This window comes from Pseudomaricurvus albidus (genome assembly GCF_018863235.1).
GTDB classification, from domain to species: Bacteria; Pseudomonadota; Gammaproteobacteria; order Pseudomonadales; family Cellvibrionaceae; genus Pseudomaricurvus; species Pseudomaricurvus albidus.
The window spans coordinates 172,818-226,203 of record NZ_JAHKRS010000008.1 but is presented as its reverse complement, the minus strand read 5'-3'; the positions used below and the strand labels follow the sequence as shown (position 1 = coordinate 226,203).

Annotated in this window: 48 protein-coding genes, 2 tRNA genes and 1 pseudogene (1 of these 51 running past the window's edge); 25 read left to right on the top strand and 26 right to left on the bottom strand. The window is 51.2% G+C overall.

The window, feature by feature from the left end; translation table 11 throughout:
- Nucleotides 1-257 precede the first annotated feature (257 nt).
- A complete protein-coding gene (locus KOI40_RS14110; RefSeq protein ID WP_216098171.1) occupies nt 258-920 on the top strand; it encodes a TetR/AcrR family transcriptional regulator in 663 nt (220 codons plus the stop codon).
- Nucleotides 921-968: 48 nt separating this feature from the next.
- Here the strand turns inward: KOI40_RS14110 and qhpE are convergent, their stop codons facing one another.
- The 4 genes from qhpE to hmpA form a co-directional block, all read right to left on the bottom strand.
- Complete coding sequence (qhpE, locus tag KOI40_RS14105; protein WP_216098170.1) at nt 969-1,637, bottom strand: subtilisin-like serine protease QhpE; 669 nt, start codon at nt 1,635-1,637, stop codon at nt 969-971.
- Nucleotides 1,638-1,642: 5 nt separating this feature from the next.
- Nucleotides 1,643-3,319 (bottom strand): ABC transporter ATP-binding protein, encoded by a 1,677-nt coding sequence (locus KOI40_RS14100; RefSeq protein WP_216098169.1) that lies wholly within the window; start codon nt 3,317-3,319, stop codon nt 1,643-1,645.
- Nucleotides 3,320-3,487: 168 nt separating this feature from the next.
- Nucleotides 3,488-3,859 (bottom strand): VOC family protein, encoded by a 372-nt coding sequence (locus tag KOI40_RS14095; RefSeq protein ID WP_216098168.1) that lies wholly within the window; start codon nt 3,857-3,859, stop codon nt 3,488-3,490.
- A gap of 171 nt (nt 3,860-4,030) precedes the next feature.
- The gene (gene hmpA / locus KOI40_RS14090) at nt 4,031-5,203 is read right to left on the bottom strand and encodes an NO-inducible flavohemoprotein (protein WP_216098167.1); all 1,173 of its coding nucleotides are present in this window, start codon (nt 5,201-5,203) and stop codon (nt 4,031-4,033) included.
- Nucleotides 5,204-5,360: 157 nt separating this feature from the next.
- Between hmpA and norR the strand changes: the two genes are divergently transcribed.
- Nucleotides 5,361-6,917 carry a nitric oxide reductase transcriptional regulator NorR gene (gene norR / locus KOI40_RS14085; RefSeq protein WP_216098165.1) on the top strand — a complete coding sequence of 519 codons (1,557 nt, stop codon included), beginning with the start codon at nt 5,361-5,363 and terminating at the stop codon, nt 6,915-6,917.
- 26 nt (nt 6,918-6,943) lie between these two features.
- Here norR and KOI40_RS14080 read toward each other — a convergent pair whose 3' ends face one another.
- Both KOI40_RS14080 and bamJ read right to left on the bottom strand, forming a co-directional pair.
- Complete coding sequence (locus KOI40_RS14080) at nt 6,944-8,047, bottom strand: extracellular solute-binding protein (protein WP_216098164.1); 1,104 nt, start codon at nt 8,045-8,047, stop codon at nt 6,944-6,946.
- A gap of 322 nt (nt 8,048-8,369) precedes the next feature.
- Nucleotides 8,370-8,846, bottom strand: coding sequence for a BamJ family beta-barrel-assembly machinery protein (bamJ, locus tag KOI40_RS14075; protein ID WP_304504225.1), 477 nt, complete (start codon nt 8,844-8,846; stop codon nt 8,370-8,372).
- 114 nt (nt 8,847-8,960) lie between these two features.
- Between bamJ and KOI40_RS14070 the strand changes: the two genes are divergently transcribed.
- Both KOI40_RS14070 and KOI40_RS14065 read left to right on the top strand, forming a co-directional pair.
- Nucleotides 8,961-9,599, top strand: coding sequence for a glutathione S-transferase (locus tag KOI40_RS14070; protein ID WP_216098163.1), 639 nt, complete (start codon nt 8,961-8,963; stop codon nt 9,597-9,599).
- 139 nt (nt 9,600-9,738) lie between these two features.
- Nucleotides 9,739-10,482, top strand: coding sequence for an endonuclease (locus tag KOI40_RS14065; RefSeq protein ID WP_216098162.1), 744 nt, complete (start codon nt 9,739-9,741; stop codon nt 10,480-10,482).
- Between the two features lie 430 nt (nt 10,483-10,912).
- On the opposite strand, the gene KOI40_RS14060 is transcribed toward KOI40_RS14065, so the two are convergent.
- The 3 genes from KOI40_RS14060 to KOI40_RS14050 all read right to left on the bottom strand — a co-directional run bounded on the left by KOI40_RS14060 (nt 10,913) and on the right by KOI40_RS14050 (nt 15,322).
- Nucleotides 10,913-11,281: an amidohydrolase family protein gene (locus KOI40_RS14060; protein ID WP_216098161.1), complete on the bottom strand. Its 369-nt coding sequence runs from the start codon at nt 11,279-11,281 to the stop codon at nt 10,913-10,915.
- Nucleotides 11,282-11,390: 109 nt separating this feature from the next.
- Nucleotides 11,391-12,875, bottom strand: coding sequence for a Na+/H+ antiporter NhaC family protein (locus KOI40_RS14055; protein ID WP_216098160.1), 1,485 nt, complete (start codon nt 12,873-12,875; stop codon nt 11,391-11,393).
- A 131-nt stretch (nt 12,876-13,006) separates the two neighbouring features.
- Entirely contained in the window at nt 13,007-15,322 is a 2,316-nt protein-coding gene (locus KOI40_RS14050; protein WP_216098159.1) for a TonB-dependent receptor, read from the bottom strand.
- A gap of 186 nt (nt 15,323-15,508) precedes the next feature.
- Between KOI40_RS14050 and KOI40_RS14045 the strand changes: the two genes are divergently transcribed.
- The 3 genes from KOI40_RS14045 (at nt 15,509) to KOI40_RS14035 (ending at nt 18,750) form a co-directional block, all read left to right on the top strand.
- Nucleotides 15,509-16,372, top strand: coding sequence for a helix-turn-helix domain-containing protein (locus tag KOI40_RS14045; RefSeq protein ID WP_216098158.1), 864 nt, complete (start codon nt 15,509-15,511; stop codon nt 16,370-16,372).
- A 181-nt stretch (nt 16,373-16,553) separates the two neighbouring features.
- A complete protein-coding gene (locus tag KOI40_RS14040) occupies nt 16,554-17,330 on the top strand; it encodes an enoyl-CoA hydratase/isomerase family protein (protein WP_216098157.1) in 777 nt (258 codons plus the stop codon).
- Between the two features lie 58 nt (nt 17,331-17,388).
- Nucleotides 17,389-18,750: a phenylacetate--CoA ligase family protein gene (locus tag KOI40_RS14035; protein ID WP_216098156.1), complete on the top strand. Its 1,362-nt coding sequence runs from the start codon at nt 17,389-17,391 to the stop codon at nt 18,748-18,750.
- Between the two features lie 53 nt (nt 18,751-18,803).
- On the opposite strand, the gene KOI40_RS14030 is transcribed toward KOI40_RS14035, so the two are convergent.
- Entirely contained in the window at nt 18,804-19,274 is a 471-nt protein-coding gene (locus KOI40_RS14030) for an Lrp/AsnC family transcriptional regulator (RefSeq protein WP_216098155.1), read from the bottom strand.
- 163 nt (nt 19,275-19,437) lie between these two features.
- On the opposite strand from KOI40_RS14030, the gene KOI40_RS14025 reads away from it, so the two are divergent.
- From KOI40_RS14025 to KOI40_RS14005, 5 genes and pseudogenes are all read left to right on the top strand, one after another.
- Entirely contained in the window at nt 19,438-21,072 is a 1,635-nt protein-coding gene (locus tag KOI40_RS14025; protein ID WP_216098154.1) for an aminotransferase class V-fold PLP-dependent enzyme, read from the top strand.
- Between the two features lie 3 nt (nt 21,073-21,075).
- Nucleotides 21,076-21,825: a sulfite exporter TauE/SafE family protein gene (locus KOI40_RS14020; protein ID WP_216098153.1), complete on the top strand. Its 750-nt coding sequence runs from the start codon at nt 21,076-21,078 to the stop codon at nt 21,823-21,825.
- A 20-nt stretch (nt 21,826-21,845) separates the two neighbouring features.
- Nucleotides 21,846-22,544, top strand: coding sequence for an MBL fold metallo-hydrolase (locus KOI40_RS14015; protein ID WP_216098152.1), 699 nt, complete (start codon nt 21,846-21,848; stop codon nt 22,542-22,544).
- 28 nt (nt 22,545-22,572) lie between these two features.
- A pseudogene (locus KOI40_RS14010) lies at nt 22,573-22,863 on the top strand (endonuclease); the annotation flags it as partial.
- 117 nt (nt 22,864-22,980) lie between these two features.
- Nucleotides 22,981-23,769 (top strand): transglutaminase-like domain-containing protein, encoded by a 789-nt coding sequence (locus KOI40_RS14005; protein WP_216098150.1) that lies wholly within the window; start codon nt 22,981-22,983, stop codon nt 23,767-23,769.
- Nucleotides 23,770-23,845: 76 nt separating this feature from the next.
- On the opposite strand, the gene KOI40_RS14000 is transcribed toward KOI40_RS14005, so the two are convergent.
- From KOI40_RS14000 to KOI40_RS13975, 6 genes are all read right to left on the bottom strand, one after another.
- Nucleotides 23,846-24,712: a hypothetical protein gene (locus KOI40_RS14000; protein ID WP_216098149.1), complete on the bottom strand. Its 867-nt coding sequence runs from the start codon at nt 24,710-24,712 to the stop codon at nt 23,846-23,848.
- Nucleotides 24,713-25,112: 400 nt separating this feature from the next.
- Nucleotides 25,113-25,189: transfer RNA gene (locus KOI40_RS13995), tRNA-Arg, on the bottom strand.
- Nucleotides 25,190-25,355: 166 nt separating this feature from the next.
- Nucleotides 25,356-26,534, bottom strand: a complete 1,179-nt coding sequence (locus KOI40_RS13990) for a DUF819 family protein (protein WP_216098148.1) — start codon at nt 26,532-26,534, stop codon at nt 25,356-25,358.
- A gap of 94 nt (nt 26,535-26,628) precedes the next feature.
- Nucleotides 26,629-27,834 (bottom strand): alanine racemase, encoded by a 1,206-nt coding sequence (locus tag KOI40_RS13985; protein WP_216098147.1) that lies wholly within the window; start codon nt 27,832-27,834, stop codon nt 26,629-26,631.
- Nucleotides 27,835-27,836: 2 nt separating this feature from the next.
- Complete coding sequence (locus tag KOI40_RS13980) at nt 27,837-29,279, bottom strand: D-arabinono-1,4-lactone oxidase (protein WP_216098146.1); 1,443 nt, start codon at nt 29,277-29,279, stop codon at nt 27,837-27,839.
- Nucleotides 29,276-29,677 carry a c-type cytochrome gene (locus KOI40_RS13975; RefSeq protein WP_216098145.1) on the bottom strand — a complete coding sequence of 134 codons (402 nt, stop codon included), beginning with the start codon at nt 29,675-29,677 and terminating at the stop codon, nt 29,276-29,278. The genes KOI40_RS13980 and KOI40_RS13975 overlap by 4 nt, the downstream gene beginning before the upstream one ends.
- Nucleotides 29,678-29,827: 150 nt before the next feature.
- Between KOI40_RS13975 and KOI40_RS13970 the strand changes: the two genes are divergently transcribed.
- On the top strand, nt 29,828-30,427 hold the full coding sequence (locus tag KOI40_RS13970) for a TetR/AcrR family transcriptional regulator (protein WP_216098144.1): 600 nt from the start codon (nt 29,828-29,830) through the stop codon (nt 30,425-30,427).
- A 184-nt stretch (nt 30,428-30,611) separates the two neighbouring features.
- On the top strand, nt 30,612-30,908 hold the full coding sequence (locus KOI40_RS13965; RefSeq protein ID WP_216098143.1) for a hypothetical protein: 297 nt from the start codon (nt 30,612-30,614) through the stop codon (nt 30,906-30,908).
- Between the two features lie 481 nt (nt 30,909-31,389).
- Here KOI40_RS13965 and KOI40_RS13960 read toward each other — a convergent pair.
- Nucleotides 31,390-31,466 (bottom strand) — tRNA-Arg (locus KOI40_RS13960).
- Nucleotides 31,467-31,708: 242 nt separating this feature from the next.
- Between KOI40_RS13960 and KOI40_RS13955 the strand changes: the two genes are divergently transcribed.
- Nucleotides 31,709-32,479, top strand: coding sequence for a sulfite exporter TauE/SafE family protein (locus tag KOI40_RS13955; protein WP_216098142.1), 771 nt, complete (start codon nt 31,709-31,711; stop codon nt 32,477-32,479).
- Here the strand turns inward: KOI40_RS13955 and KOI40_RS13950 are convergent.
- Nucleotides 32,476-34,464, bottom strand: a complete 1,989-nt coding sequence (locus tag KOI40_RS13950) for a DNA topoisomerase III (protein WP_216098141.1) — start codon at nt 34,462-34,464, stop codon at nt 32,476-32,478. The genes KOI40_RS13955 and KOI40_RS13950 overlap by 4 nt on opposite strands.
- A gap of 138 nt (nt 34,465-34,602) precedes the next feature.
- Between KOI40_RS13950 and KOI40_RS13945 the strand changes: the two genes are divergently transcribed.
- Nucleotides 34,603-35,262 (top strand): alpha/beta hydrolase, encoded by a 660-nt coding sequence (locus KOI40_RS13945; RefSeq protein ID WP_216098140.1) that lies wholly within the window; start codon nt 34,603-34,605, stop codon nt 35,260-35,262.
- 82 nt (nt 35,263-35,344) lie between these two features.
- Here KOI40_RS13945 and trxC read toward each other — a convergent pair whose 3' ends face one another.
- Entirely contained in the window at nt 35,345-35,782 is a 438-nt protein-coding gene (gene trxC / locus KOI40_RS13940; RefSeq protein ID WP_216098139.1) for a thioredoxin TrxC, read from the bottom strand.
- A 294-nt stretch (nt 35,783-36,076) separates the two neighbouring features.
- Between trxC and minC the strand changes: the two genes are divergently transcribed.
- From minC to minE, 3 genes are all read left to right on the top strand, one after another.
- Entirely contained in the window at nt 36,077-37,000 is a 924-nt protein-coding gene (minC, locus tag KOI40_RS13935) for a septum site-determining protein MinC (protein WP_216098138.1), read from the top strand.
- Between the two features lie 69 nt (nt 37,001-37,069).
- Nucleotides 37,070-37,885, top strand: coding sequence for a septum site-determining protein MinD (gene minD / locus KOI40_RS13930; protein WP_216098137.1), 816 nt, complete (start codon nt 37,070-37,072; stop codon nt 37,883-37,885).
- Nucleotides 37,882-38,130: a cell division topological specificity factor MinE gene (gene minE, locus KOI40_RS13925; protein WP_216098136.1), complete on the top strand. Its 249-nt coding sequence runs from the start codon at nt 37,882-37,884 to the stop codon at nt 38,128-38,130. Before minD ends, minE begins: the two co-directional genes overlap by 4 nt.
- 92 nt (nt 38,131-38,222) lie before the next feature.
- Here the strand turns inward: minE and KOI40_RS13920 are convergent, their stop codons facing one another.
- The 3 genes from KOI40_RS13920 to KOI40_RS13910 are packed head-to-tail and all read right to left on the bottom strand — an operon-like array spanning nt 38,223 to nt 39,942.
- Nucleotides 38,223-38,705, bottom strand: a complete 483-nt coding sequence (locus KOI40_RS13920) for a YehS family protein (RefSeq protein ID WP_216098135.1) — start codon at nt 38,703-38,705, stop codon at nt 38,223-38,225.
- 55 nt (nt 38,706-38,760) lie between these two features.
- Nucleotides 38,761-39,510: an HAD family hydrolase gene (locus KOI40_RS13915; RefSeq protein WP_216098134.1), complete on the bottom strand. Its 750-nt coding sequence runs from the start codon at nt 39,508-39,510 to the stop codon at nt 38,761-38,763.
- 60 nt (nt 39,511-39,570) lie between these two features.
- Nucleotides 39,571-39,942 carry a hypothetical protein gene (locus KOI40_RS13910; RefSeq protein ID WP_216098133.1) on the bottom strand — a complete coding sequence of 124 codons (372 nt, stop codon included), beginning with the start codon at nt 39,940-39,942 and terminating at the stop codon, nt 39,571-39,573.
- Between the two features lie 259 nt (nt 39,943-40,201).
- Here KOI40_RS13910 and KOI40_RS13905 point away from each other — a divergent pair, with 259 nt between their 5' ends.
- On the top strand, nt 40,202-40,867 hold the full coding sequence (locus KOI40_RS13905) for a glutathione S-transferase family protein (RefSeq protein ID WP_216098132.1): 666 nt from the start codon (nt 40,202-40,204) through the stop codon (nt 40,865-40,867).
- Nucleotides 40,868-40,936: 69 nt separating this feature from the next.
- Here KOI40_RS13905 and KOI40_RS18985 read toward each other — a convergent pair whose 3' ends face one another.
- On the bottom strand, nt 40,937-41,434 hold the full coding sequence (locus tag KOI40_RS18985) for a VF530 family protein (RefSeq protein WP_216098131.1): 498 nt from the start codon (nt 41,432-41,434) through the stop codon (nt 40,937-40,939).
- 138 nt (nt 41,435-41,572) lie between these two features.
- Entirely contained in the window at nt 41,573-42,703 is a 1,131-nt protein-coding gene (locus tag KOI40_RS13895; RefSeq protein ID WP_216098130.1) for a zinc-binding dehydrogenase, read from the bottom strand.
- Between the two features lie 355 nt (nt 42,704-43,058).
- Between KOI40_RS13895 and KOI40_RS13890 the strand changes: the two genes are divergently transcribed.
- Genes KOI40_RS13890 through KOI40_RS13880 form a run of 3 tightly spaced genes read left to right on the top strand, consistent with a single transcriptional unit; the run spans nt 43,059 to nt 48,232 of the window.
- Nucleotides 43,059-43,961: an outer membrane lipoprotein-sorting protein gene (locus tag KOI40_RS13890; protein ID WP_216098129.1), complete on the top strand. Its 903-nt coding sequence runs from the start codon at nt 43,059-43,061 to the stop codon at nt 43,959-43,961.
- 54 nt (nt 43,962-44,015) lie between these two features.
- Nucleotides 44,016-45,557 carry a hypothetical protein gene (locus KOI40_RS13885; RefSeq protein WP_216098128.1) on the top strand — a complete coding sequence of 514 codons (1,542 nt, stop codon included), beginning with the start codon at nt 44,016-44,018 and terminating at the stop codon, nt 45,555-45,557.
- Complete coding sequence (locus KOI40_RS13880; RefSeq protein ID WP_216098127.1) at nt 45,557-48,232, top strand: efflux RND transporter permease subunit; 2,676 nt, start codon at nt 45,557-45,559, stop codon at nt 48,230-48,232. Before KOI40_RS13885 ends, KOI40_RS13880 begins: the two co-directional genes overlap by 1 nt.
- Before the next feature lie 201 nt (nt 48,233-48,433).
- Here the strand turns inward: KOI40_RS13880 and KOI40_RS13875 are convergent, their stop codons facing one another.
- Together KOI40_RS13875 and KOI40_RS13870 are read right to left on the bottom strand one after the other, a co-directional pair.
- Nucleotides 48,434-49,381 (bottom strand): hypothetical protein, encoded by a 948-nt coding sequence (locus KOI40_RS13875; protein WP_216098126.1) that lies wholly within the window; start codon nt 49,379-49,381, stop codon nt 48,434-48,436.
- The gene (locus KOI40_RS13870; RefSeq protein WP_216098125.1) at nt 49,378-50,598 is read right to left on the bottom strand and encodes a hypothetical protein; all 1,221 of its coding nucleotides are present in this window, start codon (nt 50,596-50,598) and stop codon (nt 49,378-49,380) included. Before KOI40_RS13870 ends, KOI40_RS13875 begins: the two co-directional genes overlap by 4 nt.
- Before the next feature lie 327 nt (nt 50,599-50,925).
- Between KOI40_RS13870 and KOI40_RS13865 the strand changes: the two genes are divergently transcribed.
- Together KOI40_RS13865 and KOI40_RS13860 are read left to right on the top strand one after the other, a co-directional pair.
- Nucleotides 50,926-52,263: a hypothetical protein gene (locus KOI40_RS13865; RefSeq protein ID WP_216098124.1), complete on the top strand. Its 1,338-nt coding sequence runs from the start codon at nt 50,926-50,928 to the stop codon at nt 52,261-52,263.
- A 426-nt stretch (nt 52,264-52,689) separates the two neighbouring features.
- Nucleotides 52,690-53,386, top strand: the 5' end (the start) of a protein-coding gene (locus tag KOI40_RS13860; RefSeq protein ID WP_216098123.1) for a PhoX family protein. 1,214 nt of this gene lie beyond the right edge of the window; the window shows 697 of its 1,911 coding nt (coding positions 1-697); the start codon lies at nt 52,690-52,692; its stop codon lies off the right edge, out of view.

Below are 53,386 nucleotides of genomic sequence, written 5' to 3'. Positions count from 1 at the left end.
TAATGGATCGGCTGAACAATCGTCCCAGAAAGACAAGGGGCTGTCGATCACCAAACGAATTATTTATGGGGCAGCGAGTGGATTTGCTCGCTGCGTAACGGAATTGCAGTTATTACTTGAAACTGCGCAATAAAAAACTTGATCTAAGGATCATTCAGCAATAAGAATTGATCAATCGTCCTAAATTTGTCTCCATGAAATATACGGTTGGGAAGATCAGATCATGGAGCGTTTCAAGATAATAAGAGAGATAAAACATGAAAGAATTCAAACAGTTGCACCGGCCAGAAACAGGGACCTACCTGAAAGGACAAGAGCGTATTGAGAACATTTTGCAAGCCGCTACCGACATTTTGATCAACCATGGCTACGCTGGATTAAGCATGCGAAAAATTGCTTCAAACGTAGGCATCACCATAGGCAACCTGCATTACTACTACCCCACGAAAAAGGATTTGATCACCAACTTATTGGAAAATGTCATTTCAGGCTATCTGGAATACTTTGAAACCATCCGCAAGCAACAGGACAAATCTGCAGAAGATCGCTTGCTGGAAATCATCACTTTTATCATTGAAGACATCACAACGCCGGAAACCACAAACTTCTTCCCCGAGTTATGGGCCATGTCCAATCACGACAGCGTTGTGGCAGAGCGAATGAATGATCTGTATGGAAAAGCGAGGCAGGATATTAACGCTCTGGTGGCCGAATTGAATCCCAAATTAAATGATGATGAACGCACACAGGTTTCATTATTCATTTCGGCTTCAATGGAAGGATTGACGCCGTTTATTGGCAACAATAAGCCCTTCCACCCACTGGCTCAAAATATGATTAATATTGCTAAATATAGCTTTCTGAACCTAGCCAAAAACGCAGACAGTAAATTATTGGCCTCCGGGAAATTTACTCTGTAAGTAAAAACTGAGGCATCACAAAACACACTGCAACGCGTATGAAATGGATCAGAGTCTCGGAACAGGATGGAGCGCCTTACCCTGATATTGGCAGCGCTCAGAAAAGTGGTGTACCACCTGTCTGACAGGAACCCCTTCGACCAGGTAGCGAGCCAGTGATCCACTCACATAGGCCGCTGCAATACTGGCTCCGCCCTCCTGCCTGAAATCCTGAGAGTCTCGACACAGATAAGCACAAGCACCAAATTCAGCCTGAGGTGTGCCCAGGAAAGAGAACTCACCCGGTCGGCAACGAATATCTGCCGTTACACTGATTACCCTCGGATAGCTTGCAGGAAACACCCCCTTCCCACGGGCTGGGGACGAAGCCACCACCACCACACCTTCTTGTGCCGCCGCCTCAACCGCATACTTTAGACATTCACGATCATGAGGCAAACCCAGACTCAGATTAATCACCTGTACGCCTTGCTGAACCAACCAGTCAATACCATCGGAAACCGTTTGTGCGGTGGTCACCGGGCGCCGGTCAAAAATTTTTCCGATGACAAATTGAATATCATCAGACTGTTGATTGATGACTCTTGATATCAAGGACCCATGCCCCAGAATATCTGCAGGGCTATGGTCTGCCCCCATGACAAAGGAGTGACTCTGAACCACTTTAGATTCAAGCTCAGGCGCCACTCCACTGTCCAAAACTCCTATTTTTACCATGTCGCTCACCGTGCATTACTGGATCGGAGCTGGCCATTTTCCAGTCTGAACCATTGATCCGCATCCCTCAACGGTCCCGCCTGATGACTAATCACAATACGAGTACAGTGGGAAAACAACTGATCCACGCTATCAATAATAGCCCGCTCGGTTTCCTCATCAATGCTTGCGGTTGCTTCATCCAGGATTAACACCCTTGGCTCCTGCAGCAAGGCTCGGGCAATGGACAAACGTTGACGTTGACCTCCAGACAGCAGGCGCCCTTGCTCGCCAATATGGCTCTCATAACCTTCAGGCAACTGGCGAATCCACCCATCCAATTGGGCCTGTTGGGCTGCCTGAATCATGGCTTCATCACTGGCCTGCGGGTTGGCAAATTTAATATTCTCTGCAATAGACCCCGCAAACAAGATAGTTTCCTGGCTCACCACAGCAACATACTGACGAAGCTGCATCAGAGACAAATCCCGCAGCATTATACCGCCGAGAGAAATAGACCCGACATTGGGATCCCAGTGCCGATGCAGCAGATCAATAATTGTTGATTTCCCGGCGCCAGAATCCCCGATAATTGCCACCTTATTGCCTTCGGGTATGGTTAAGTTCACATCCTTTAATACCGGCTGTGCTGCTTCAGGGTAAGAAAAGGCAACATTTCGGAACACTATGTCTGCCGGGCTTTTTTCATCCAGAAACTTCGGGCTTTCGGGCTCTGTCACTGCCGGTGCTGCCTGCATCATTTCACTGACACGATCCAGACTGACTTTAGCCCGGCGACTCGCCACATACAGCCCCAGCAATGTTTGAACAGGCCCTGTAGCCCTGCCAAGGTACATGGTGAATGCCATCAATGTCCCCAGGGTAAATTCACCTTGAATCACCCAATACCCCCCCAAAAGAAAAATCAAAGAGGTGTTGATGACCAGCAACAGGCCTGGTACTCCAGACGTTGTGTAATTGAGCAAGTTCAGTCGCAACAAGTTCTTAAGATAGCCATCACTCAGACTGTCCAGCTGGTGCTTCTGACGCTCCTGAGCATTGGTCGCCTGAATGAACTTCATCGACGACAAGGTCGACACAAAAAAGTCTCCTAACTTACCCGTATGCTCACGAATGACGTGTGTCTGCCTTTCGATACGAGGTCGCATGTAGCTTAAAAACACCAATTGCACCGGCAACAACACAAACGCAAACAGCGATAAGACGGGGCTTAGGCTCACAAGAAGAATCAGACTTCCCAGCAGTGCCAGCACCCCATTAAACGATGCCAGCAAACCATCCGTCGCGAACCTCTGGATTTCTGCCACATCACCATTAATACGACTTAACAGATCTCCCCGCGATCGTCGGGCATAAAAGTCAGGCGACAATGTTTGCAGGTGCTGATAGACAGATCCACGAAGCGAAAATAAAACTCTGGCAGACAATTGAGTGTAATAATGCTGATTAAAACCACCCAGCAGGCTGGAACAAAAACTGAGAAGCACCATAGCCGCGCACAGCCACGCCAACACAGTGAAGTTCTGCGCGATCAAGCCATCATCGATCAGCAGCTTGGTGATCCAGGGTTGCAATAAAGACAGGCCTGTCGCCACCACTGACAGCAACAGAACCCCAATGACTGACATACGATGTGGAGTGACAAAACTGAAAAGCCAGCCGAGATTACTAGGTTGAGACATAAGGCATCTACAATGGGTCGTTGTCCACAGTATATGAGCTGAACCAGATACAGACCACCCATACTGATGAATATATAAAGGCATCCCAAGCAGATAACAAAAGACATAAAAAAACCGGCTTTAGCCGGTTTTTTTATGTGCTGTTTTCAATCGTGCTCGAATCGATGTTTAACCAAACACGAAAAAAACCAGTTTGTTGCCATCCGGATCACGGAAATAAGCACCATAGAACATATCCGGAATACGCTGACCCGGCTCACCTTCACTGGTAGCACCCAACTCAATGGCTTTCTGGTACAGCTTGTCCACCTGCTCTTTGGATTCCGCTGGCAGTGCCACCATTGTGCCATTACCGGCGCTTGGAGCCTCTTCGTTATAAGGAATACACACGGAAATCATAGGTTCTGCCATGGACTTACCGATCATGGCGATACGACCACCATCAAACTGTACTGTTGCGCCAAAGTCAGACAGCAGGTCACAGTAAAAGGCCTTGGCCTTCTCCATATCACTAACACCTAATGTTACGTAGCCGATCATTATCTCTTCTCCGGTAATTATGTAGCCGCTGTTTCAGCCATAATGACTCAAACAGCGGATGCTGATCATAACAATCTCTCACCCCAAAAAGCCACAGGGTATAGAGCCTGTTAACTCTACCGTTCAAAAGTTAAAGAAGATTGACTGATTCCCGCGCCCTCTAACCAAACCTTACAACTCCTGCAGAGGCCCAAAGAATTCATAGCGAACCTGATTCTGTGGAACGCCCAACTCTCTGGCAAAACCGTTCACAGCCTGCATAAAAGGCTTGGGACCGAGGAAATAAAAGTCAACATCACGATCTTCCGGCAATCGCTCCTCCAGCACTTCGCGATTCAGAAACCCCTCGTAATGCGGCTCATCGCTTTGCTGAGGTTTTTCATAGACATAACAGGTTTTCAGATTTGAGTGTTTTCCGGTCAGTTCATCCACCTGAGCCTTAAACGCGTGATGGCTGCCATTGATCGCACTGTGAATAAAATGAATATCACGACCACTGGCCACTGCGGCATTGAGCATGCTCACCGCGGGTGTAATACCCACACCACCAGTCACCAGAAAGAGTGGACGCTGGCTGTCTTGCAGCACAAAATCGCCACAGGGTGCAGTCACTCGCAGTTCACTGCCCACTTCGACCCGACCATGAAGGTAGTTGGATACCCGACCACCCTCTTCTCGTTTTACACTGATGCGTAACTGCTGTTTGCCTGGCGCATCAGACAGACTGTAGTTGCGGCGCACGGTTTCACCGTCAATGTCCAGAATCAGGGTGATGTATTGTCCCGGAGTGAATTCGATCGGACCCTCGCCTTCTACAGGCTGCAGGTAGAAGGACGTAATCACATCACTCTCCTGAACCTTCTTTACAACCTTGAACACTTTATCGCCAACCCAGCCACCGCAACGCTCACGGTTGGCCTGATAGATATTGGCTTCCACACCGATCAGGATATCCGCCAACTGCTGATAAGCCGCTCCCCAGGCGTCAGCCACCTCTTCGGTAACCGCTTCACCCAGAACCTCACCAATGGCGGCCATCAGACACTCGCCCACAATGGGGTAGTGTTCCGGCTGGATCCCCAGTGAACAGTGCTTTTGTGCAATCAGACTGACCGCATCGCCCAGAGCTTCCAACCGTTCAATATTTTTGGCGTAAGCCACAACCGCATTCGCCAGCGCCTGACGCTGCGCACCCTGAGCCTGGTGCGTCTCGTTAAAGAAGGCTTTCACCTCCGGATAGCGTTCAAACATCAGCGGGTAAAAACAATCGGTAATCTCGCGCGCATGGGCTCCCACTGCGGGGACGGTGGCATTGATAATGGCAATTTGGTCGTTGGTTAACATAGCCTTTCCTTTGCAAAAGTGATTGTGTACACCTGAGTGATAACAACATCTGTGCCAGCTTTACCCCTTTGATTTCAGTGGGCTACAGCAAACCTAAGTCAATTTGACAACAACTTACTTGTTGTCAAATAAACCTCTTCGAGGTACTTTTGACATCATGACTATTGAACACTATATCGACGTAATTGAAGATCTGGCCCAGCAGCTCCCCAGCCAGGAACGCTATCAACGATTGCTGCAAGCCATTCGTCAGGCCATTCCCTGTGATGCCATAGCACTTCTGAAATTGAACCACGACAACCTCGAGCCCCTGGCCTTTCAGGGGCTGTCTCCTGAAGCCCGTGGCCGGCGATTCAAGCTCGGACAGCACCCGCGACTGGACCAGATACTTTCCAGTCGCCATCTGGTCCGCTTCGACAGCGATTCAACACTGCCGGACCCCTATGACGGTCTGATTGAAACCCCGGACCATCAACTGCATGTGCATGACTGCATGGGAATTTCCCTGCACATCAACCAGAAACCCTGGGGAGTGATCACACTGGACGCACTGCGCCCCGGCCAGTTCGACAACGTCGATCCGCAGCAACAGCAAGCGGCCATCGCACTGACCCGCTCAGTAATCACAGCAGTACAGCGCATCAATCTGCTGGAGAAACAACTGAGCCACGGTTACGACGTGACCGCTGAACTGAACCGTGACCTGAGCGGCAAGGACATCATTGGCAACAGTCCGGCAATGGCACAATTGCTCAAAGATATTGAAACCGTGGCCCCCACTCCGCTGACGGTATTGATTCAGGGAGAAACCGGCGTCGGCAAGGAAAATATCGCTCACAGGCTGCACCTGCAGTCAGATCGATTTAATCAGCCTCTGGTACAAATCAACTGCGCGGCATTACCCGAAACACTGGCAGAAGCTGAACTGTTTGGTCACACAAAAGGTGCCTTTACCGGAGCCGACAAAGATCGCACGGGTCGTTTTGAACTGGCAGACGGGGGCACCCTGTTTCTTGATGAGATCGGCGAACTCCCATTACCCACTCAGGCCAAACTTTTGCGCGCCTTACAGGAAGGCGAGATACAAAGAGCTGGTAGCGACACCCCCATACAAGTGGATGTGAGAATCATTGCCGCCACCAACCGGGATTTAAAAGAAGAAGTCAAAGCGGGACGCTTCCGCGCCGATCTGTACCACCGGCTGAGTGTTTACCCGGTAACGGTGCCCCCGCTTCGCGAGCGGGAACAAGACGTGCTGATGCTGGCAGAATTTTTTCTGGAGCGAGACCAGCACCGACTAAATCTGCGAAAGCTGACACTGGATCGAGCCGCCAAGCGGGCACTGATGGCATACACCTGGCCCGGTAACGTCAGAGAGCTGGAGCATCTGCTCAGCCGGGCGGCACTTAAAGCTGGCAGCCAACAAAAAGGAATACACAAAGGTAGCACCGGTACAAAAGGGATTGTGACCATTCTACCCTCACATCTGGGTCTGGAAATCAACACTGACCAGCAAGAGCAACCGGCAACGGCTCAACTGACACAAACGCTCGAGAGAAACCTGAAAGAAGCTACCGAAGACTTTCAACGGCAACATATCGGTCAAGCACTGTCGCTGACCGACAATAATGTCTCGGCCGCCGCACGTTTGCTGGGCGTAGACCGAAGCAACCTGTTGCGGCTAATCAAGCGCCTGGACATTGAGCACCGTTAAACTCATTCAGGCGCGCTGAAAATCACTCAGTCCTGAAAACGCTTCACCACCAGACGGGACCAAAGCTTCTCACGCAGCTCCAGGATTTCAGCATCCTGGGCGTAGCTCATCCAGGTGTGAGAGATCTTCTCTGGCGGCATATAAATATTGGGATCACTGGTCATTCTTTCATCCACAAGTGAAGTTGCCTGCTCGTTGGCATTGGCGTAACGGGCATAGTTGGAGACCTTCGCAATCACATCCGGACGCATTAGAAAATTGAGGAATTTGTGCGCGTTTTGCGGGTGTTTGGCGTTTGCCGAAATGGCCAAGGTATCGACCCACAGTGCCGTGCCTTCCTGGGGAATCACGTAATTGAGTTTCACATTGGAGTTCAGTTCTTTGGCACGCTCTCTCGCCAAATCCACATCACCACTCCAGGCCAGGGTGACACACACATCGCCACTGGCCAGCTGGTCGATGTAGTCACTGGAATCAAACGAAGAGATATAGGGACGAATCTTTGCCAGCAGGTTGGCAACCTGGTACTGGTTTGCACGTTTTTGGCTGTTGGGGTCATACCCCAAATACTTCAGGCTGATATCAAAAATATCTTCCTGGGAGCCCAGCAAATTAATTCCACAATCTGAAAACTGCGCCATAAACGCCGGGTCAAAAAAGCTGCCCCAGGTCGCCAGAGCTTCCTCACTGCCCAGCTGTGAACGAATTTTATCGACGTTGTAGCCAATGCCTACGCTACCCCACAAATACGGGATGGCATACTGATTGTCAGGATCATAAACCGCCAGTTTTTCCAGCAGGTTTTTATCCAGGTTATTCATATTGGGCAGCCTGGAAAAGTCCAGCGGCAACAATGCTCCCTTGCGGGCATGCATTGGCAAGAATTCGCCACTGGGACCAATGATATCCAGCTCCCCTGATGATGAAGCCAGTTTTCGGTTAAGCTCTTCGTTGCTTTCGTAGGTCTGATAATTGACCTCAATGCCCGTTTCGCGCTCAAACTGTTGCAGCACTTCGTCGGTGATGTAATCCGTCCAGTTGTAAACATTCAGAACCGGTGCTTCGTCTGCATGAGCCATCAGCCCCATCGCACTCAAGAACACCGCCAATCCCAGACGCATCAACCTCATAATCTATTCCTCAACTTGCATAACTTACCCCAACCATCAGGCGAGGACTAAACCCGAAGGATTATTCTAGATATGAAGTAATGGCTCAAGCCTTAATTGAGCCTCTGGCGAAGAAAAACAGGAAAGCACCGAAAGATTGAAAAAAGCAGGGAAAATGCTTCAAACAGGGGCGTATTGCTGCGCACTAGCAGGATTTAACCGATATAAAGCCATGAAACACGCACAAAAAAAGAGCCTGCTACCCAACCGTAGACAGGCTCTTTTTCATAACAGGTCAACGCTGCGGGCAACGGATCACAGCCTGCCCACCAAAACTGACTGATCAATTAATACCCAGCAGCTCCACATCGAAAATCAACGTTGATCCCGGAGTGATCAATCGACCTGCGGCGCGATTACCATAAGCCAGCTCACTGGGGATAAACATGCGAACCTTTTCACCCACGGACATCAATTGCAGCCCTTCTTGCCAGCCCTTGATCACCTGGTAAACCCCAAACTCAATGGGCTGACCACGCTCTACTGAGCTGTCAAACACCGTACCATCCAGCAAAGTCCCATGGTAATGCACGGTTACCTTATCCCTGGGCCCCGGTTTATCGACACCATTCCCCTCTTTGAGGACAATGTACTGCAGACCGGATGCCGTCGTTATCACGCCGTCTTTGGTTTTGTTTTCCTGCAGAAAGGCGGCCCCCTGCGCCAGATTTTCTTTCCACACATCCTTGCCGGCAATAGCGCGCTGCACCACAAAGATCACCAGAAATGCGACCATGACTGCCGCAACTATTTTCATCATAACTCTCTCCAGATATAGACCACCCAATAACGGGGCATGTTACTGCAGATCCTGCCGCTGACCTAGGCCTGTGTTACCATTGCATGGTTCTAATCCTCAACCCGCTGTTTTGATATGTCGTCTGAATTACCCATCCTCTACTCCTTCCGTCGCTGTCCTTATGCCATGCGCGCCAGACTGGCCATCGCCTACAGTGGCGTGCTCGTAGAGCACCGGGAAATCCTGCTGAAAGACAAACCCGCAGCCATGCTTGAGGCCTCCCCCAAAGGCACGGTGCCCGTAGTGGTTCTTGCTGACGGCACTGTGATCGATGAAAGTCGCGATGTGATGATGTGGGCCCTGCAACAGAGCGATGGAGACACCTGGTATTACGGCCTATCCCCCCAGCAGCAGACTCTTATCGATGACTGGATCGATACCAACGATCATCAGTTCAAGCCATGGCTGGATAAATACAAATACTCTGTAGGCTACCCCGAACACCCCGCAGAACACTATCGCAGCCACTGCGAAACCTTTCTTGCCCAGCTCAATCAGCAATTGGGACAGACCGCTTACCTGCTCGGCGACAGCGAAAGCCTGGCCGACAATGCCATCTTCCCGTTTGTTCGCCAGTGTGCGTTTGTCGATAAAGACTGGTTTGACGCTACAGACCACGTACATCTGCAACGCTGGCTGCAGTACTTTTTGGATTCGTCTCGTTTTCAGAGAATTATGGTCAAACACCCCCTTTGGAAACCTCTCAACCTCTAACTGCCCCAGCTATTTATTGAAAATCCACTGAAGGAAGACCTGAAAACGTAAACTGATCCGCTAAATGCAGAACAGAACATTGAACACATGCTAAAGTACCAATACCATTGGCGCATAAATCTACAAGAACTGGATGTGCATGCGTCAATTACTTCTTCCCCTTCTTTGCCTGATCTGTTGCCAGGCATTTGCTACTGGCAATACCCATAACGAATCCTTCAGCAAAGCCAAGCGCTTGCTACTGACTGAAGTGTATTTGGGTCGCAACAAAACCCTCTATTGCGATGCTGACTACACACTCGACAAACAGGTCATCCCTCCTCTGGGTTTTACCACATCCAAACAATTGAGACGCGCCAAGCGTATCGAATGGGAACATGTGGTGCCCGCAGAAAACTTCGGTCGCAGTTTTGCCGCCTGGCGCGAAGGTGATCCTCAATGCGTCACCAGCAAGGGAAAACCGTACAAAGGCCGCCGCTGTGCAGAGAAAGTTGTACCGGAGTATCGTCTGATGCAGGCGGACATGTATAACCTGTTTCCCGCCATAGGCGCGGTCAATGCTCTGCGCAGCAATTACACCTTTACCCTGCTGCCCCACGCCTCTGCCAGTTTTGGCAGCTGCGCGATGAAGATTGAAAACCGAAAAGCAGAGCCGCCGGAGTCTGCCCGTGGCCGCATCGCCCGCACCTACCTCTATATGGATGCCACCTACTCTCACTTTTCCATGTCACGGAAAACACGGCAGTTAATGGAAGCCTGGGACAGAATGTATCCAGTCGCCCAATGGGAGTGTGATCGCGCCAGTCGCATTAAGGCCCTGCAGGGCAACAGTAATCAGATTATGGAGAAAGCCTGCGGCAACTGGGTTGCCAATAATCCCTGAGGAAAGCACTGACAAGAACGCACTGAGAGCAAACTTCAGGAGTTTGTCACGAATTTGCCACGATAAAGCCTTGAGACTTTAAACACCCTTCGGGCGGCTTCGGCGGTCTTGATTGCTTTGCAATCAATCGACCAATTTGGCAGGATCAAATTGGGACTTCGAAGAAGCCCGAAGGGCGAGGCGCATGGACGCGCCGAATCCACCTGATGAGGGTCTTACCGAATACTCTATCCAGCTGAGCTACGGATGCGTTGTAGGGAGCGGACACTAAGGAAGCTCGGCACGGGAGTCACGTTAAATAAGACAGTTACTTCAGAAAATCGTTGCCTCACCACTTTAAAGTCCATCCATGTATTTAAAGCATACTCAAACCCGAGTGACTTATATAAAATGAGCGCCGCTATGGACAGAGTTCACGGTTCACGGTTGATTACCGTACCCAAGTTCCATTGGACATAACCCTTTCAATAGCTCTCAGATTAGAAATATCCTGCAGTGGATTGGCACGCAGCAAGATCAAATCCGCCTCCATGCCCTCTGCAATCTGCCCTTTGCTATCTTGCAAGCCAAAAAAGTGGGTCGGCTCGATGGTCGCCGCATAGAGCGCTTCTTGAGGTGAAAACCCCTTGGCAACAAGTAATTCCAATTCTCGAAGCAAGCTTTCACCCGGGATATTCAAACCGATAGGGGTGTCCGTACCCGCAGTCACAGGCACGCCCGCGGCATGTATCTCTTTCAGTATTCGATCAAGGTGTATGAAAAATGGTACAAAACCAGGATTAAATTCACCGCGCTTCATCCTCTCAAGGCGAGCCTGCCATTGTTGCTAGCCGCACCTCCATCGCGATCAATTGCACGTAGGCGCCGGTGTCGTACAAGTTGCAGCGCTCCACTTCCTTCCGGGTGAATTACTTTTCAGGTATGGCCTGTGCCGGGGCAGCGCTCACGACATCACTCGCCACCGCACTGCCGTCAGGTCCTTCAAATTTCCGACCATAACCAGTGATAACCGCAAACAACATCACCACCCAAATTATCAGTGGATAAAAAGTGCTGTAAATAAAGTCGGTCGGCCCCGGTACCTGCAGGTATGGATAGAGCTCCAACAAAGGGGTAATGGTCATGATCATAAACAGCGGCCAAATATGCCATGGCACCACAAAGCTAAAACTGTTGGCTACGCCATCGAGAAGGTTGGCGCGCCGACAGGGGTGGAGATTCTGAGCGCGACCCAATTCATCAAAGATAGGACCGGCCACCACCGTCACTCGCGCCACCAAGCCAATCAGCACAAAATTTAACAGCCAACCAATACCAAACAGCGTCAGCTCCGTGGATCGTGGCGTTTTACCCAGTTTGCTTTTCAGGCTGGTAACAATCGCTTCCAACACACCGTAGGCTCGCATCACACCGTAGGCGCCCATCATCAGCAGGATCATCACAACGGTCTCCAAATTTTGCACCACACCTTCAACTACAATGCCCTTGAGCTGTCGGCCTTCCACATAAAATACCTGGTGCCAACTGATCAAGTCAAAGCCGATCGCCAATAACAAACCAGCCAAAATGCCGTAGGTCAAAGCCTCAAATACGGAGCGCCCGGCAATGGCGGTAATGATCACCGCCAACATCGGCAGCAGCATAATCAATCCCATGGGATTGGCTTCACCGACCATGCTATTGACCGTGTCAATGGCAGGCTGGGCGGTCAAGCTGCCAACGATGACATAAAGGACACAACAGACAAGAAAAGCCGGAATGACATAGCGCATACGCGCCCTGACCACCTCGCCTACCTCGGCACAGCGATCCATTGATTTATAATGTTGGGTGCCGCTGGAAATGATGGTGGTGTCCGACACCGGCGCAAAGTGATCGCCGGTAGCGGCACCACTGAGAATCGCACCAGCAGCCACGACCGGATGCACCCCAAGCGCTACGGCTCCAGGAAACAGTACCGGAGTCATGATCAGCACAATGCCCACCGAAGTGCCCATGGCCGTTCCCAGCACGGAACAAACCACATAAATAAACAGTGCAAACAAAGCCGGACCGACTTGCAATTGTCCTGCCAGCCAAATTAACCCTTGGGCCAACTGAGCTTCGACCAGCAACTTGCTGTAAATACCGACAATAAGAAACAGAGCGAATACCAGCAAACCGGTTTGATCACCCAGGGCGTGAGTAACCTGGTTCCAGTACTCTTTTTTTCGCTTTGCCAAAAGCGACCCCAGCATCAGTCCAACAACCCCACCGGCAATCATGATATCCGTAGACAAGACACCTTTCAGACTCAAGATAATGGCGGGAACCACCATTATCATTAGTGGGACACAGGCTGCCCAGCGTGTCAGGTAAAAGCCACCTAAGGCTTTGGGGCTGGATTTTTCCATATAACTTACCGGGTATTAAACTGAAGCCCGATTTGAACCGGGAGAATAAAACAACTGGATGGAGCTACCAAGCCAAGCCTAAACCCGGTAACTGGCAACTCCATCATCAGTTTGATGCGTCTTACCTTACATTACCAGTTGTAGGTAAAGGACACTCCCCAGGTACGAGGATCACCATAGAGGGTATGCATTCCGCGCAGGCCATTATCACGCATCAAGCTACGATAGCGCTCATCGGTCAGGTTCTCGACAAACAATATTGTTTTCCAGCTACCGTCGGTAGAGCCAACTTCGGCACGTACATTGGTTAACGTTTGTTCGGGCTCGGTCAGCAGAGCATCCTCCAACGGGTTGGTGACCAGATTCAAATCCCTTTCAGAGCGATAACTGATTTCCAGCTGCAGGCGACCGTATAACGCATCGGTCAGGTCCTGCTCGTACTGTCCCAGAAAGTTCGCGCTGACACGAGAGTAATTGGGCGTATTGGTACCCTCAATAGAACTTTCGGTCAAGCCGGGGATAGTAGCACTGACCAAATCACTATCCACAAGTGTGGAGTCGGTATAACCAAGTCCCAATTGCAAGCTCAAGGCGCGCGTGGGTTGGTAGGTCACATCCAGTTCGGCACCACTGGCCTCGACGTCCCCGACATTGGTCAGACGGGTCACTGCTACGCTGCCACTGGTGTCGGTGGCGCTCTGCTGCACATCGCTACGGTCATAGAAGAAGAGTGAACCGTTCACCCGCAGCTGGCCGTCTAACCAATCACTCTTAAAACCAGTCTCATAGGCCAGAATGGTTTCTGAGTCATAAGACTCATACTGGTGGGGTTCAGTGGCAAAACCGCCAAAGAAACCTCCGGTTTTAAAGCCTTTAGACACGCTTGCATAAACCAACAGATCCAAGCTTGGCGTCCACTCCAGCGCCAGTTTGCCGCTCACATCCTCAAAGCTGCGGGAATCATCCGCCGCCAGGAAAGGTACCAGACCAAACGCTGGTATGTACAAATTTTCCTGACCCGTAAAGGATTTTTTAGCATCGGTGTAGCGCATCTCGCCGACAAGGTTCCAGTCGTCGGCAAAACGCCACTCTCCGTGGCCATAAACGGCAAGAGCCTCAGTACTCTGTTCGTAATTCTGCTCGAGCAGCTCAGCGCCATTGAAGGCCACCGGCATTAAACCGTCTTTACCCAAAGCAATTGAGGCTTCGGTGAGTTCATCCTCGGCATAGTTGATACCGACGACCCAACTGACAACGTCACTGCCTTCGTATGCCAGGCGGAATTCCTGCTGCCAGGCATCGATTTCGGTATTGTAATCGGAATGGGAATGCTCAATGGGCAGACCATCCATGTCGGTGAAGCGACGATAATCAATGCCATCGTAGGCACTGATTGAGGTCAGAACATAGTCGCCAAAGGAAAATTGAGCGTTGAGGCTGGCGCCCTGCCACTCATTGTCCAGAAAACCGCCCATGTCAGAGGCTGAATCGTAATCACCCTGGATACCATAGTCCGAAGCTGTGGCGTTGTTGTTGTAGACACAATCGCCGTTCACACCTTGCCCTGCCAGCACGGAATCACACAACGTCTGCGTCAGGGAAGACAACCCGACATTTGGGTTAAAAGCACCCAAATCGGCGAAAATACCTACTGGCTGCATTAACGGCAATTCGGACTGGTCGGCACCGCCGTGTACTTTGAACAGCAGATCCACATTATCTGTGGGGTTGAAGCTCAGCATGGCGCGAGCAGCCCAACGATCTATTTCGCCGTGATCGAAGCCACCGGTCACACTTTCAAATTGGCGATCGTCACTCTCTTCCCAACGGCCACTGACCCGCAAAGCGCTTCTGTCAGACAGGGGCAGACCGACAGCGCCTTCCAGTTTGCGGCGGTTGAATTTGCCATATTCGACATTGGTATAACCATTGACACCGTCCTCAGAATCGGGACGCTGGGAGATGATTTGCATGGCTCCGGAGATGGTGTTGCGGCCATAAAGACCACCTTGAGGTCCTTTCAACAGCTCAACCCGTTCCAAATCAAACATGGTGAAATCGGCAGAAACCACTGAGGTTTGATAGACGTCGTCCACATAAAATGCGGTTGTGGGACTGTCGTTAACACGGAAGTTTTGCAGTCCGACACCACGCACAATCACAATGGGAACTCCCCCTCCGGAGACGTTGAGGGAACTGACATTCGGGATAACACGAGCCAAGTCCTCAGCCTGGGAAATCCCCTGATCCCGCAGGGACTCACCGGAGATAGCCGAGACTGCCATGCCCAAGTCCTGTGAACTCTGGGCCCGTTTCTGGGCAGTAACAACCACTTCTTCAATGCTCCAGGTCTCACTGGCAATGGCACTGTGTATTGCTGAAGCCAAGAGGCTTACCCCCAGGAAACAGTGTTTCAAAGAGTACCCCTTTAATGGTGTCTTGGACATGCGCAAATCTCCCGATTACTATTCTATTTATTGGACAAAGTCTTTTGAGGATGATCGGCATTGTCTGCAACAGGAGAGCAAGTTACCATGACTTTGAAAGTCCGTTTTAGTCTGGAAACGGCTATTCTCACTGACTGGTCCACACACATGTAGACCTAGAGGTGGGCATAAATGACTGGAGACACTATGACAGCGCCCAAAAAAACAGCGGATGAGAATGATCACAGTATACATTTTGGTCAACTTTTGCGATTTTGGCGCAATGTCCACAAAATCAGCCAGGAGGAACTGGCAGCCCGGATTGATTCCGCCAGTCGCCACATCAGCCGTTTAGAAAAAGGCGCGGCCCAGCCCAGCAAGGATATGGTCATACGCATCGCTGACGCCCTGAATCTGGGCATCAGGGACACCACCAACCTGTTGTTCTCCGCCGGCTATATCAACCTCAATCACAGTTTCAACCTCACTGATCCGGAACTCTCTCACCGGCGGGAGGAAATTGTCATTGGCCTCAAAGCGCTAGACCCGAATCCGGCTGTGGCTGTGGACATGTCGGGAGACATCCTCATGGTCAACAAAGCCTGGGTCGGGTTTCAAGCACAACTGGACACCAAGGGTACGCTGGGCAAATCGAAAAACCTTTTTGAATTTCTTTTCAGTTATGTCGAAAGCCAGAATCTCGATCAAGATTGGGGGGGAACCCTGTCGGTTCTGATGCTGTCCCTGCAGCAACGGTTGTACTTTCACGGTGATAAAGACAACAAGATCAGCAGGCTATTAGAACAGCTACAAGCTTCTCCATATCTGCCGGACAACTGGCAACAACAAGCCGCATCCCGCTTCCCGGGACTGACCTTTCGGTTTAATGTGATACTCAACAACAAACCACAAAGCTTCCTTATCCACTCCTACATTGAAAACCTGCTCGGGCCACTGGCCTATACCGCTACCCCAGACATTTTAGTATCTACATTTTGCGCGGAGGACGCTACGCTGGAACTCCCCAACTTTGTCAATCACAACCTCAATCACCCTCTCTTACACTATTGATTTTTCACTGGGTTACAGACCCTGAGCCTTTCTTGCAAAGCCGGTTTCAATTCGACGTTTATCCCCCTTTAAGCCGCTCAACCAATACCCGACTTTTCAAGTCATGGTGAGTTATGGGTGCCCCGGGGATAATCCTACAACGCAAAAAATACCGACTCCAATAACTGCAGGAAAATTAATAATGTCAGTAGTAACCTACGAACTCGATCAACACGTGGCTGTCATTACGCTCAACCGCCCGGAAGCGATGAACACTTTCAACCCTGAAATGTACCGGGAATTCAATGCCGCCACCGCCCGATTTCGGGATGACAATAATGCCTGGGTGGCTGTCATCACTGCTGCAGGGGATAAAGCGTTTTCTGCCGGCGTAGACATCAAAGCTCTTGAAGCTGCCAGCAAACAAGGCGATGCCACCGAATTGGCGTCGGAGTTCGACGTCGAACTGGAAGGTGAATATTTCTGTGACAAACCCATCATTGCTGCGATCCAAGGCTACTGTATTGGTGAGGGATTAAGCATGGCACTCGGTTGCGATTTGCGCATCGCCGGCGAGAGCGCCCGCTTTGCGCTGCCGGAAAGCAAAATCGGTATTCCGACGATCAATGCCGCCATGCACGGCGCGCGTATTATGGGTGTCGCCAACGCCCTGGAACTGTTGCTGATGGGAGAACAGCGTGATGCTGAATGGGCCTACCGCACGGGCTTGGTCAATCGGGTGGTCGCCGATGACCAGGTAAAAAACGCCGCGCTGGAGTGGGCGCACAAAATTGCGGCATTGAGTCCATTAGCCAACCGTATCACTAAAGAAATGGCCGTCAAGAGCTTCAGCCGCAGCTTTTCAGAAAATGCCGCTATCGGCGTCGAAAAGCGTAACCTCATGTTGGACAGTCATGATCTGCATGAAGGTCGGCGCGCCTTTATCGAAAAGCGTAAACCAGAGTTCATCGGCGCCTGATTCGCGGCGACATAACGATAACTCCAACCCTTTACCGATACTTGAGAGTGAAATTTCGATGACCGATGCCTCCTGGAAGACACCACAGCGACTGGATCTGAATCATCCTGAGCTGAAGAAAATGCAGTTTGAAAAATTAAAAAAACAGCTGATTCGTGTCTACGAACAATCCCCATATTATCGGGACAAATTTGATCGTGCTGGAGTCAACCCGCACGAGTTCACTTCCCTGGAACAATACAAAGACTACCCCCTGTTCGATAAGTACGAGGAGCGGGAAAGCCAGGCAGAATCCATGAAGCAATTCCAGCACCCGCTGGGTATGCATCTGACCTGCGACATCCGTGAAGTCAATCGTATGAGTGCTTCCTCGGGTACCACAGGGACACCCAGTTTTCAGGGGCACACCGCAGGGGATCGGGAAGTCATTGCCCGAAACTTTGCCCGTCTCGCGGAGATGTGTGGTCTGAAGCCAGGTGACAAAGTCATGATGGCGGGCGTTATGAGCATGTGGGTCGCGGGTATTCCCACGGTGGATGCACTGTTGTCTTTTGGCGCTAACGTGATTCCGATTGGCGGCCTTGTCGGTACTGCCAAGGTAGCCGAGATGATGCAACTCACGCGTCCACACCACATGGTGTGCACCCCGTCTTTTGCTCGTCAACTGCTGAAAAAAGCACGTACTGAACTCGACATTGACTTAAGTCAGCTGGGGCTTCAGTCGCTGGTGGTTTACGGCGAGCCTGGCGGAAGCGTGCCAGAGATTGTCAAAGAACTGTCAGAAGGTTTTGGCGGCGCCGAGATCTTTGACATGAGTGGCGGTACCGGATGCCTGAACCCGATTTTCAGCCAGTGTCGAGAGCACGACGGCATGCACTTTATTTCACCCGACAGTGCCTACATCGAACTCTATGACCGCAACACCAACACCGTTCTGCCCTGGGAAGATGGCGCCGAGGGTGAGTTTGTCTACACCGGTCTGGATCGGGAGTGCGGGCCATTGATTCGCTTTATGGACGGCGACAAAATGCGAGTCAAAATGACCCCGTGCCAATGTGGTTTGCCGGGTATGCGTTTCGATATTTTGGGCAGAGTTGACGACATGCTGCTGGTCAAAGGCGTCAATGTATTCCCCACCGCTGTGCGCGATCTGGTAATGAGTTTTGAAGACGAGGTCACCGGTAACATTCGTATCGTAAAAGACTCGGAATCGCCTGTAATTGAGCCCCCCATGCAAGTGAAAGTTGAGTGCAAGGGCACATTCAGTGAATCCAACCAACAAGACCTTAAAGCCCGCCTGGAAGACAAAATCCAGCGTCAATTACGCTTCCGCGCCGAAATTACCCTGTTTAATGAAGGGGAACTGCACATGGAATACGGTGCAACCGGCAAGGTAAAGTTGCTGGAAACCCGAAACTGACAAATTGCGCGCCTGCGGGTTTTGACAACCCGCCGGGGCGCAAACGGTTACCACTACAGATCCTGCATATGCGACAACGGCAGCACCGTTGTCTGCTTCATCGTCTCCATCACAAAACTGGAACTGACATCAAACAGGTCTGCCTGAATCAGTTGCTGATACAAGCGATCGTAGTCCGGCATATCACTCACCACGGCCTTGATCAGGTAATCCAGATCGCCACTCATTCGACAAACCTCCAGAATCTCAGGGATGCCAGCCACCACCTCGCGAAATCGCTCGGACCAGGCAGCGTTATGCTGATTGGTACGTACCGCGATATATACCATCAGGGGCAAATTGACCTTATCGGGATTGAGCAATGTGACCCGCTGACGAATCACTTCAGCCTCTTCGAGCTTTTGAATGCGACGCCAACAAGCGGACTTTGAAATGCCGACCCGCTCGGCCACCTCCCCCACGGACAAGCTGGCATCCACCTGCAACAGCTCCAGAATCTGGCGATCTTGTTGATCAAAATTCATAAGAACAACCCACTCAAGAATAATTTTCCATATTTTAGCACCTTTATGAAACTTCGTTCCGATAAAGAGCTTTATATCAGGACAAACAGAGACAATGTTTCAGGCCAACCCACGTAAGATTTCACCCCAATAAACACCTGAAAATATTGTTTGAAGAGACCTCATGTCAGAACTGATCAATGCCATTCGCCAGGCCGTTATTGGTGAAAAAACCGCAATACGCACTCCGTTCGGACTCAAGCCGCTGGTATACGCGGATTACACGGCCTCAGGTCGTGCACTGAGCCTGATCGAAGACACCATTCAACACGGTGTACTGCCCTACTACGCCAATACCCATACCGAAACCTCGTTTACCGGTGCACAAACCACCCGGCTAAGAGAACAGGCGCGGCAGCAGATTCGGTCAGCCGTCAACGGCACCGAAGACGATCAGGTAATCTTCTGTGGTCCCGGAGCCACCGCTGCCATCCACAAGCTTATCGATATTCTCAACCTTCGCCTGCCGGCCGACTTGAACGATCGCTACGCCCTACTCGATCAAATTCCAGAGGACGAGCGCCCTGTGGTTCTGATCGGCCCCTACGAGCATCACTCCAACGAATTGCCGTGGCGCGAGAGTATTGCCGAGGTCATCAGCATTCCTCTTACAGGTTGCGGCCAGCTGGACATGAAGACTCTGGAGCAGGCCCTGCAGAGGGTTCAGCAACGGAAGCTGGTGATTGGCAGCTTTTCCGCCGCCTCCAATGTCACCGGCATCAAGACCGATGTAACAGCCGTCAGCAGTCTGCTGCATCGTTACGGTGCTCTGTCCTTCTGGGATTACGCCGCTGCCGGTCCTTATGTGGGTATTGATATGAGCGACAAAGACGCCATCTTCCTGTCACCACACAAATTTATCGGCGGGCCAGGTACGCCGGGTGTGCTGGTGGCCAAACGCAAACTGTTTTGCAATCGGGTGCCAGCGGTACCGGGTGGCGGCACGGTGATGTACGTCACCCCGGAAGACCACCGTTTTATCGACAACCCAGAACGTCGCGAGGAAGGCGGCACCCCGGCCATTGTAGAATCCATTCGAGCTGGACTGGTGTTCCGCCTGCAGCAACAGGTGGGAACCGACTTCATCGAAAAACGCGAAGCGGACTTTGTTGAACGAGCCGTGGCTCGCTGGTCCCAGCACGACAATATAGACATTCTGGGAGCCATCGATGTGCCGCGCCTGTCCATTACCTCGCTGCGCATTCGTCACGGGGAAAAGGATCTGCATTACGGCTTTGTGGTTGCCCTGTTGAATGATCTGTTTGGCATTCAGGCTCGCGGCGGCTGCTCCTGTGCCGGCCCCTATGGACACAGCCTGCTGGGTATGGACATGACCTACAGCAAAGCACTTGAAGAGCAATTGCTGGCAGGCCATATGGTGCTGCGTCCCGGCTGGACCCGTCTTAATTTTAACTATTTTATCGACGAATCCACCTTTGATTATCTGGTATCTGCTGTGGAATTGGTCGCCGAACACGGCTGGCGCCTGCTGCCCTATTACCAGTTCGATCCCAAGGCAAACATCTGGCGCTACCAGGGACAGCCGATGAACTTACCGTCGTCGCTGGTTGATGTGGACTTCACTCGCAGGACAATCCAGGCACCGGACACCTGCGAAACGCCATTGTCGACTTGTCTCGAACAAGGTCGCGAGCAGCTACTGGCAGATCGATCGAACGCCACCACCTATGAATTAATCCTGGCGGATGAACCAGAACGCCTGCGCTGGTTCGTCCGGCCTCAGGATGTGCAGCGCTGATTCATGGCGCTGCTAATTTTGACCGGCCTCTGTGTTGGCCTGGTGCTGGGTTTAACCGGGGCCGGCGGCTCCATACTCGCGGTACCGCTGTTGTTGTTGACCCTGGACCTGTCACTTAATGACACTATCGGCATCGCTCTTGGAGCTGTGTGTGCGGCTGCCACCATCGGCGTTCTGCAGCGGTGGCGACAACGCTCTGTAGACCCGGTAGTGGGTGTCATGCTGGCACTTTCTGGCATGGCCACCGCACCTGCCGGCCGCTGGCTGGGCATGCAAATTCCCGAAACCTTACTGATGACGGCCTTTGCGGTCCTGGCCGGATTTCTGGCGTGGCGTATGTGGTGTGGTTCCTCAGTTCCAAACTCCAGAATCAACAGCAAACACAACGTAACCTCTTCCTGGCAGTTGTTTGTTATAGGAGCAGGCTGCGGGTTGTTGTCCGGCTTGTTTGGCGTTGGTGGTGGGTTTGTGATTGTACCGGCGCTGACGCTGTTGCTGGGCATGAGCATGCAGCGAGCCATTGCCACTTCATTGCTGGTGATTGCCATGATCAGCGCCAGCGGCTTTGTGTTTCAGCTGAGCTATCAGAAAACAGCTGTCACGCCCCTACTGTTATGTGTGGTGGGTAGCGTTGCAGGAATCACTCTCAGCACATTGCTGGCCCGTCATATACCGACGGAAAAATTACAAAAACTTTTCGCACTCAGTGTTGCAGGTCTGCTCACCGCAACCGTCAGCAAAATGCTGAGTTAATTCAGGAGTAAAATACCGTCATGATATTTCGCCAACTGTTTGATCGGGAAAGCTGTACCTATACCTACCTGTTAGCAGACGATGTCTCTCGTAAAGCAATCTTGATCGATCCCGTTCTCGAACAGATGCCAGTGTATGAGCAACTGCTGACCGAACTGGACTTGCAATTGGCGGTTGCCCTGGACACCCATGTTCACGCCGATCATATTACCGCCCTGGGTAAGTTGCAGTTACAATTCAACTGCGAAACCCTGCACGGTGAACATTCCCTTGCCACGGGGATTAGCAGAAAAGTTTGTGATGGTGAGACCATTCAGGTTGGCAGTCTGGAGCTGCTTGCCATGTATACCCCCGGTCATACCGCCGACTCCTACAGCTTCCTTTTAAAACAGGAACCCTGCTGGCGTGTTTTCACCGGCGACACACTGCTGATTCGAGGCAGCGGACGAACAGACTTCCAAAGCGGCTGCGCCTTGCAGCAATACCACAGCATCACCGAAAAACTTTGGCCCCTGCCAGGAAACACCAGGGTCTACCCTGGCCACGATTATCGTGGCTTGACCGTCAGCACCATCGCCGAAGAAAAGCAATTTAATCCTCGTTTACAAGTTTCCAATGCTCACGCCTATATGGAACTGATGGAATCCTTAAATCTGGACCCACCTAAAAAAATGGACGTCGCGGTTCCATCCAACTTGAATGCAGGGTTAACACTTTGAGCCCAACAGACCTAGCTATACTGGGCGGAAGGGATATCCTGCCAGTTATAGCAGCTGTGCGATGAAGATCGAAAACCATAAAGCAGAGCCACCGGAGTCTGCCCGTGGCCGCATCACCCGCACCTACCTCTATATGGATGCCACCTACTCTCATTTTTCCATGTCACGGAAAACACGGCAGTTAATGGAAGCCTGGGACAGAATGTATCCAGTCGTCCAATGGGAGTGTGATCGCGCCAGTCGCATTAAGGCCCTGCAGGGCAACAGCAATCAGATTATGGAGAAAGCCTGCGGCAACTGGGTTGCCAATAACCCCTGAAACAGGCGCCAGCAAAGACAGCTTGAGAATAAACTCAAGAGCTTGTCATGAATTTGCCACTACACTGACTCATAAGACAGCTAGTCTGTTCAAGTCTCCGTCTATCGAGGTCAGTGTATGTGGTTACAAACCAGCTGCGAGCTCAAATTCTCAATCAGTTGTCACACCCCCTTTGTGCTCATGCTGCGCCCCAGAAGTGGCGCTCAACAATGGGTCGCCAGTGAAGAGTACTTACTCTACCCCAATGTGCCCGCCTTTGAGTTTACCGATGATTTTGGTAACCTCTGCCAGCGTCTGGTTGCCAAGCCCGGCGAATTCACCATCTACACATCAGCCAAAATCAAAACCTCCGACAGCATGAACCAACTGCCCGGCGGAGTATTTGTGGAAGTGCAAAATCTGCCAGACAGCGTTTTGAAATACCTGTTGCCCAGTCGCTATTGTGAATCTGACCGGTTTGGCGACATGGCCACGGAGATCACCGCCAATCAACTGCCTGGCTACGATCAGGTTGCCGAAATCGAGCGCTGGCTCTTCAACAACATAGCCTTCCAGCCTGGAAGCAGCCCCCTGCCGGTGTCAGCCACTGAAGTGAACCAGCAGCGTTTTGGCGTCTGCCGCGATCTCGCCCATCTGGGCATTGCCCTGTGCCGCAGTCTCAGCATTCCAACACGTATGGTGGTGGGGTATTTACACGGTCTGCAGCCCATGGAACTGCACGCCTGGTTTGAAGCTTATGTCGCGGGCAGTTGGTACACTTTTGACGCCACCCAGCAATTTAAAAAGGGCGGCTATGTGGCCATTGGTTATGGCCGGGATGCAGCGGATGTGGCGATATACAATCAGTTCGGACCAGCCGTGTTTCCGACAGAACAAAATGTGCAGATGGAAATGATCCCGGACTAGTCAACGACTGATGGGGTCAATTTGTCACCTGCACACTTTTTGGAGTGCTAACTCAAAGCTTTACTGAATGATCTGCTCACTGCCCCTGATCATTCATTAATTCACGGATAAAGACTTTCATCTCTTCCATGGCTTCGTGATATTCCTGACGCCACTCCTCAAGATTCTCCCCAACGACGCCTTCATCCATTAATGCCAGCTGAGACTGGGTGATACCTGCAGACACAGTGGCCTCTGAGATCGCTCTGAAGCTGGGTTCATCCAGGCTTTGCTGGCTGGTCCTGAGGCGGTCGATCATCTGACTCAGCTTCTGCTGATCCTCTGGTGACAACTCGCCTTGTTTATCCTCAAGTAAGCCTTCAATGGAATCCGCAAACTCATCCAGATAATCGCTGAGCTCCTCACTGTATTGCTGAATCTGCGTCTCTGCCTGTCTTGCCAGATCGTCTGACATGGCCTGCAGCTGCTGATTCATGTCTTCTATTTCAGGTTCAGTCGCTTTTCTTGTGTTATCGAACTTCTCTGAAATGGCATCACTGATACGCCCAAAAAGAGCACCCAACTCTCCTCCGGAAGCCTCGCGACTGGTGCGGGTGTAATCCACTAACCACTGGTCATCTCGCTGGATTAAATAGGTCGTCAACTCACGCTGATCCTCACGCTCGGCAGTCACTTTTGTCAGTACAGCCTCTACTGTGGCTTTTTCGCGATCGATAACCACTCGCCCCAGCTTCAAATCAAAGCCATTCCATTCACGACCAAAGCTGTCATATCCCTCTTCAGACGTCAGTGTGGACAGTTTGACCACCGCAGCAGCATCATTGTCGATCACCGCATTCCAGAACGCATCAGTCACGGCTTGAGGCGTATTTGGCGCCCCACAAGCTGACAGTAGCAGAAGGGAAAACCATAGTCCGAAGTGGGATAGATACTTGTTTTTCATCGTATATAAAACCTGTAATCAAGACTGTTAACAACAACTCCACTACTGAAGTCTCTAATGAGGGAGGGATTAAACCAGCTTTGCCTAATCAAAAAAGGTACAAATGTGCGAATACGTTCACAACACCTGTTGATCAATCTTCCAAAACACAGAAACAGTATCAACCAATAAGCTATAGCATAAAAAACGGAAGACGCCTCTACAGCGCAGAGAATCGCAAAAGTGTGGTTAGCGGGTGAGCCTGGTGGCTGCTTTTTTTGGCGCTTTAGATTGCCGCAGAGTGAGGCGCATGGACGCGCCGAATCTACCTGGGCAGGTTTTCACCCGACCGGGAATCCGAACCGTAGGCACAATGCCCACAAATGAAAAAGGGCCTGCCGTTTGGCAAGCCCTTTGTAGATGGCGCATCCGGGAGGATTCGAACCTCCGACCGCTCGGTTCGTAGCCGAGTACTCTATCCAGCTGAGCTACGGATGCGTTGCAGGGCGCGGATATTAAGGAAGCTCGGCTCGGGAGTCAAGTAAACAGTAAGGCGATTATTCAAAACAGGGAGCTGGACAATCAGCAGACATCGTCAGAAACAATAAAACAACCTTATATATCAACAAGTTACTAAAAATTACCCCGCCAGAAACTGGAAACATCAGGAACCAATCATCATCCTTGCCACCGACGCCACAAGAATTCCAAGGTAGTTTCCTACCGCATAACCAACAATCGCGATAGCAAAACCCGGGATCAGTATTTCCCGGTTTTTCAGGGCACCGGCGATCACCGGGATAAAGGGAACCGACACAATGGCGGCTCCAGAAGAGATCAGGTAGGTATCCCGGTCAATACCGAAGCAGCGACACAGTGCAGCGTGAATGACCAGCGACCCCAGCAGCAGGAAGGCGATATAACCCGCAATGCCATAATCCATGTCGAAGAAAATATTCGTATCCATCATCGCGGCCGAAGTGACGCAGAAGACGAGGATCAGATACATACCCAGGTGAAAACTGGTTTTCAGCCCGTGCAGGGGCTTGATGAAGGAACCGGCGATACCAAAACTGGTCAGCAGCACAATGGTCATCACTGACGACAACCCTTCCGGGAACAGAGAGGACACACCAACAGACAAGCCTAAAACCACCATGGCAGCCAGCAGTGCAAACAAATTTTTCACCAAATTCTGTCGCTGTACAAGGCACTTGTAGCCGTGAGCAGATTCATCGGCCAAATGTTCCATACCGTGGGGCTCTGCAGTCCCTTCATCCGTTTTATAGACATAGGGCTTCAACAACAAAGCGGTGATTTTCTGACCCAAGGTAATCACGATCAGGATATAAAAGCCGGAAAAAATAATGTCGTAGGTGATCATGCTGAGAAAGACTTGCTGATCCGCGTTAATGGCCGTCTTGATTGACCCCATATTGACGCCAGACCCGGTATAGGCACCAACGGCCATACCGGCTACCTGCCACATATTATCGATCTTGTCGGCAAAGACCAGCATGCCCGCAAAGCTGGCAACCACCACCGACAGCAGGGACAGGAGCATGGCTTTCATGGCCAGGCCAGCGGTCACAAATGCCTTTTTCACATTCATGGAAAACAGAATCAGGGGCAGCGCGAGAGCGACACTGATTTCTGACAGATTTTGCATGACTGAATTGGCTGATGCCTCCCCAAACAGGGCCTTGAAATCCACGGCAAACGCCAGCACAAAACCACTCAGAAAGGCCAGAATCACGACCCCAATCTTGTCGAACACGGTGATTCTTTGCGAAAGAATAATCAGGACCGCCGGAATGAGCAGAAACACTATGGCCAACATCATTTTATTGTTCTCATGCTAAAACATGTCGTAACCAATAGGGTTACAACAGACAGCCACAAAAACTGTGGCACAAAGAAAGGATCACAAACTGTCGTTAGACATGGCCGGCATCAAAAACCGGCCACCATTCTCTAACCGTGTCGCCATCGACCAGGGCAATATCACCAAACTGCAGAAATACAGCCTCGCTTTGCGCTGGCCGGAAAAACAGGAAATCATTGACAAAAACTGTTGCGTCTTTTGGCAGGTCGTACATTTCCTGGTTACTGGAATGTCCGAAGGTTTTGCTACAATGTGCTCCTGCTGGCCAGACCGGCTGCGCCAGCCAATTACCACCATATATAAAGCAGGCTTTGTGAGGCATAACGCCGATTTTGCGCAGTACGGCAGACAGTCGCGGAGCCATGGGTATTTCCGGTGCCTCAACCGTTTTCAACACCGGCGTGGCGATGAACGCCGCAGGCTGGTGATGCGCCAGAGTAGGTACGTCAAAATCCGTTGGTTTTACCAGCGCTGAAGCCGTTGACAATTCATTAGCCGGAGCAGGCGTTTGATAAAGTGGATACGTCGTGCTGCCACCAGTATTAAAAACCATGGCGTCGGTAGCTGCCTCGCCAAAAACCTCACGAACCAGGTCAACATGCCGGGCATAATCTTCAGCGGCCGCAGTGAAGGCCTTATCCAGGCCACCGAGAAAGCCCGGAATCTTACTGACGTGGGCATCATAGCCCATCAATCCGGACAGCGTCAGCCGCTCATGCCCCTGGATAAATTCAAGGCTGCGCCGAAACGCCGCCATGTCACGGAAGCCACCCCGATGCAGACCGATATCGATTTCCAGGCTGATGCGCATATGGCAACCCAGTTGGTCCGCTAGAGCTGCATATTCCCGCAGCCTGTCTTCAGAATCGATCAACCATTGCAATTGACGGGCGGGATCAAACCGACCCGCCTGAGTCCCCAGCCGGTCGTAAAACCGGTTTGCGGCAACCACCGGCATGGGTTTGCCCAGCAGAATATCGCTGTCCGGAAAATGCCGGGCGGCTTCCAGAATAAACGGCAGATGAAAACTCATCAGACGGTTGGTGCCGGTCTTCTCCATCAAATAGCGTATTAAACCGGGCGAAGGCAGTGACTTTGCGACGATGCGATAATCAAAGCCCCGAGCGGTAACCGTGTTCAGCGCCGCGACATTGTGATCCAGGGCCTGCTTGTCAATGACCAGCGTGGGCTGACCACAGCCCGCCTGATGCAAAGCCGCTGTCAGCCTCCGAAAAAGATCTGCATTTACTCCGCTCATATTCAAGCCAGATCCTCACCAAAGAGTTTGGCCAAATGCGGATTCAAGAACTTGCCGTCCGGATCCATTTCCTTACGCAATGCCTTGAAGTCGGCAAAAGCCGGATACAACGCCATCAACTCGTCCTCACCCAGACTGTGCATTTTGCCCCAATGCGGACGCCCGCCATGGCGTTGCATCACTGGCTCGATAACGTCCGCCAACACCCGATAAGATTCATCGGCCGGGGTATGAACCGCAATCGAACAACGAACTCCGTCATTGAACGGGCTCAGCCAGGCATCATCCTGGCCGGTGAAACGGCATTCGATAGGATAATAGGCGTCTGAGCGTGAACTCATGATAGCGTTAATTTCCGTGATAGCCGCCTGGGCATTGGCTTCCGGTATGTGATATTCCGTTTCGTTGAATTTGGTTGGTCGGCTGGTGGTCAGCAGCTTCCAATATTCGTCCGTGGCCTCTTCCATGGGCCCATCATCAGGCACAAAGGCCGAGGCATAGGCACCGAAGGCCTTGCGTCGCAGCCATGGCCACCAGCCCAGGGTATCGCGCAAATCTTTCAGGGTTGCGAGAAAGTCTTCATCCTTACTCGGTGGCCTGCCTTCCAGCTTACCGTCATAGCTGTCGTGGATAATGACCGCCGAGTAGTCCGATCCCGGTAAGGCATAAAACTCGAAATTGCGATGCGCTTTGCTCAGATCCAGCATATTGGCAATGATGTCATCGGTTCGGGCCAGGGTGATGGTGCGTGTCAGGGCATAATTGTCGACCATTCTCAGGGTGTAATCGGTTATCACACCCAGAGAACCCAGAGATACCTTACCAGCAGCAAACAACTCGGGATGGCTATCACGGGATACATCAAGCATAGCGCCAGTGGCGGTGATCATATGGAAACTCTGAACCCCGTCGTGAATGGCAGCAAGCCTACGACCTGTGCCGTGAGTCCCTGTCGAAAAAGACCCGGCCAGCGTCTGGACATCAATGTCAGGCATATTAGGGAAAGCCAGACCGACTTTGGCTGCCAACTGAGCCGTCTGGCGCAATCGGGTGCCTGCGCCAAACGTCGCCGTTTTAGCGGCCGAATCATAACTGATCAGACCTGACAGGCGACTGATGTCGACAATCATATCCTGGCTGGGCACCAGCGGTGTGAAGGAGTGACCGCTGCCGACCGGGCGCACACGACCTGACCAGGCGCCAATTTTTTCCGCCAGTGCCGCGGCATCGGCCGGCACAAAGATTTCTTTTGGCGTGGCCTTGTGAAGGCCAGACCAGTTTTGCCAGGCCGCACGCCCCTCGGGAGCTTCAGGCAAGGCGGGTTCATATCCAGGTCGGGTAAAATCCTTACCGCTCCAGATCACCGATTGGGCAACAGGAATACTGGTCAGGGCAACACCGGCACCCAACCCCATTTTCAAAACTTTGCGACGGTTCAACGTCATAATCCGTTCTCCCTACCGGCCATAAAAGTAATCAGTGCGCGAAAATCCTCATCGTTACAATCCGCACAAAAGCCCATAGCAGGCATGCCGTTGAATCCATTGCGGGCAGACGCTATGAGTCCTTCAATGCCCTTTTCAGCAATGCGGTTATCCCAGGAGGCCTTGTGTCCGGTCAGCGGGGCTTTAGCGTCGACCAATGAGTGGCAGGACTTGCAGGATCGCTCATAAATGCCGGCAAGCGCCGCATCGGCTGGAGAGATCTCTTCGGCACGCGCAATATCCGCTTGTGTTGGTACAACAGCCGATACATCAGCCTGCTTTTGCATCGATTCCCCTTCAGAGCAACCGATCAGTAATGTCACTGTCACGGCAATGGCCACCGTTAGCGATCTATTCATGTCCTTTCCACCCAATAAAATAGTAAAAACTAGCTTTAGTATTCTGGTAGTAATTACTATATAATGTCAAGAAAATTTGTCGCGCATCAACCAAGCCTTTTCTGCAAAGCGATACTGCGGACTGAGGTAACATGAATCTGAGAGATACGGATGACCACACCCAAACAGGGCCGAGCCAAAAAAACCTATGAATCCCTGTTATTGGCCGCCCAGGAGATCCTGGCCGAATCCGGACTGGAAAAACTGAACTCCAACAATATCGTTGCCCGTGCTGGCTACAGCCCTCCCGCCTTTTACCGCTATTTCGAAGATAAATTTGCGGTCCTTCATGTACTGGCAACACGCCTGATGGAAACGCAGAACCGCATACTTGAGGAGATAGAGCAGCCCCTGACCCTTGAAGAAGATGTGTTTCTTAATGAAGTCACAGAAATCATGCGCCGGACACTGGGCGTCACTCGGGAATTCATCGCCGGCAAACAACTCATGATCCTTATGCGCATGCACCCCGACTTGCAAAAGATTCGTATCAACAGCCATAAAGCCATGACTGCCGTCCTGATGGACGCCTTTCAAAAACAAGACATGGATTTGCCGGAGCCACTACTGAACATCAGAGGCCGTATGATTGTGGAAATGGGTTATGCCTGTATTGAAATGCTGCTGGAATCTGATTTTGGAGAGCATGAGAACGAAGTGTTGCGAGGTTCGGCTGTAGCGTCTTTAGCAATTTTGAAACAACCCGCCTGAGTTTATCCACCCCAATCTTGTCGCCAACTGCACGAAATCAACATTCAACACTGGCACTACACCCCCAAAATCCAAATAATAGCGCCCGCCGCGACAATCTTACCCGGCCTGTATCTGAATAGGCGATAAGACACTGTCGAAGCCGTCCGCACCAATTAAAACTTAAGACCATTTTGGGGATTTCATGAAAAAACTGATTTTTAGCGTACTGCTACTGACCGGCTGCCAGACCGCAGGTCAGCTGGGCAACATGTCCATGGCAGGAATGAACGGCTTAAGCTGTGATCAAATATACGCAGCTTTCAATGCGTACAAACAAGACCGCAACTCTCTGGATGCCTGGGTACAAATGGTTGAACTGGTCAACCCTGAACTGGATGCCAGCGCAATAGCCAAAGGCACCAATGCTGCTGAGCGCTATGAGGAAGCCGTTACATACGCCAACATTGGTCTGGCCGTTCAGGGGTGCCAACCACTGTAAAGGCACATGGCCGGCCGGATGCGCTCTGAAATAAATTCGGGGATAGATAGAGAGATTGTGCCACCGAGCCGGGAGGATGGACTGTTAAAAGCCTTGGGGCTTTTAACACCCTGTGGGCGCTTTTGGCGGTCTTGATTGCTGCCCAATTAATCGACCAATTTGACCGGATCAAATTGGGACTTCGAAGAAGCCCGAAGGGAGAGGCGCATGGACGCGCCGAATCTACCTGAGGAGGTTTTCACCCGACCGGAGTGGGCCGTTAAACGAAATAGTCCAGCGCATGGCCAAGTGAGATTTTTCGGGTTAGGTGCCAAGTCGGGAGGATGGACTGCCAAAAGCCTTGGGGCTTTTGGCACCCTACGGGCGCCTTCGGCGGTCTTAATTGCTGCGCAATTAATCGAACCTGAGGAGGTTTTCACCCGACCGGAGTGGGCCGTTAAACGAAAAAGCCCGGCACAAGGCCGGGCTTTTTCGTTTAATATGGCGCATCCGGGAGGATTCGAACCTCCGACCGCTCGGTTCGTAGCCGAGTACTCTATCCAGCTGAGCTACGGATGCGTTGCTGTTGAGGCGCGTATAATAGGGATGCTCCCCGAACGAGTCAAGCCATTTTTTTAGAAAAGCTTACTTTTATCAGTTACTTAATTACAAGTCGGTATTACTCACCAACGCCCGTATCTTGATACATCACTACAGTCTTTCTGGACTGACTCTCTCCATCCAGCTGGCCGGAGTGATGGCACACCAAACACTTTACAATAGCCGGTATTCTTCACCCACACTCTATCAAGGGCAATTCATTGGAACTCACATACAGCACACTGGCGCTGACCTTCGGCATCTTTGCTCTGGCCTGTTACATTCAGACCAATACTGGCTTTGCCTTTGCGCTGATTGTGATGAGTCTGGGGGGAGCCTTTGACGTACTGCCTTTGAGCATTCTCGCTTATTCTGTCAGCTTCCTAAGCCTCGTAAACTCCTCCGCCGCACTTAGAGGCAACCTGCAACATATTGATAGACAGTTGCTGGGATGGATGCTGGTGAGCTGTATCCCCGGAACGATTTTAGGCGTTTGGTTATTAGATAGCCTCAGCACTCACTCGCAAGATGGCCTGAAAATAGCCTTTGGTATTACCATCATTCTTTGCGGTATGTTAATGCTGCAAAAACCCCAACCGCTTACACAGCGCTCATCCAAACGCATTATCGCCAGCACCGGAACCGTCGCCGGTATTACTGGCGGTCTATTTGCCGCCTTCGGCCCGCCCATCGCCTATTTGACTTACCGCCAGCCACTGCCCATTAAAACCATATTGACCACCCTGCTGGCGATATTCTGGGCTACTGCGGTTATACGTATCGCCATCGTATCCACTGTTTCAGTAGTGCCTGCTGACGTGTTTTGGCTGATTGCCGCCGGCGTTCCATGGATCATTATCTGCACATGGTTAAGCAAACGTTTTAAGCCCCCCATTAATGAACTGACGCTGCGTCGCTGTGCCATGGGACTACTGATGTTGTCCGGCTTAAGTGTTCTTGTTGCCGGTCTCAAAGGCTTGTTACAACTCTAACCCCCGGGCGACTGGCTTGCTGCCTTCCTCTTACTGGCACCCGACTTGACGGAACCTTGCCGCTTGGGCCGGCTCCATTTCGACTTGGGTTTTCCCAGGCTCTTGAGAGCCTCAAAGGAAGTGCCTTTCGCCTGATCGATCAGGCCGTACAGACTCTCCACCATAGGCTCCATAAAGTGACTGTACTGTGTCTCACGCTGACTGATGGCTTCCAGTTGTGACTCCCAGCGAGCTGTCATGTCGGGCCAGGTCGCACTGTCAGGTAAAGCCGCTATCAGTCCTTTGCCTGCGGCCGTGGCAGAGATCGCCTTCCCCTTGCGAATCAGGAACCCCCGTTTGAACAACAACTCGATGATGCCTGCTCGGGTGGCCTCAGTGCCCAACCCATCAGTTTCTTTCAGAATTTTTCGCAATTCGGGATCTGACACGAAGCGGCCAATGCCCGTCATGGCAGACAACAAGGTGGCATCGGTGAACGGTTTCGGAGGGCTGGTTTGTTTGGTGACAATTTCCCCCCGCTCGCACTGCAACACATCTCTCACCTTCATGGTGGGTAAAGGGATTGCGGCCAGCTCATCCTCACCGGATTCCTGTTTTGATTTCGCTGCAGCCCTCTTGGGAAACAGGCTTGTCCATCCCGCATCTGTGGTTTGTCGGGATTTGGCAACAAACAAGCCAGTCACAATCCGCAACTCAGCCCGCACCTCGGCGTAGCTTTCCGGTGGTAAAAACTGGGCCATGTAATTGCGACAGACCAACTGATACACCTTGGCTTCCGTATCGGCCAGACGAGTGAGTGTTTTTTGCGTCGGGATAATTGCATGGTGAGCATCCACTTTGGCGTCATTCCAGGCGCGGCTTTTGCGACTGAAATCTGCTTGCGGCAAAGCCTCTTCAAACTCTGCCCGCCCCAGTTGCGCCATATTCTTTACTGCGGTCCGGGTTACATCACGCCCCTGAGCAAAATGAGCGCGCGGAAGATGACGACTGTCCGATCGGGGGTAGGTAATTAATTTGTGTTTTTCATACAGTGCCTGACAACAATCAAGCACCTGCTGAGCGCTTAAGCCAAACGCTTTGTTGGCATCAATCTGAAGACTCGACAAGCTGTGTGGCAATGGCGCCGCCCGTTGTTTCTGCTGGCGCTTGTAGTTCACCAGCTCCGCCGGCTGGCCTTCAATTCGCCCGGCAACGTTTTCCGCCAGCGGCTTTGAGAGATTGCGGCCTTGATCATCGAGAAAGTCCCCACAGCTGTCACTGGGTACCCATTTCGCTTTGAATCGCTCCCCATGGGTCGTCAGGACGTGCGCCCAGACATCGAAATAATCGTGCGGGACAAACTGATCAATCTCATGATCCCGGCGTACCACCAGTCCAAGAACCGGGGTTTGTACCCGCCCCACTGACAGCACGCCCTGATAGCCCGCTTGCTGCCCCTGCAAGGTGTAAGCGCGAGTCATATTGAGACCGTACAGCCAATCGGCCCTCGAACGGGCCAGTGCGGAGGTCGACAGAGGTACAAAGTCCTGGTTGCTCCGCAGCTGGGCTAATGCCTTTTGAACCGCAGGTTTGTTCAAGTCACTGATCAGGCAGCGCTGCACCTGCTGCTTTTTGGTTTTACTGACACCGAGATAATCAATGACCTGGTCCACCAGTAACTGCCCTTCGCGATCCGGATCGCCGGCGTGTACCAGTTGATCCGCCTGTTTAACCAGTTTGCGCAATACCGACAGTTGCTTGCGGGTTTTGGGCTTTGGGATCAACTGCCACTTTTGCGGCAAGATGGGCAATGTGTCGTGAGACCACTTTTTGTATTTGGGATCGTAGGCATCCGGCTCGGCCTGCTCCAGCAGATGACCAATGCACCAGCTCACCACATCGCCATTGGCCAACTGAATATGCCCATCGGCGTTCTTATGGGAGCCGGGAATCGCGCTGGCAATAGCACGTCCCAAGCTGGGTTTTTCGGCGATATAAAGAATCATACAAGAAGCCAGACCAAATACTGTACACATAAACAGTATACGTATTCTGACTGCATCGACAAGCAGTCAACCCACAGGTAAGCTGTGCAGCACAGAAAAAGCCCCCACATTCAGAAGAAAGCATGAGATCCGCCGCTTATGAGCTACCTGCCCTGCATTGAAATCGAACAGCAAACGCCAGCGACCGCCTCTGTGATTTGGCTTCACGGCCTGGGAGCCAGTGGCGATGACTTCGCCCCTATCGTGCCGGAATTACACCTGCCCGAGTCACTGGCGGTTCGTTTTATCTTTCCTCATGCGCCCAGTATTCCTGTCACCATCAACGGCGGCATGGTCATGCCCGCCTGGTATGACATTTTGAGCATGGACATTGATCGAAAAATCGACCACACGCAGATTCTGCAATCCGCCGAGGCCATCAAGGCTCTGATCGAACGGGAAATTGAACGCGGTGTGGACAGTAATAACATCGTTGTTGCCGGTTTTTCGCAGGGCGGTGCTGTGGCCTATCAAACCGCGTTGAGTTTCCCTAAACCTCTGGCCGGACTCATGACCATGTCCACCTATTTTGCCACCCACGAAACACTGATCCCAAGCGAGGCCAACAAAGCACTGGAGATCTTTATTTCACACGGCACCCAGGATCCGGTCGTGTCAGAGTTATTGGGTCAACAAGCGGTGGAGCTGTTAAGAAGCAAAGGCTACGAACCACTGTACGCCACCTACCCCATGCAGCACGAGGTCTGCCTGCCGCAAATTCAGGACATCTCCCGCTGGCTGCAGGAACGCCTGAGCTGAAAACCGGAACAAGCAGGTTAAAGAACGCCCTGTTTTGAGTACTGCCTGTTTTGAGTACTGCCTGTTTTGAGTACTACCTGTTTTAAAGTACCCCCTGCTGCCCCAACCACTGTTTTAATTGCCCCAGAGGAACGGCGCCCGACAAACGCGCCACCTCCTTGCCTGCCTTAAACAGAATCAGTGTTGGAATCGAGCGTATCTGCCAGCGTCCTGCAATCCCCTGCTGCGCCTCTGTGTTCAATTTCGCCAACCGCAAGCGTGGCTCCAATTCGCGGGCGGCCTGCTCAAAGACCGGGGCAAAGCTTTTACAGGGACCACACCAGGGAGCCCAGCAATCCACCAATACAGGAATGTCGTTGTGGTTTAACACCGCGGCAACATTCGCCGAAGACAGCTCAACAGGCTTTCCTGCAAATATCGGCTTCTTGCACTTGCCACATTTCGGTCCATCTCCCAAACGATCAGTAGGCAGACGATTTTTGGCATTGCATTTGGGACAGGTCACGTTGGTTGTAGTCATAAAGAAGTACTCAATAAAAACAGCTTCGACAGAGACAGAGGATTTGATCCAAAAAATGGACAGCGCGTCAGTGCTGATTGTAGCAAGCCGGTGATTGTGCGGCACATCGAAATCAACAGGTTTTAGGTTGCCTTTTACACGGATCGCTCGAAAGATAGACGATGCACGCTTTGTATTGTCCTCATCAAAAAAATAGAGTAGCCGGCACCTTGCTTAGCGCAAACCGACACGGTATAAACCGGCAAGTATTCGGTCAGTGTCACTGATCGACGACCAATAGGTAATGTGTTGTTCATGAATGTAGATTCTTCTTTAGCGGTGGATCAGTCATCGCACGCCCCAAGCTTTCGCCTTAAAGGGGGGCTATTCCCTTTAACTCTGTTAGAGTTGGCCAACGGTGACTTGCAACGCCTGCGCGAAGACCTGACTCTGAAAGTCGCTGAAGCGCCCGCCTTTTTTCAACAGGCACCAGCAGTTCTCAGTTTAGACGTTTATGAAGACGAAGCCCCGGCTCCGGATTTACACGCCATCCAGCAATTGTGTCTGGAATTTGGTCTCATCGTTGTGGCATTGCGCGGCGCCAATGAAGAACTGCAAACTACCGCCAAAGAGCTAAATTTGGCCATATTGAGCAATAGTCGATCAAAGCCTAACACTAAGACTTCCTCTGCTGATACCCATGGTTCTGAAGCTGTTGATCCGCAAACAACGGCATCTGATACAGCGGACACAGCTCAGACTGCAGTGGACAGTGATACATCAGTATCCGGTGGCGATACGACGGAACCGGTTACAGAAGATTTGTTTGAAGCCGGCAGTGCTCCAGTACTGGAGGACGCCATTGGCACCGAGACGCCGATTAACAGTCCTGACCCGACACAAACCAAAGTGATCACCACACCGGTTCGCTCCGGGCAGCAGATTTATGCCGCCGGTGGTGATTTGATTGTTCTGGCACCGGTATCGGCCGGCGCAGAATTGCTCGCTGACGGCAATATCCATGTGTATGGCGCGTTGCGTGGTCGGGCGCTGGCAGGTGTCAAAGGCAATACCGCGGCTCGGGTGTTTTGCCAAAGTCTTGAAGCTGAGTTAATTTCGATTGCCGGCTATTTCAAATTGAATGAAGATTTACGGGATACTCACTGGAAACAATCGATTCAGGCATCCCTGACCGACGAAACCCTGAATATCGAGCCATTGAAAGCTCGTGGTCGATAGGCTCGCTGCACCAGCCCGACCCAACAAAAACAACAATCACAATTTCCACTTACAGATAGGTAAATACTTGTGGCCAAAATAATTGTAGTAACCTCCGGAAAAGGTGGCGTGGGCAAAACCACTACCAGCGCAGCCATCAGCAGTGGTCTTGCCATGCGCGGACATAAAACTGCGGTCATTGATTTTGACATCGGCCTGCGTAATCTCGACCTGATCATGAACTGTGAACGCCGCGTTGTGTATGACTTTGTTAATGTCATTAACGGCGAAGCCACACTCAAGCAAGCTCTGATTAAAGACAAACGCTGTGAGGATCTTTACATCCTGCCAGCTTCCCAAACCCGTGATAAAGACGCTCTCACCAAAGAAGGTGTTGAAAAAGTCCTCAATCAATTGAGTGACGACGGCTTTGAGTACATCATCTGTGACTCGCCAGCCGGGATTGAACACGGAGCCTTTATGGCACTGTACTTTGCCGACACTGCCATTGTGGTCTCCAACCCCGAAGTATCTTCAGTACGTGACTCCGACCGCATTCTGGGCATCCTGCAGAGCAAGTCTCGTCGTGCCGAGCTGGGCCAAACGGTTGAAGAATTCCTGCTGGTAACGCGTTATAACCCGGGACGGGTTGAAAACGGCGATATGCTGGGCGTTGATGACGTACAGGAAATCCTGGCCACCACCCTGTTGGGCGTGATTCCGGATTCTGAGTCTGTGCTGAAAGCCTCAAACCAGGGTCTGCCCATCATTCATGACAAAGAAAGCGACGCCGGCCAGGCCTATCAGGATGCCGTAGCACGTCTGCTGGGCGAAAAAGTTGACCACCGTTTTCTGTCTGTTGAAAGCAAAAGCTTCTTCCAGCGACTGTTCCGGAGGTCTGCGTGAGTATTTTTGATTATTTTAAAAGCAGCAAGAAAAACACCGCCTCTATTGCCAAAGAGCGTTTGCAGGTCATTGTGGCGCACGAGCGCAGCAAGCGTAACCAGCCGGATTACCTGCCAGCCCTGCAACAAGAGATTCTGGAAGTGATTCGCAAGTATGTGAGCATCGATCAGGATCAGATTGATGTACAGCTGGAAAACAATGGCGATTGCTCTATTTTAGAGCTGAACGTTACTTTGCCAGACTAACGTTACTTGGCCGGATGAAGGTTCCGGTGCTGACGCTTAACATTTCAAAAAAAGCCGGGGCTGCACTGCAATCCCGGCTTTTTTGTATCGGTTTAAGGTAAGGCGTCAGGAGCCTTTTTCTCACGTACTCGTAGCCGCAAGCCTTCAATGAAGTTACGCAGAATCTGATCTTTGCATTCCCGATAATGCTTATTGCCCGGTTTGCGGAAAAAAGAACTCAATTCGTGATCGCTGACAGTCATGCCTGCCAACTCCAGAGTGGCCAGCATGTCGTCACTTTTAAAGTCCATGGCAATCTTGAGTTTGCGGATCACCAGATTGTTGTTGATCTTTTTTTCATGCTCTATCAGAACGCCCTCTCGACGGCCACGACGCAGAATGATCAACGCGTTCAGAAAAGTGGCCAGCTGCTGGTCAGTACAACGTTTGAAATAGGGGTCATCGTCCTTCTTCAACCATCGTTTCACCTGATCAGGTGTCACCTTTTCGCCCACCGAGGCAAACATATTGACGATTTTGGTATCGTGAAAATCAAACACGTAGCGTAAGCGACGTAAGATATCGTTATTGGTCATCGCTCACCTGTCCTGAAATCAGAGTAATGTTCAAAAAGATTAAGTTTGAAGAAAATCAACGGCTGTGCAGCTGACGAATCAGCTCCGGAATTTCATCGGGATGCATCACTGTGTGACTGGGCTCAATGCCCAACTCCGCATCCAGTGGCTGCTGATGCTGTATCCACACCGAAGTGATGTGGCTGTTGTGCGCACCGGCGATGTCTGCTGCCAGGCTGTCACCCACATGGATTGCCTCGTGGGCTTCACACTTCGCCAGTTTTAAAGCTTTTTCAAAGATGGAGCGCGCAGGCTTTTGCTCCGGTTCCTGACCACCAATGATAATGTGATCGACGTGTTCGGCGAGCCTGATCGCCTCCACCTTGGGAATTTGCGAGTATTCAGGTCCGTTGGTAATCACCACCAGAGTGAACAACTGACGGGCCTCTTGCAGAAACTCCATAATACCCGGATAAAAATCAAATGCAGCAATACGATCCTGATCGAACTTGTCCTGCAACGCCTGTGCGTCCTCTTCTTCTATCTGCTCGACACCCTGTGCCGCCAGCAAGTCACGGATCAACTGTACCCGAAACACGCCTTCACCCTGTTGCTCCGCAATGGGCAGGTAGCGCTCACGCTGTTGCTCAGACCATTCCCGATAGATGCCTTTAACATAGGCAGCGCTGAAAGCCTGACCATCAAAATTGGGGGTCTGTCCATACTTGGCCTCGGCCGCCTCACCCAACAGTCGCTGGGCTTTGGCGTTTGCACCCTTGGTATCACAGAGCGTTTCGTCCATATCAAGGAACAGGGCTTTTAACATCGTTACATCCAGAAATCTGTCAATAAAGGCCTATTGTAACCCGTATTGATGAAAATATTCTTAATCCACGCACCATTGTCGACGACGTGCGAACAGCAGCCAAAACAGTACCGCCATCACCGCATGAATGACCAGCACAGCGGGGCTTCCGTCCTCAACGAGCATCATGCCAGAAGCAATTGTCAAACCGGTGTGAAAGGTCGCGAGAATCCCCAGGATCGCGCCCATGATGCGATAGTTATCTCGACCGGACCATCCCCAGAACACCACACTGGCCATAGCCAGAGCCGCAAAACCGTAATTGATCACAAACGTCAGTGACGCGGCATCCGCATGGGGAGTGATTTTATAAGGGGCAATGATTAACAAGGCACCCACCAGTCCCTCGAGCAAAACATGCGCAATAAATGCAACTATCAGCAGCTTCTTCATTAATTTCTCTCTTATTATATGAAACCCGTAAAACCTGGCCATTCTGACATGGTCACAGCACAGTGCAAAGGGCGACACGCTTGATGTCGCTCTGTGTTAATAGTCCGCTATAAGATCGGTGAATTGGATCTGCGCCTTCAAATCGGCCATGATTCACTATACTGAGGACTCAGGACGCCATATGGCAGAAAAACCGCTCATTACCCGCTTGATTTCATATAACACTTAATTCCATTCCTTATAACAAAAGGCCAGAACCATGCTGACACTCCACGGCTTCCCCTATTCCAACTATCACAACATTGTGAAGCATGTCCTGCTGCAAAAAGGTATTCCGTTCGAGGAGCATATTGTCTATCCGCAAACTCCGGAAATGCTGGCAGTAAACCCGATGGGCAAGGCTCCCTCAATGACTACAGAGTCCGGCACACACCTGTCAGAGAGCAGCGTACTGGTGGATTATCTGGAAGATGCCTATCCCGACAAACCACTCTATCCCGCCGATGCGGATGCGCGGGCGCAGGTGCGTCAGTTAATGAAGATCTCGGAACTCTATATTGAACTGCCCGCCCGCCGTCTGTTACCAACGCTGCTGGCCAAGGTTCCTGCCGATGACAAAACCGTCAGCGAAGTGCGCGGGGTACTCACCAATGGCATTAACAGCCTCAATGCCCTGGCGAGCTTCTCACCCTATGTGTTGGGCAGTGAACTCACCGCTGCCGATATCTACCTGCGTTACGTGATTTCAGTGGCACAGCAAGTTGCCTCGGCAATTTTGCAATGGGATTTGCGCACCGAAATTCCGGGGTTGTCTGACTGGAGTGAATTGATGGCCGGCACGGATATCGCCAAGAAAATAGACGCCGACAAGGACGCCAACGCCAAAGAGTTTATGGCCTATATTTCAGGCCTGAAGAAATCATAAAACGCGCAGGTCGCCTCATCGCGTTTTATGGAAAGACCTTTTAAGCGCGATGACGTGACCTGAAGCCTGTCAGAGGTTTTTACTTTTCCACTTCGCCCAGGGATCGGCGGGCTTTGAATCTCCTGAATTCGACTCTTCTGACTTTGTCTGCGCAGGTGTCTGTGCAGGTTTTACCTGTGAAGATTTACCTTTGGAAGCCGGCCTGTCAGCCGGTTTGGCATCAGCACGCGGTTTGGAATCGGCGCGCGGCTTCGGATCGATTACCGCCGGGTCGCGGGGCTTCTGATGCAGAGGTACTCTTCGATCGCGGGGAGGAAGCTCATACTGCTCATCATCCGGCTTAGGCAGTCGCTTGTACTTGTACAAAAAGAAGCTTTCGACCTTTTCTCTGGCCCATGGCGTCTTGCGCAAGAACTTCAGACTCGACTTGATACTGGGATTGCTTTTAAAACAGTTGATGTTGATGGCACTGGCCAAAGTTTCCCACCCATAGTGATCCACCAACTCTGTTAACAAAGCTTCCAGCTTCACACCGTGCAAGGGATTGTTCTTCTGCTCTTCAATCATACAACTGCTCAATCATAACGGCCCGAGGCCAGAATCAACGAACGCCATGGCGCTTAATACAGCACAAACACCGGACATTCACAGGTCTGCTGACGCCAAGCTTCATACAAAAGTTTGGCGTCAGGCTTCAGGGGGGATTTAAAGCCCTTTCTGAGGGCATAGCAAATATTTCTCGCCCGTGGTTTTCAGATTGTACTGTTTTGCAACATCGGCATTCAGCATTTCTACCAGTGAGACCTCCTGAGTATAGTGGCTGGCAAAGGTGGTTTTTAACTCACGGGCCACACGTCCACGCAACTCATTGCCTTTTTCCTGACCCACTTTGGCCAGAAACAACGGCAACAACCAACCACCAACCCCCCAGGCCATACCGTAACCGCGGCTCAACGTGGTTGGCGAAACATCCAGACCACCATAGAGATAGACCTGTTTGTGAGTGGTAGAGCCGTATATGCTGTACTCCGAGGGTGTCCGTTGAGCAGCCATCTCCATGGCCGTCAGGATCTGATCCGCCAGACGACCGCCGCCCGTGGCATCAAACGCAATGGTAGCGCCGGTTGCATGCAGGGCATCGGTGAGATCTTCCATAAAACTCTCGTCGCTGCTGTTGCAAATGTATTTCGCCCCCAGCGCCTTGAGAATGTCCACCTGCTCCTGCTTGCGAACAATATTCACCAGCTCAATGCCGTCGGCCATACAGATTTTGTTGAGCATCTGACCCAGATTGGAAGCCGCCGCGGTATGTACCAGCGCCTTGTGCCCCTCCATTCTCATGGTTTCGACCATCCCCAGAGAAGTCAGCGGGTTCACAAAACAGGAAGCACCTTCTTTGGCGGTTGTCCCTTCCGCCAGCGGTAAACACATGGCGGCAGGAATTGCCCGGTACTGAGCGTAGATGGCACCGCCGAACAGTCCGACGGTTTTGCCCATTAATGCCTGTGCTTCGTCGCTTTTGCCGGCAGCCACTACAACACCAGCGCCTTCATTCCCTACGGTCAAAGGCTGTCCCACGCGAGCCTGAAAGCGTTTCATTAAGGCAGGTGCCACGGGTGCAGACAAAACCGTATCCGTGCCTTCCCCCTGAGTTTCTGCGGCACTGATATCAGCCGGACCAAATAACACGCCCAGATCAGACGGGTTAATAGGCGCTGCCTCAACTCTGACCACCACTTCGTGATCTGCCGGCGTGGGAATACCCACATCCTTCAGTGCAACCTCAAGCGTGCCGCTTTCGGTCAAAGTAGATTGAATTTGAAATGCCGTAGACATGGTCTTTCTCCGCTGTGAATGAAACACGTGATCGTGTTTCTGCATTATTGGAATTGTTCGTATTATTTTGAAGCCGGTTAAAATATATAGACTCAGGCTAGCGGTTAATCGAGTCAGACGCTACCGGTCATTTGTGACAAGTTATCTGAAGAAATGGCGCACAACTCAACAACTTCCTCTAAAAATCACGATTATCTTTATCTTTAGTTACAACTCACTGGCGAGAGGTGGAAAAGGTTTGTAGGCTACCCTTTTATTGACGCACAATCGTGAATCAGGCGACAAATTTCCCGTAAAAATAAGGAAAATCACGCCATTCTAACAATACAGGGATGTTAAAACAGGATTTGCTTGCATGAACCCATTTCCGATCAAAGGTAGCTTGCCTGCACACCCCGTCACTCAATGCACGCATTCGCCATTGACCGTCTGGCTTTCGGCCATCTGGATGGTATTGTTTTCTGCCAGCGCTCTCAGTGATACAGAAGATCTCAAAGCAAACGCGCTGGCTCAGGCAGTGTATGACCGCCCTGCCGGGAAGGACATGAGTGCCCGAGTCATTATGGCTCTGGAAAGCAAGGGCGAAATCAATAAGAAACGGTTGTTATACAGTTACGCCGCAGATCGAGGAGATGCCGAACGCTGGACCCTCATGCGCTTTGTCACACCAAAGGACGTCGCGGGTACGGGCTTACTGTCTCTGGATCACGCCGGTGACGATTCGGACCAATGGCTCTACCTGCCCTCACTGGATCGCGTGCGCCGCATCTCATCCAATCGCAAAGGCGGCCGCTTTGTGGGTTCTGACTTTTTCTACGAAGACCTCAGCGACCGCGAAGTGAACATGGATCATCACCGCTTGTTGGGCACCGATAAAGTGGGCGGCGTGCCTTGCACACTGCTGGAGAGCATCCCCGTGGAAAAATCCAATTCGGTGTATTCAAAACGGATCAGCTGTATTCACGACAAGCTGTTAATCCCACTGCGGGTAGACTTCTACACCCGAGGCAAAAATCCCATCAAGCGTTTGCAGGCCAGCAAGATTCGTAAAGTACAGGGCTACTGGAGCGTCTATCAAAGCACCATGACCGACCTGAAGAAGGATCACAAAACCCATCTGATCACCACCGACCTTGTTTATGACCAGGGGCTGCCAGACCAACTGTTTACGCAACGGGGACTGTCCGACGAAAACCTGGAACTGCCCTATCGACCAAAACAGCAAACCCAGGAATCGAACAACAAACACGACAATTGATTTCTGCAGCCACCATAACAATAAAAACACAGGACAAAACATAAGGATTGCACCATGAACCATAACCATTCGTCACTGCTGGCAGCACTGCTGTTGAGCCTGAGTTACGCTCTGCCTGCTCAGTACGTTCATGCCGAATCGGATCTGATGATCATTGAAGACGATGGCAGTGAAGAACTGATGATCGAAGACGACTCCGAAACCTTATCCATCGACGATGGCAGCGGTGACAGTTTGTCGATAGACGACGATGGTCTGAACCTCGGTGATGATCTCATGATCGATGAAAGCCAACCCGGGGAACCGAACCAGAATCTGAGTGAGACCTTGCAGAATTACAGCTCCACATCGCAACAGGGAGTCAACGTCTCACTGGACAAGCTCTGGTTCGAATACGGCCGCTATGAAAGCGACAGCCCCGCCGAATACCAGCTGTATGGTCACGGGAAAGGCACCATCAACTGGCAGGGTGAAAAGTGGGAACTTCAGGCTTCGGCGCGTCTGGATTATTACGAAGAACATTCGGACGATTCATCCGACAAGGCTGTACCTGCGAACGCCTTGTCTAATAACAAGGGCAACTGGGACAAAACCAAACTGGATTACGACGAGACCTTCGTGCGCTACCGTGGCAACCGTGGCATTCTGACCGTCGGAGCCCAGAAGGTCATCTGGGGCAGAATCGACGAGGTTCCACCCAGTGATCGACTCAGTACACAGGATTTGCGCCGCGGCTTGCAAGACGATCTCGAAGACCGCCGACTGGCTTCGGCCGCTGTACGCTACGAACACTTCATCGGCGACGGCAAACTGGATTTACTCTATATCCCGCGCCTGCGCGAAACCGAACTGCCCGACGAAAACAGTGTCTGGTATCCCATTAATCAGCGTGAAGGAACCATTCTTGGGCTCGATACCAGCCCGCTGATTGAATACGTTGTTCGCAACACCCCCATTGATGACGACGCCCCCAATACCGACGGCGGCTTCGGCATACGCTTCAATCAATTGGGCAGTGGTTTTGACTACGCCCTGGGAATTCAGCACGGCATCTCCACCCTGCCCTATTTCACCTACAGCACCAATCGCAATGTGATTGAAGCCCGCTACCTGAGATCCACCACCGTTTCCGGCGATATCGGTTTCGAAGCGCTGGGGGGCACCGTAAAAATGGAAGCGGCCTGGAACAGTGACACCCCCATCACCCGCACCGATGGCCGGTTTGACAGCGTCGAAAGCCTGGCCTGGGGCATTGCCCTGGAGCTGTTTCCCGGTGACAGTGATACCCGCCTGAATCTGCAGCTCACCGGTAACCACCTGATCGATGCCCCGGATGTGCTGGATCGGGACAAGATGGCATCTTTCAATGGCACACTGGACATGCCATTTGGCAACAACAACTGGCTCGCCCGCATGCGATTTAATGTCGGACTGGATATGAGTGACCTGTACTTCAACCCGGAATTGACCTATACCGGTTTGAGTAATCAGGAAATCTATCTGGAGCTGCATGAATACAATGGTGACACCGGCAGTATTGGGGGTTTTTACAAACACAACTCACTGGTTAATCTGGGCTGGCGTATCACTCTCTGATGCATAACGATCACACCCGGCAGGACTACCAGCAAATTCTGGACAGGCAATTCTTCGGCAAGCCGGGACGTGCCTGCGCCCTGCTGGATGACGGTATTTTTGTTCTCACCAACGAACTGTTTGCCAGGCGCCTGGGCTATAAAGCCGGCGAGCACCTGGAAGACACCAATCTACTCGACCACACTGTCGATCTCGACAAGGACGAACTGCGCCTGTTTCTGCGGCAGGCAGAGCAGACACATCAAAGTGATCCACATTACCCCCGCATTGACGTGCACATGCGCAATGCTCTTGGCAAGCTGATGGCCGCAGAGCTCTATGCCTGCCACGCCCGCCTGGATGGCGAGGACGTCATTGAAATTCGCATGATCACGGCAGAAGATCGCGATCTGAAAAACCGGCTGCGCAACCTGCCCTGGAAGCTGTACCTGTGTCTGATCTGCCTGCTGGCCATCACAGTTCTGCCTAACGCCATACTCCCCAAGCTCAATATCAACAACGCGCCCACCACATTCTTGCCACCGGATGCCCCCAGTCGAATCCTGAACGATCACGTGCGAACCCTCTTTCCCGACGACGAAGTGGTGATTTTGCTGTTTGAAGGGGTTGCACTGTTCTCCGATGGGTTTCTAGAAGCCTACGACCAACTGAGCGTGGATATTGGCGATCTGGATTCGGTAAACAACGTCATTGCCGTTACCAATCAGGACCATATTGAAGGCACCGAGGATGGCTTTCTGATCAGCCCCTTGGTGGATCTTGATCAACTGGAAGATACCCACCCCCGAGAACGGCTTGCCCGGGCCACCAGCGACCGGTTTGCCAAAAACACCCTGGTCGCCGCAGACGGCTCCGCCATCGCCATGGTGATTGTCCCTAACAACATGGACAACAGCATTCTGAACCTGCAACTGGAGGAGAATATTCTCGCCCTCACCAAAGAACACCGGCTGGATGGCTACCTGTCCGCTGTCAGCGGTGAAGTGACGACCGATGTCGCCCAGATGCGGATGATCCTGCATGACAACATGCTGTTTATCCCTCTCACCGTCTTTATCGGGCTGCTACTAACCTGGTTGCTCTTCCGCCGCTTGATGGCTGTCGTGATTACCGGCCTGGTCACCGGAGCCGTGGTCAACTCCACCATCGCCTTTTACGTGTTGTTTAACCAACCCTTCAACTCCATCTCCAGCATACTCCCGCCTCTGCTTTCGGCACTCACCATTGCCGTTCTGGTGCATGTTTATAACGCCTTGCAGTATGCCTCCCTGCGCGGCTTGAATGGCCGGCAACGGGTCATATCCGCCATGGACGAAGTCCGGCGGCCGGCTCTCTACAGCGCCATTACCACCGCCATTGGCCTCGCCTCTCTGGGTTTTAGCAGCATTCCTCCCATTCGCATGTTCGGCCTCTCGGCCGCACTGGGTGTGTGCCTGATTTACGTCATTATCATCCACCTGCTGCCACCCATTTTTATGCAGTTTGATCGTCAGCCCTGGCCCAAACGCCAGAGCGGACTGCAGTATATGGACCGTCTGGTGACGATACTGGTCGGTGTTGGGATTCGTTATCCCAAGGTCGTCATTGCCGCTGTAGTGCTGTCACTGGCTGTCACAGCCCCGCTGGTCACTCGAATCAAGGTTGAAACCAATCTTCTCGAATTCTTCCATACCGATCATCCCCTGCGCGTAGACACCGCCCACATAGAAAAAACGCTCTCCGGCACACTGCCCATGGAGATTGTACTCACCACCGAAGATCCGGATCTCCTGCTCAGCCCCAAGGTGCTGAGACAAATCAAGGGATTTCAGGACTGGCTGGAAAGCAAGCCCGCCGTGGACAAAACCCTTTCAGCTGCAGACTTTATTGAAGAAATGCACTGGGGTTTCCACGCCGAAGACCCGGCATACCGTATCATTCCCGACGACGGCGATCTGATCAGCCAGTATCTGTTTGTGTACGATGGGGAAGATCTGTTTGATTTCATCGACCGCGACTACCTCAATACCCGTATCGCCATCAGTGCCAACGTCCACGGCGCCAAAGAAATTCGGGAATTGATCGACAGCATGCGGGAACACGTGGGCAACACTCTCGCCTTTAACAATATTGACGTCGACTGGAAAATTTCTGGTGCCGGGCGGCTGTTTGCCGATCAGGAAGCTTTACTGATCAGTGGTCAGAGCAAGAGTCTGGGCGGTGCGTTAATCCTGATTTTCCTGCTGTTGCTTGCGTCGTGGCGCTCCTTTCGTGATGCCGCTTTGTGCATGATCCCAAACCTGTCACCCATTGTGCTGATCTTTATTGTTATGGGCCTCCTGCGCATCAACCTGGATATGGCCACCACCATGATTGCCAGTGTGGCTGTGGGTATTGCCATTGACGACACCATCCATGTTTACCACGGTTTTATTCACCGCGTTAAGGCGGGCATCTCCCCCATCACCGCTCTGGCCCGCACCTACCAGAAAGCAGGCCGGGCAGTGATGACCACCACGTTTATTCTGTGCAGTCAGTTCCTGCTGTTACTCGCCAGTGCCTTTGTGCCTATGGGGTATTTTGGTCTGCTTTCGAGCATCGGCTTGCTGGCAGCACTGATTTTTGACCTGCTGCTGTTACCGGCAATTTTGATATTGGTGTTTCGCAACGCCGGTAAAGACAAGTCGATCCCGTGATTTAAGCGTTTGCCAATCTTTACTAAAGCAGTGAATCAAAACCATTCGTCACAACACCACAGAGACACTAGAGAAGGTTGCGAAACCCTGACCGATTAATCCCGGTGACACACTGGTGTTGATGTTTACAGAAATCGTCAACTGGCTTTGAATCATCTAATGGCAGGATGACTGCCGCCCCCAATACACAGCTCATAGAAATCAGGGCTGATGTTCAAGCTTTTGATGTTCAGCCAAGGCCCTCTCGTAGGCCTCATCCCCGAATAATGGCTTAACGATGGTCTGCCAACGGCTTCTGACCACGTCATCTGTGGTTTCTGTTAACCACTTGCCTTCAACCACGGCTTTTACCGGACTGTCTTTAGGGTATTCGAAGTAGAGGCTGTTGATGATCGGATTGGTAATCCGATCTTCAGCGGTCCGCAGAAAATCACGCTTTCCACCTTGCAAAGCGATACCGTGATTTACAGCGTAAGTGAAAGTCAGTTCAATCATAAAGCTTTGATTGATAGGCAATGCATAGCTTGTGACAATGGCATCGTGCGGGGCAGATATACTGTACCTAAGCCAACTCTGTCCGTTAACAATATGATCACGTTGGGCAGCATACAAAGTAGGTCCCAACATTGAGGCAATACCAGAATTGAAATAAGCCAGTTCATGATTCCACGAGCCATCTGGATGCCTGACCTCTTCGTTATGCTCACTATAACGTCGATAGACAAGCTCATCTACCGCTAGCATAATACCCAGGCGATCAGTCACATCATAAGGTTCCGAGTTAAGTCGCTTGCGAGTATTAGGATGTATTCTCTGCACACTCATTTCCAGCATGAGCGTGCCCAGATCGCTGCCAAACCAACCTGGCTCTTTAATATCCCACCAGCGACGCAGAATATTTCCTGCGATTAAATCATTAAATTGGTCCAAAGAGCTGATTTCCAGATCTTTCACCATATCGTCAGCGGGTAAGTCTTTACTAAAACCTTCTGGCAAATCAAAACTAAATACATGACCGCCTATATTGACCTGCCGTTGGGATATAACGGGATATGTATCTTTCGCCGAAGCGGAGAATGGCAATAGACTGGATAAGATGGATAACATAAACACGATTCCCGATACAAATACTGATTGATTGCGCATCATGGCAAATAATTATTAATGACTTTGACAGAACGATTAATCGTATTCCCGGAAGCATGAAATCCTTTCTGCAGTATATTCCGCCCTTTCCCTGGACCATTTATCATATTTTGTTCCCATTGTTGTTGAGTTTGCATCAAAGTATGCGGGCTTTGTACAACAGACCCCGATAACACGTGATTCGCGTAGAGCACAGAACCCACCAGTTTACGAGGGCTGATGGTATTTAACCCTACAATATTCGTCACCAAATCGTAATCGTGGGTCCTGATGGCAATAACATCAATTCCAGCACGCTCTAACAATCGACTGGATCGCCAATTATTATTGGCATTACCATGAAATGCCACTTTTTGCTTATCCAGCAAGCTACTTTGCTGTTTATGATTTATACCATTAAACGTGAGATGCCGTAATGCCCAGCTACTGTGATTGTTAAGCAGGTAGCGTACACCTTCGGTAAAAATCAGCCCACCCTGACTGTGAACCACCCATTCAGTTTGATTACCGGCTTTCTGTGTTTTCTCCAGCACCTTCGAAAATTGACGGGTTACCGGTGTCGTAAATCCTAACTTGTCCTGCACAGACTCCCATGTATCACCGTACCCCCCAATACTGGGGTTATGGTACAAGCTAAACTCCTGTACGCCTTCACCAAATTCTACAGAAATATGACTCCCCATTAACCATTGGGCCTTTGCCAAATTATTGGATTGTCCATTCACGGCAGCATACGCTGTTGTTACTTGATCAGTCCTCCCCACAACCCGCCAGCTACCGTATGAATTCCGTTTTACTCTATAAACTCCCGGCTGCTCAGTGGCATCACGCAACTTTTTTAACTTAGACACTGGCTGAATATTAAAAATTACAACACGTCCATTATAAATTTGATAATCAATCCGAAAAGATCCTTTTGCCACGACACTGTATGTACTAACACTCCCCTTAAGCCTTTTCTCAGAAAAGCCATAAGGCATAGACCTCAACTTAACTAAGGAACTATTCAAATCACCAATCTCATCACTGGGAAGTTCACATTGATAAACATGCTGAGCATAACCACTTAACACAACTTCATAGCCGCTCATATCACTTTCAACATCAAGTTTAAATAGCCACATAGGCTTATTATTCAACATCGCCACCTCAGCCGGCGCAACCTGAGGATCACCATGAGTCAACAACAAGCGAGTTAGTTTTTGTGCGTAAGAGTCCATCAAAGATCATCCTTGATATCTGAAACTGGACTTTAAACACTACTTAAAAGCTTCCTTTTTCCAATCGCACTTTTGTCTGATTCTTCGTATCGCCACTTGGCAAAATATACTTTCTGATGAGATACCACTTCGCTCTTTCATTGTTTGATCACTCATCCAAAATTCTTACCCCAATACACGAGAGACTGAAAAATCCGACCAAACAGAATATCGGGTCATAGAGCAAAACAAAAATATCTTTATCTGTCGTCAAAATCTTTTCATCTGTTTGATTTTATTCACACAGAAACAAATACTTTCCTTCTAACAATAAAATTCAGGTGTTCCATGAAACAATCAATACGACAACAATCACTTTTCATTCTTCTCACATTGGCATTTGGTTTTTTTGCTTCACTCTCTGCCTATGGAGAAAAGCACTTCAAACATAACCCACTGATCTTTGTTCACGGCGGCGCAGGCTCGGCTTCGCAATTTGAGTCGCAAGCCATGCGCTTTCACAGCAACGGTTACCCGCAGGAACATCTGTTTGTATTAGAATACGACTCGTCTTTTAACGTTGACAGTCTGGAGACGGTTCACGCCCGGCTGGACGATTTGATTTCTGACGTACAAGAGACAACAGGTGCTGAGCAGGTGGATGTCATGGGTCACTCTCTGGGCACCTACGTCCTGCAGACCTACCTGGCTTCACCGGACCGCGCTGCACCGATCGCCCACTATATCAACATCGATGGCTATTCAGCTCAGTCTTTACCTGGCAATGTCCCCACGCTGGCCCTATGGGCCGAGATTGGCCGAGGCGGCTTTATTGGCGGCGGTGAGAACATCACCATCAGCGGGCAAACCCACGTCGAAACCGCGACATCGGCAGAGTCTTTCGCTCATATGTTCAGATTTCTCACCGGCGACGAACCCCGCACAACTCAGATTCAACCGAGCCGCCATTCCCGTATTACTATTGCCGGGCGAGCCGTGCTGTTCCCCCTGAATATCGGTGTGGATGGCTCTGTGCTGGAAATCTATGAAATCGATGGCGCCACAGGCCAACGCCTGAAAGACCACCCCCAAGCCCGATTTAACATAGATTCATCCGGCAACTGGGGTCCCTTTAAAGGTCACCGTGATCGTTTTTACGAATTTGTGATCGTTCGCCCCGGCCAAAACCATCACGTCTACAAACAACCCTTCCTGCGTGATGACCACTTTGTCCGCCTGCTTACCTCCCCCGTCGGAGGCGGAATTGGTGCCAATATCGACGTCTCCCAGGGTCAAAGCAACCTCATCGTTTCACGGGATCGTGAATTCTGGGGCGAGCAGGACATGGGGAATGATCTGCTGATCGTCAACGGCCAAAACGTCATTAACGCGGCCAACAGCTCATTCGCAAACCGCACCACCGCCATCTACCTGAACGATCAATACGCCGACACGCAAAGCGATCTCTCGCAACCCATCGCCTACTTGCACTCGCTGCCGTTTATCACCGGCAACGATTTTTACATTCCTGCCAGTGATGATGCCTCAGGGCGCATTCGACTGACTCTGATTGATCGGGGAGACGATGGCGATATGCAGGAGTTCAACATTCCCAACTGGCCATCGACAACAGATCGAATTACGGTATTGTTTAATGATTTTGTGCAGGGGGACAGTCGCCCCTAATTAAGCTAACGCTCTTAAGCAGTTTGTGCATGATGATGTAAGAGGTGCAAACTGCTTAACCTTAAAAGAAATAACTCATCACAGCCTCAATGCGACGCCTCATAATGTTATGCAGGCCTTAAGTTTTAAACCATCTCTATTGCAAAATCTTTCAGGTTTTCGTTCTTTCCGATAGCAAACTGCCATTTTTCGGTTTATAAAACTCTCCTCTACTAATCCCCCTGAAATAAACTTTGATCACAAACTGACATCTAAATCACTCTTTGTTTGGCGCCGATTCACACATTTAAAACACCACAACTCCGATTAAAAAAACTGTCACAGACACACGTTACTTTTGAAGGGATTCAACAAGCAGTGTCTTTAAAGCAGTAGCACATCAACAACAAACACATCTTTTTAATCAACGACCACGTGAGAGGCCTCATGAAAAAGAATGACACCGGCATTATGGATAATGCGAAGCTACACGACGACATTGAAAACATCCCATCGAACAATTCCGGCAACCGACCCTTCGCGTCGGTACTGGAATCAAACATGACACGCCGCGGCGTACTGGGAGGCAGCCTGGCTGTTGCCGCCACGAGTTTTCTGGCGCCAACGGTTCAAGCCGGATGGAGCTGGGGGCATCACCGCCCAAAAAGCGAGCTGGTAGGTTTCAAACCTGTAGCCATCAGCGACGTCACCGATGCCACCATGCCAACCATTTCAGACGACTACCAATATCAGGTGCTGGCACCATGGGGGACGCCTATCGAGCCCGGCATCACCTCTGAGTACAAAGGCGACCCAAACTCTCGCCCCACCTCGTCACAAGCTGCATTGCAGACTGGTCTGGGGCACGATGGCATGTGGTTCTTCCCGATGGATCAGCATGACGGTGTTATTTACGGCAAAGGCTATCACATGCGCAGTAATGCCGGCATGCTGTGCGTCAACCACGAATATGGATCAAACTCCCATGCACTGGGTAAATCCACACCAGAAAGTCTGGAGGAAGTTCGTCTCTCCCAGAACGTTCACGGTGTGTCCGTGCTCAAAATCGAAAAGGATCGTCGTCACGGCTGGAAAGTGGTTGCCAGCAAAAACACACGCCGTATCACCGCCAACACACCCGTTG

What these genes read in the sequence shown, in the direction of transcription:
- KOI40_RS14110 (WP_216098171.1), top strand. Translation starts at nt 258, where the DNA reads ATGAAAGAATTCAAACAGTTGCACCGGCCAGAAACAGGGACCTACCTG.
- qhpE (WP_216098170.1), bottom strand. Translation starts at nt 1,637, where the DNA reads ATGGTAAAAATAGGAGTTTTGGACAGTGGAGTGGCGCCTGAGCTTGAA.
- KOI40_RS14100 (WP_216098169.1), bottom strand. Translation starts at nt 3,319, where the DNA reads ATGTCTCAACCTAGTAATCTCGGCTGGCTTTTCAGTTTTGTCACTCCA.
- KOI40_RS14095 (WP_216098168.1), bottom strand. Translation starts at nt 3,859, where the DNA reads ATGATCGGCTACGTAACATTAGGTGTTAGTGATATGGAGAAGGCCAAG.
- hmpA (WP_216098167.1), bottom strand. Translation starts at nt 5,203, where the DNA reads ATGTTAACCAACGACCAAATTGCCATTATCAATGCCACCGTCCCCGCA.
- norR (WP_216098165.1), top strand. Translation starts at nt 5,361, where the DNA reads ATGACTATTGAACACTATATCGACGTAATTGAAGATCTGGCCCAGCAG.
- KOI40_RS14080 (WP_216098164.1), bottom strand. Translation starts at nt 8,047, where the DNA reads ATGAGGTTGATGCGTCTGGGATTGGCGGTGTTCTTGAGTGCGATGGGG.
- bamJ (WP_304504225.1), bottom strand. Translation starts at nt 8,846, where the DNA reads ATGATGAAAATAGTTGCGGCAGTCATGGTCGCATTTCTGGTGATCTTT.
- KOI40_RS14070 (WP_216098163.1), top strand. Translation starts at nt 8,961, where the DNA reads ATGTCGTCTGAATTACCCATCCTCTACTCCTTCCGTCGCTGTCCTTAT.
- KOI40_RS14065 (WP_216098162.1), top strand. Translation starts at nt 9,739, where the DNA reads ATGCGTCAATTACTTCTTCCCCTTCTTTGCCTGATCTGTTGCCAGGCA.
- KOI40_RS14060 (WP_216098161.1), bottom strand. Translation starts at nt 11,281, where the DNA reads ATGAAGCGCGGTGAATTTAATCCTGGTTTTGTACCATTTTTCATACAC.
- KOI40_RS14055 (WP_216098160.1), bottom strand. Translation starts at nt 12,875, where the DNA reads ATGGAAAAATCCAGCCCCAAAGCCTTAGGTGGCTTTTACCTGACACGC.
- KOI40_RS14050 (WP_216098159.1), bottom strand. Translation starts at nt 15,322, where the DNA reads ATGTCCAAGACACCATTAAAGGGGTACTCTTTGAAACACTGTTTCCTG.
- KOI40_RS14045 (WP_216098158.1), top strand. Translation starts at nt 15,509, where the DNA reads ATGACAGCGCCCAAAAAAACAGCGGATGAGAATGATCACAGTATACAT.
- KOI40_RS14040 (WP_216098157.1), top strand. Translation starts at nt 16,554, where the DNA reads ATGTCAGTAGTAACCTACGAACTCGATCAACACGTGGCTGTCATTACG.
- KOI40_RS14035 (WP_216098156.1), top strand. Translation starts at nt 17,389, where the DNA reads ATGACCGATGCCTCCTGGAAGACACCACAGCGACTGGATCTGAATCAT.
- KOI40_RS14030 (WP_216098155.1), bottom strand. Translation starts at nt 19,274, where the DNA reads ATGAATTTTGATCAACAAGATCGCCAGATTCTGGAGCTGTTGCAGGTG.
- KOI40_RS14025 (WP_216098154.1), top strand. Translation starts at nt 19,438, where the DNA reads ATGTCAGAACTGATCAATGCCATTCGCCAGGCCGTTATTGGTGAAAAA.
- KOI40_RS14020 (WP_216098153.1), top strand. Translation starts at nt 21,076, where the DNA reads ATGGCGCTGCTAATTTTGACCGGCCTCTGTGTTGGCCTGGTGCTGGGT.
- KOI40_RS14015 (WP_216098152.1), top strand. Translation starts at nt 21,846, where the DNA reads ATGATATTTCGCCAACTGTTTGATCGGGAAAGCTGTACCTATACCTAC.
- KOI40_RS14005 (WP_216098150.1), top strand. Translation starts at nt 22,981, where the DNA reads ATGTGGTTACAAACCAGCTGCGAGCTCAAATTCTCAATCAGTTGTCAC.
- KOI40_RS14000 (WP_216098149.1), bottom strand. Translation starts at nt 24,712, where the DNA reads ATGAAAAACAAGTATCTATCCCACTTCGGACTATGGTTTTCCCTTCTG.
- KOI40_RS13990 (WP_216098148.1), bottom strand. Translation starts at nt 26,534, where the DNA reads ATGATGTTGGCCATAGTGTTTCTGCTCATTCCGGCGGTCCTGATTATT.
- KOI40_RS13985 (WP_216098147.1), bottom strand. Translation starts at nt 27,834, where the DNA reads ATGAGCGGAGTAAATGCAGATCTTTTTCGGAGGCTGACAGCGGCTTTG.
- KOI40_RS13980 (WP_216098146.1), bottom strand. Translation starts at nt 29,279, where the DNA reads ATGACGTTGAACCGTCGCAAAGTTTTGAAAATGGGGTTGGGTGCCGGT.
- KOI40_RS13975 (WP_216098145.1), bottom strand. Translation starts at nt 29,677, where the DNA reads ATGAATAGATCGCTAACGGTGGCCATTGCCGTGACAGTGACATTACTG.
- KOI40_RS13970 (WP_216098144.1), top strand. Translation starts at nt 29,828, where the DNA reads ATGACCACACCCAAACAGGGCCGAGCCAAAAAAACCTATGAATCCCTG.
- KOI40_RS13965 (WP_216098143.1), top strand. Translation starts at nt 30,612, where the DNA reads ATGAAAAAACTGATTTTTAGCGTACTGCTACTGACCGGCTGCCAGACC.
- KOI40_RS13950 (WP_216098141.1), bottom strand. Translation starts at nt 34,464, where the DNA reads ATGATTCTTTATATCGCCGAAAAACCCAGCTTGGGACGTGCTATTGCC.
- KOI40_RS13945 (WP_216098140.1), top strand. Translation starts at nt 34,603, where the DNA reads ATGAGCTACCTGCCCTGCATTGAAATCGAACAGCAAACGCCAGCGACC.
- trxC (WP_216098139.1), bottom strand. Translation starts at nt 35,782, where the DNA reads ATGACTACAACCAACGTGACCTGTCCCAAATGCAATGCCAAAAATCGT.
- minC (WP_216098138.1), top strand. Translation starts at nt 36,077, where the DNA reads ATGAATGTAGATTCTTCTTTAGCGGTGGATCAGTCATCGCACGCCCCA.
- KOI40_RS13920 (WP_216098135.1), bottom strand. Translation starts at nt 38,705, where the DNA reads ATGACCAATAACGATATCTTACGTCGCTTACGCTACGTGTTTGATTTT.
- KOI40_RS13915 (WP_216098134.1), bottom strand. Translation starts at nt 39,510, where the DNA reads ATGTTAAAAGCCCTGTTCCTTGATATGGACGAAACGCTCTGTGATACC.
- KOI40_RS13910 (WP_216098133.1), bottom strand. Translation starts at nt 39,942, where the DNA reads ATGAAGAAGCTGCTGATAGTTGCATTTATTGCGCATGTTTTGCTCGAG.
- KOI40_RS13905 (WP_216098132.1), top strand. Translation starts at nt 40,202, where the DNA reads ATGCTGACACTCCACGGCTTCCCCTATTCCAACTATCACAACATTGTG.
- KOI40_RS18985 (WP_216098131.1), bottom strand. Translation starts at nt 41,434, where the DNA reads ATGATTGAAGAGCAGAAGAACAATCCCTTGCACGGTGTGAAGCTGGAA.
- KOI40_RS13895 (WP_216098130.1), bottom strand. Translation starts at nt 42,703, where the DNA reads ATGTCTACGGCATTTCAAATTCAATCTACTTTGACCGAAAGCGGCACG.
- KOI40_RS13890 (WP_216098129.1), top strand. Translation starts at nt 43,059, where the DNA reads ATGAACCCATTTCCGATCAAAGGTAGCTTGCCTGCACACCCCGTCACT.
- KOI40_RS13885 (WP_216098128.1), top strand. Translation starts at nt 44,016, where the DNA reads ATGAACCATAACCATTCGTCACTGCTGGCAGCACTGCTGTTGAGCCTG.
- KOI40_RS13880 (WP_216098127.1), top strand. Translation starts at nt 45,557, where the DNA reads ATGCATAACGATCACACCCGGCAGGACTACCAGCAAATTCTGGACAGG.
- KOI40_RS13875 (WP_216098126.1), bottom strand. Translation starts at nt 49,381, where the DNA reads ATGATGCGCAATCAATCAGTATTTGTATCGGGAATCGTGTTTATGTTA.
- KOI40_RS13870 (WP_216098125.1), bottom strand. Translation starts at nt 50,598, where the DNA reads ATGGACTCTTACGCACAAAAACTAACTCGCTTGTTGTTGACTCATGGT.
- KOI40_RS13865 (WP_216098124.1), top strand. Translation starts at nt 50,926, where the DNA reads ATGAAACAATCAATACGACAACAATCACTTTTCATTCTTCTCACATTG.